We start from the raw sequence: 47,141 nt of genomic DNA on the forward strand, positions 1-47,141 counted from the left end.
TAGTGGTGCAACCACCTTCCTTCTCTGTGGAGGTTTTAGGCCAACCCCAACGGTATGTAGCCATACGAGATAAAGATGATAGTTTGGTCACGACCATTGAAATCCTTTCTCCTGCCAATAAAACGGGGGACGGCTACGAAGACTTCCGCCGCAAGCAAGAGCAGCTTGCCGAGAAAGGAATCCACTTGGTCGAGATCGATTTGCTGACAAAGGGCAAACGCCGCTGGCGGGACGAGCGGGTCGACCAAGCCGATTATGTGATGACTTTGCAGCGCGTCGGTAGCAGCATTGCCAACGTCTGGGCAGCCACTTTGGGGGAAGCCCTGCCTGCCATTCCTATCCCCCTGATTGCTCCGGATGCGGATGTGCCGCTGCCGTTGGAGCATATCTTGCAGGAGTATCTGGAGAAGAGTGGGCTTGGGGAGCGATTAAAGTAATGTACCTTAAAAAAAACGATCATGCCTTTATCCGCTAGGCTTCTTCTGGTTTTTTTATTGGGGCTTCAAAATGGTTTGGCACAGTTGCCCTATCCTCAAGACCGGCTTATTATCCAATGGCAGAATACACGTGATTTTAACGTTCAGCAATGCCTGGAAAGACAGGCGTTTGGGCATAGCCAAGTTGATGCGCTCACCCAACGCTGGGGCCCGTTACAGATTCAGCGTACGGGCAACCCTCATCATCAACGTACCTACTGTCTGGTTTTTTCTAATCCCATTCCAGTGCAATCAGTAATAACCGCTTTTGAACAGACCGGGCTTTTTGAGTTCGTGGAGCCTGATTTTATCGGTTATGGATGTGGCGCGAAGTCCTCGCTGGATTCTATACCCGATGACCCCTTTTTTCACCTACAATATCAATGCTTGAATACGGGGACCAACTTTGACACTCTACCCATGAAAGCTGATGCCGATATGGATATGGAATTGGCCTGGGAGTTGGAAACGGGTTCCGACGAGGTTGTGATTGCCCTGTTAGACAGCGGTGTAAAGCTTGACCATCCCGATCTGCACAACCGATTGTGGAGCAATCCCCGAGACACGCTTGACGGTATCGACAATGACAACAACGGATACATTGATGACTATCAGGGGTGGAATTTCATCAGTCAAAACAACAACCCTAACGACAGAAATGGCCATGGCACCCAGATGATGAGCCTAATGGCTGCCGAAGCGAATAATCAGAAGGGATTGGCAGGGATCGACTGGCATTGCCGGGTGATGAACTGCCAGGTGTTGAACCGGAATAATTCTGGTATGCACAGCTGGTGGGCGGAAGGACTTTACTACGCTACTGATATGGGGGCAGACATCATCAGCCTATCCTTGGGTGGAGGCAACACTTCTCAACTGCTGGAAGAAGCCATTCAGTATGCGAGCGAGCGTGGAGTTGTCATCCTCGCTGCTATGGGTAACTTCGATACCGATCTACCATTTTACCCTGCCGCCTATCCAGAGACCATCGCCGTGGGCGCGACTAATGCCTCAGATCAAAGGGCAGCCCCTTTTTTCCAAGGCGGACTGACTGGTAGTAACTACAATACTTACATTGACGTGGTTGCCCCAGGAGATTACCTCTACGCCCTCTCCCATGAGCAAGATACTTTTACTTATTTGCTTGATGCCGGCACTTCCCAGGCATGCGCCATGGTTTCCGGTGTATGTGGCCTGCTGCTTGCGCAAGACACAAGCCGTTCCCAAGCAGATATTCGGGAGATACTGCATACTACGGCGGAGGATCAGGTTGGCGATCCCGCAGAGGATACCGCCGGCTTTGATATATATTATGGATATGGCAGGGTAAATGCCCACCAAGCCCTGCTTTATTCCTCCATCGACCCAGTTGACTCTTCCCATACAGACGACTTGCCACTGCTCTTATTTCCCAACCCTGCCCGTGACTATCTTTATATTCAGGGAGCCACGCCTGAAGGCACTGTAGAGGTGTATAATGTATTGGGACAAAACACCCTGAGCCTACATCCGGGAACTATGGGAGAGGTGGATGTCAGCGCTCTTCCAAACGGTTGGTACTTAGTGCGGTATTCACCTGCAGAAGGAAGCTCACGGGAAGCGCCTTTTATCAAGCATTGAGGTCGGTATCTATTCGGCTATCTACCTTTCACCTACTAAATTGGAGAAGAGTGGGCTGGAGGAACACAGCCCAACATCATCTGCTAATGGCAATCAAGCGAAACCGAATACTTTACCTTTTCTTTATTATCTGTACGATCGGTCTTGGGCTCGCATCAAGGGCTCGTTTTATCCCGGAGCTAATCTATCCCTACTTAGGGGATGTATTTTATGCCTTAATGATCTTCTGGATCATTGGCTTTCTATTTCCCAAAATGAGTTCGAAGAGAGTCACGTTGATCAGTATTCTCACTTGTTTTTTGATCGAATTCAGCCAGCTGTATCATGCGGAATGGATGAATGAAATCAGAAGTACCAGGCTTGGAGGGTTGATTCTGGGCTTTGGATTTCTTTGGAGGGATTTGGTTAGTTACACTGTAGGAGGGATGATCGGTTATGGTTTAGAGTATATCCTGGAAAAGTGCTCCAAAAGTAGAAAACACTAGAAGCACAGCCATTTGTATTTTGTTGTTCTTGGTTTTCATGTTGCTTTACTTCGGAACTCGTAATGTTTCACAAGCTCTGCGATTGTTAGTTTTTCCGGTTGTTTTTAAAGGACTTATCCGGATAGTCCGGAACAGGCGGGACTGCTCCTGGACCCTCGGCGATCTTCTCTCGCAACAGCTTGATAGCTGCGTCCAGCTGCGCATCTTTCCCATTAAAAGTTTCATGCGGCAGATTATCCAGTTCAATATCTGGTTCAAACCCACGCCCCTCTACCAGCCACTCCCCTTCCGGGCCGTAAACCCCGTGCATAGGTGCAGTCATCACCCCCTTGTCGGTCAATTTATTTTTCTCATTCAGCCAGACCTGGCCACCCCAGGTTCGCTTACCGATAATCGTCCCTAACCCAAGTTGCTTGATGCCGATTAGGAAAGATTCGCCACTGGAACCCGTTCTTTCATTGGCTAAAACCACGATGTGCCCGCTGAAAGATTGATCCATCCTACAGTAGGGCTCGCCGGTTCTATCCTTTAAATACATGAAGGGCTGCCGTAGCAATTTTTCTAAAATTATCGCATCGGTATAGCCCCCAGCGTTGAAGCGTGCATCAATGATCAAGCCCTTTTTATGAATGACGGGGAAAAACTCGCGATAGAAATGCCCAATATCCCAATTCCCCATTGCATTCATGTGCAGATAGCCAATTTGGTCATTGCTTTCTTTTTCCACCTTTAGCCGATTGTGGTATTCCCAGTCCATTGTCCTCAGCCAGTAAGAGCCTCCTCGCGGCTTAACAACGACCTCTTTGCTTGTATTTCCCCTTTTGATGGTTAATCTAAGCTGCTTTCCGGCCTGATTGCGGAGCAATGCCCCTAAATCTATGGCTGATAGAGCATCTCTGCCGTTTACTTTGGTAATGATGTCCCCTTCCTGTATATCAAGATAGGGGTCTTTCAATGGGGATCGCCAATCGCCAAAGTCAGCATAATCCGGGTCTCCTTGATAGATGTAGTCGATTCGGTATCCCCCATTGGCCTCATCCCGGCTTGTGTTTGCCCCCAAACTTGCCACGCCAATGTATTGGTCATCGCTGGGTATATCCCCACCACCTGCATTTGCGTGTAGCACCGACAACTCTCCAACCAAGCGTGCTAATACCTGGTTTAATTCATTTCTGGTGGCCACGCGGTCGACCAATGGCAAATACTTTTCATACATCGCCTCCCAATCCACGCCGTGCATATTCTTGTCGTAGAAGTAATCCCGCTCCATGCGCCAGGCGTCTTTGTACAGTTGTTTCCAGTCTTCCCTCGGGTTGATTGAAAATTTGCATCCGCTAAAATCAATCTTGCCCGCATTTAAGTTTACGCTCCCTGTACCTGCATCGACCAGGTGGTATGAATCCCCTTTTTCAATGAGCATTTTCTCGCCATTCTGCGTCAATTCGAAGCTAGTAATGCCCGAAGCCATATCTGTGAGTTTGGCATCTTCATTTGTGATCTTAACTGCTTTTAGATGTGAGTTGGAGCCTGAGCCGGTTTCCTCTACCAGCAAATAAATGGCCTTATCATTGACTTCCAGATCATTATAGTTTCCTTCAGGGATGGGCACTTTGATATTTCTGGATTTAATCCCCTCCTTATCGATGGCAACGATCAAGGTGTCAGTAGTAGCCTCATCTTCTTTACCTTTACCCATGAGCTCGTCTTTTTCCCGGAAAGGCGACCGGTAGCTCTGTTTCAAAGGAACGTGATAAGCACTTTCGCTTTTGTCCCAATACACGCCACCCAGTCTTGCATCCCGGGGAGACCCCATCAAGTTTTGGAAGCCCCGGTCAGAAAGGAAATAGATGAATTTCCCGTCCGGGCTCCACTCCACGCTGTGGTTATTCGACCGGTCGGTGGTCAGGTCGAAAAGAGAACCATCATTCACGTTATACACCTTGATTTGGTACATCCGATTGGAAGCCCGTTGCACAAATGCCAGCCATTGATTATCCGGTGACCATGAAAAATCCCGAATGCCTTGTTGATTGGTGGATATTAACTTGCTGGCTCCGGTATTTATATTGAGCACGTACATATTGTTTTCAACATCGTCATAGGCTATCCATTTGCCATCCGAAGAAGGCACCCCTTGGTACCTAAGCCGTTGCCCATCCGTGGTAATGGGGCTTGCTTCACCTGAGCCATCTGCGGGCAACTGTACAAATTCGAACTCCCCGCTCTGATCCGACAAGGTGATGAGGTGCTCCCCATCATGCGAAAAAACGGCATCACGGTTCCGGATGACCGTATCGTCCTGTCCGGCAAAGCTAAGCGTCCGCCCGCCCGCCACAGGAACAACGAATACCCGGCCTCTTGCGGTGACTACCACTTGGTCGCCCGCTGGATTTGGGTGTACTGAGGTGATATACTTCGAGGGGTTTTCTACCCATGTTTCCTGCAGATGCTCCAAATCGGAGACTAACCGAATATCAATCTTATTGTAATCGCCGGAAGCAATATCCAATAGCAAAAGGTCAGCGGCGTGCTGGTAGACGATTTTGCCATTATCCAGATTGGCAGAGCGCACATCAAATTCAGTATGCCTGGTGTGTTGTTTCAAGCCTTGGCCTTCCGCATCCATCGACCAGATGTTCTGTATGCCATCCCGGTCGGTGATGAAGTAAAGCCTGCCTTCGTGCCACATCGGGTTGAAACTTTCCCCCAAGTGGCCTGTCGTCAGCTTAACCGCCTCGTTTTGTCCGTCATACTTCCAGATTTGACGGGCGGTGCCCCCCTGGTATCGCTTGATATTCTCATTAAAGTCGGGCATTTGGACGAAGAACCATACCCCATCTTCATTTTGAATGCCATGATAAGCAGAAGACAATGGCACTATGGACCGCTGTTTTGTTTCCAAATCAAGTGTTAGCAGCTGTGAGGTGGGCAGCTTGCTAAATTCACCTGCGCTGTAAATTACTTTTCCATCGGGTGTCCAGCCTACTGCCTTTGAACCTTCAGAATAGGTCCGGCGGGTGGGTAATCCCCCATCCAATGGCATGGTGTAGACCTCTGCAGGCCCTTCGTAGGTAGCGGAATAAGCCATGGTTTTGCCATCAGGAGCGATAATAGGGTTCTGCTCTTCCTCTGCGTGGGTGGTCAGCCGCTGTGCCAGCCCTCCCTCAATGGGGACTTTCCAAATATCCCCTTCTGCGACAAAGACGATGGTATTGTCGTGAAGGTCGGGGTACTGGTAGTACCCTTCAAACCCTTGGGCTGGCAATTGTGCTAAGCTGATGAGCAGGCTCAGTACGGAGGGAAGGATTATGGCTATCATACTGGCGTACTTCCTGTTGCCAGCTCTTTTTTCAATCCACAACTTCTGCATCTTCCAGGATATAATTTAAGTAATCAAAATCATCACGATTCAGCCGAAGCCGTCCCCGGAAAACCGTTGTCTCATCCATATCGAAATGGCGCTTTTCTCCTTCTTTAAGCAGTACGTCCATCACCGTCTCTGGCCCGGCGCCTCCGCAAAAGAAGCATTGCTTATAAGGGTTGGCCGACAGGATGGTGAAGGGGGCGTCAGGATCACCCATCGGGATGACGTAACCTTTGATCTGCACCGGCTGCCCTTCTAATGCCTGCACCGTTTTACTAAAATTTGGCACCGGTACCTCTGCTTCCAGTTCGCCACTGAACTCCCATTCAAAAGTGACCTGAGCCAGCGTTTTCCAGCTCAAGAGCAGGTAGCCGTTTTCCCATTCGTAGGCTGTGCTGTCTTTCGGGGTTTTGGCAGTAGCTTTTGGTACCTCTTCTCCTTCCGGCACCGGCCAGGCATCTAAACTACGGCTATGGCCTGCCTCCTCCGGTTCGGGCCGGGAACAGGCAAAAAGCCCCAACAAAAGCAGCAACAAAAACTGGTTATCAAGCTTTTTAAGACTCATCTGCTGCATTTTCCACCCGGCAAAGACGGCACTGCCGGTGGTTGTACCAATGCAGCCCAATCAGGGCAAAAGCACCTACGTACATGAAGGCATGGCTCAGGATATGCAGGTGCAGGGTTTCTGAAAGGATCACTGCTGCAATAACCGACCAGGCAGTCCACATCCCCCACTTTACCCACTTAGCAACCACCTGCTTTGAGGTGTAGCGTATGGCTACGAAGGCCAACAACAAAAACGCCCAGTCTAAAACAGCCCAATACCAAGGCAATGCTGACTCACCGACCGCGTGCTGCCCGAAGTGAGCGGAGGCCTGAGCGGCAAAAAGCAATGGCGTTACCGCGCAATGTACTGCGCATAAGCTGCTTGCCCATACGCCAATAATATCTGCATTTATTTTTTGAAGCGATAACGCCATGACTAACCTCCGTTTTTAGTTTTTGAAAGCAATGACCAAAAATTCCGCTGCAGTCGTACCGGTATTGGACAAGCTATGCATGCAGGCTTCGTGCCAGTGGGCTTCGCCGGCTTCGAAGCTATTCCCGCCTGTGCCGTTTTTATCGGAAGCAAAGCTTATCGTATAGTCATTCAGGGAATAAATAACCCGGTTCGCTCCGGCATGCTCAGGAATCTCTGCCCCGGCTTCCAGCGTGACTTTGGTGACTTTGGTATGCTCATTCTCAAAGAGGATTTCCGCTTTATCCGGGCTGACCTCATTTACGTCCTTGCTGAGGGCTTTTTCTGCATCACAGTCGGGCAGTGCTTCATCGGTCCGCATAGCTACAAGAAACATGGCTTTATCCTGCCCAATATTTTTTGCAGCGTGGGTACCTGCATCGTGCCAGTGTACATCTCCGGCTGACCAAGCTTTCTCAGTGGGCTCGCCTTCCTCTTCCCGCCAGCTCATTTTGTAATCGGTCAGCGAGTAAACGACCCTTGGTCCGCCTTCGTGCAAAGGCTGATCAGCACCCGGGGAAAGCGTCATTTTCTTCACCCGGACGTAGGCGTTCTCAAAAACTGTAGTCGCCATCCGGCTCGGCAGCTCCGTATCTGCTTCCTGAGACAGCGAGTCTGTTACTGTTTGTTCCTGTTGATTATTCGTTCCTGAGGATTGGCAGCTCCAAAGAAAGACCAGGAAGGATGCCGCAATAAATAGTTTGACTTTCATGTCTGTTTAGTTTTGATGAATGACCGGAATATAAATGCAACAGGGTTGCAAATCAATGAGCTTTCTCATCTACCAGACCGGCCAGTTGTCTGCGAATGCTTTACCCCTTTCCCAGTCCTTCACCTCCTCATCGGTTAGCAGGCATGCCGAGAGCGCCGAGCGGATTTGTTGCTCCTCCATATCCTGCCCAATCAGCACCAGCTCCGTTTTGCGGTCGCCCCAGTCTGCATCCCAGCGGCTTTCAATGAACTCCTTATTTTCAACAAAAGCGGGGTGGTTGATCCGTTGGCGGTAGGGCATGCCCGACCACCAGACCCCAGCCTTTTCAGCGCGTAGTGAGCCCCCGGCCTGACTCCAGTTCATGGCATCATCCGGGCGGGAGGCGATCCAGAACAAGCCTTTGCTGCGGACGACCGTGCCGGGCCAGTCCCGGTTGAGGTATTGCCAGAAGCGCTCCGGGTGGAAGGGGCGGCGTGCCCGGAAGACAAAAGAGGAGATGCCGTATTCCTCGGTTTCGGGTGTGTGCTCCTCGTACAGTTCTTTGATCCAGCCGGCAGATTGGCTGGTACGCTCGTAATCAAAAAGCCTGGTATTCAGGATTTCAGATGGAGCGACCTGACTGTGCTCCGTACGGATAATTTTGGCATCCGCGTTGAACTTACGGATGAGCGCCTCAAGTTCCTGCGCCTGCTGCTCCGTCACCAAATCCGTTTTATTGAGCAGTATGACGTTAGCAGATTCAAGCTGGTCAACCAATAGATTGACAATCGTGCGCTGATCGGTGGGGTCGTCATTGAGCTCGCGGGAGAATATGGTATCTACGCTGCCAAAATCCCGGTGAAAGTTGAAAGCATCTACTACGGTAACCAGAGTATCCAGCTCACTAACTTCTGACAAATTGACCTTTAGCTCTTCACTATCGAAGAAGAAGGTCTGCGCAACGGGCAGCGGCTCAGAAATCCCTGTACTTTCAATCAGCAAATAATCAAAACGCCCTTCCTGTGCCAGTTGGGCGACCTCCTCAATCAGGTCTTCCCGCAGGGTGCAGCAGATGCAGCCGTTGCTCATTTCCACCAGCTTCTCCTCGGTGCGGGACAAGGTATTGCCCTCCTCCACCAGGCGGGCATCCACGTTCACTTCGCTCATGTCGTTGACGATCACCGCGACTTTTAGCCCTTCTTTATTGTGAAGGACGTGATTGAGCAGGGTCGTTTTGCCTGCCCCCAGAAAGCCGCTGAGAACCGTAACTGGTAATTTTTGCATGATTTGTTTTTTTTAAGAAAAGTTAAATGCCCCTCCGGTGTCAATACGCAACAGTAAGCGGGCCTGTCCGGATTGCTGCACCGCCGGGCTGCGGTGGAGAGCTGCTCCGTATTGGCTGTGCTCATGCAGTGCCCCTTTGATCAGCAAAACCTCACCAGTATCCGCCTGCAACACTCCATCGGGGTCTTTGACCATTTCTTCATTCGTACCCTTGGCTACTTTATGATGGTCAATCGCATCGGGCCGCACCCACAGCGTTCCCGGGCCGTGGTAGGTGCAAAGCAACCGCAGCGTATTGATATCAGTGTGAAAGCGGCGGCACATGTCCTTCTGTACTTTTCCGAAGAAGAGCCGCAAGGGCTGGTGCTCCATCAAGGCTGCAAACCACTTCGCCTGACTCAGCACTTCTGCTTTGAGTAAAGGGTGGATACCGACCTGCTCAAGTTGTGTTGGCAATTCTTCCACCGGCCCGGAAAACCGAAAGCATTCCCAACTGCTATTTAGCAAGTCAAGTGACGCTTCCCTCAGGGAGTCCGGCAGTACTCGGCGCCAGACGCCTGTCTGGTATTCTGGTTGATGGATAGACTGCAGTCCGGAGCGGTCTTCGCTTTGCAGGCAGCCTGTAACGGACACGGTTTCATTGAGCATGGGCAATAGATTTGATTTATGCAACGTTGTTGCAAAAGTAGAAATCAATTCCCATATTTGCAACGATGTTGCATAAAAGAAGAGAAGAATGCGAACCCTTTGCTGTTTTACACTACTGACCTGCCTAGCTGTCTCGCTAGCCTCAGCCCAAGAAAACATTGACTGGAAGCTGCTGTCAAAGGTGAAGTTCAAGACCGACTACATCGAGGATTTGGGGGCTTACTACATGAAGCCCAAATTCAGCAAAGAGGTGGAGGAATACGAAGGGAAGGAGGTGGTACTTTCGGGCTATTTTATTCCTTTCAATGAGCAAAAGATGTTTTTCATATTGTCCCGTTATCCATTATCTTCCTGCTACTTTTGCGGGTCAGCCGGGCCGGAGTCGGTGGTGGAGCTGCAGCTTAAACCTGAAGCGGTGCGGCGATTCCGCATGGATGAGCAACTTACATTTAAAGGTATACTGGCACTAAACGTCCACGACTTGGACCATTGCAACTACATTTTGAAAAACGCAGAACCTTACACGCCATGAGAACAGCATTTCTATATCTACTGCTCCTAAGCCTAACCGCTTGCGCATCTGGCGAAGCCACTGACCCTAAGCTCGAAGAAGCCGCCGCCCTGCATGACAAAGCCCTGCAAGCGGAGGAAGCCCTACGCCCGCTGCTCGACAGCCTGGAGCAACGCCACAACCAAATCAGTATTCAGGGCCGGGCGCTGACGGAAGCAGAACGGTCGTTTGTCCAATCCGTAAGCGCACTGCAACAGCGTTTTGAACGGTGGAAGGAGGAGCGGATCGAGGTTCCGGGCCACGAGCACACCCACGATCATGATCACGATCACGGACATGGACACACCCACGGCAAAAAAATGCCGGAAGCGACGCCGGAGCACATGCTGAACATTCAGCGGGAGAGTTTGGACAGCATTCTGGTGCTGAAGGGGGAGGCAGAGGTCTTGGTGAAAGAGAACCTGTAAAAAGGTGGGGTTCCACTCGGGAGTATTCGAAAATGTATGTCTCACCCGGAAGCGCAAAGGTCGCAGAGGTTGACCGCCAGTTGATTGGCATAACGAGCGTTTCCGCAGACACCGCTAAATGTATACTCTCTTCCACTCAGTATCGAATAACATAGTAAACTGATGCCACGGAGTGCTCCATAGCATAAAGTACCTAACTATAAACATAGCTTTATTGCAATATTGCAATATTATTAGAAAAAAGTGCCGAGTCTTCTTATCAGTATCAACTGCTAAATCGGAACTACAGCAAAAATCAGCCTGCCACCGCAGGCAGAAAGTGGCAGGCATTAATTCAACAGAAGCCTTTTACCCCCCAGCCTTCACCACCCGCTGCACGCCCAGCGGCACGCCGCTCTGCGCATCGCTCATCCGCAGCAGGTAGATGCCGGGCGGCAGGTGTCCCAGTTGCAGCGCACCGTTCTGGGCCTCGTAGCGCCCGTACGGACGGCCGTCCATGCCAAATACCTCCACGCGCATGGGCCGGCCTGGCGGGTTGGGCAGGCGCAGCTCATCGGTGAAGGGGTTGGGATGGAAGGTGGGGGGCGTTTGGACCTGCCCCAGGCTGGTAGTGGAGCTGATAATGCCCCCTGGAGCGACTTTATAAAGCCTTAGCTCTACATCTTCATCAGATGATGATGCCCTGACCATACAAACAAGTAGCAACTGCCCGTCCTCGGTAGGGTATATCTCAATAGGGACGTGCCCGGGCAGAATATAGCCCTGCCGCCAGAGCAGTTCCTCCTCGCTGCTGTAGCGGAAGAGGTAGAGAGTGGTGTCGGTGCTGCCTTGCCAGTCTCGGGCTATATAGGAAAAGCTGCCGTCGTCGTGGAAAGCAAATGGGCTTTTGCAGCCTGGCCGAACACCGCACTGCGGCAGCTCAAACCGTGGGGTTACCTGCTCAAAGGTGGTTGCATCCCGGATGTCGATCATGACCGAGCGGTTGTCCGGGCAGTTTAGGTCAGGCACGGTGACTTGGGTAGTGTAAGTCGTGAACAACTTTCCGTCGTGAAAATCCCCCATTGAGCCTGTGAAAAGGCCTCCTGAAACATAAATGTCGAATGCATAGGCTGCTATAGCCTGCCCGGAGAAGTCAAATTGCCCAACCTCCACGCCAGGAAGCGCACCGCTGCCGGGGGGAGGTGGTGGGCCTTCTACCGCGCCAAAGACAAAAAAATGCTGTCCTGTGAACGCACAGGAAAGGAAAACATACTGTACATCGTCTTCATTTAATTGAATAGTCTCGCTGTTCCCGCTGCCATCCAAGTTTAGCTTTTCAAGTCGAGCACGTGGTTTGATAGCGACGATCTCCAAATCATTATCATAAGTAACCGCCCAATAATCCAAAATTGAGAACAATGTATCTTCAATGATCCAGTTTCCCTGCGGGAAATAAGATAGGCTGTAAGGCAGATGCCCATTGGTCAACTTGGTAGACCATAGAGTATTATCCATGTCCGGAAAGATATCGAAGGTATGAAAGTCGACCAGCTGCAAATTCCCGTCGTATTCCGCAGCAAACCGGCGCTGCGATGAGGTAATCTCATTGAGGTTTTCGTTCCCTTCGGTAAGCAGCTCAAAGCTCAAATACCGATGCCCTGTAACCATAAATCCACCATTTTCTATAGGGACAATATCATAAACGGAATAAGCAAAATCATCGTCCGGCAAGGAGACGGAATCTACGGCTTCCCCTTCTGCATTAAGCTTAAAAAAGGTCTGGTCAAAACGTTCTTCTGCCTCAATATACGATGTGGAACGGTAAAAAATATAGCCACCTTCGATCGGGGTGGAATGAAAGTAGCTGCTTGATTCCAGTCCATTGAGGTTTGAAAACGGTACCAAAGGCTCCTGCGCCCAGCCAGCTGTGGCAAATGTGAGGGCCGCAATAAATAGAGAAAATGGTCTGAAAAAAGCCATAAGCGTATGGTTTGAGCCCCGGCCGGAGGGTTCCTGCCGGGGCTGGTTACAGTTTTTTGAAAAAGTACCGCCTGCCTGATCACCAATCGATTCTCCAAGCAAGCTCAGGGTTTTCTACCCCCCAGCCTTCACCACCCGCTGCACGCCCAGCGGCGCGCCGCTCTGCGCATCGCTCATCCGCAACAGGTAGATGCCGGCCGGCAGATGGCCCAGCTGCAGCGCCCCGTTTTGGGCTTCGTAGCGCCCGTGCGGCCGGCCGTCCATGCCGAGTACCTCCACGCGCATGGGACGGCCTGGCGGGGCAGGCAGGCGGAGCTCGTCGGTGAAGGGGTTGGGATGGAAGGTGGGGGGCGTTTGGACCTGCCCCAGGTTGGTGGCGGAGTTAATAATGCCTCCTGGGGCGACGTTGTAAAGCCTCAGCTGTACCTCTTCCGCCCCGGGAGATTCTCCGACCAGGCAGATAAGTAGCAGCTTTCCATCTTCGGTAGGGTAGATTTCAATAGGCGTATGGCCGGGCAGAATATAGCCCTGCCGCCAAAGCAGTTCCTGCTCGCTGCTGTAGCGGAAAAGGTAGAGAGTGGTGTCGGTACCACTTTGCCGGTCTATGCCTACATAGGAAAAGCTGCCGTCCTCAAAAATAGCGAAAGGTCGCTTGCATCCAGGATTGACCGGGCTTGGTAACTTGAAGCGAGGCGTAGTGGGCGCGAAGGTGTCAGCCTCGCGGATATCTATTACAGCTGTCTCTCCCTCGAAGCCTGGCACGGGGACTTCTTCGCTCACAATATAAGAAGTATAAAGCTTCCCATCGTGAAATTTGCCGACAGAGCCAAGCCCGAAAGCGGAGCCCGCATTATCGTAGGTAAATAAAGCCTCTGCTTCCCCGCCCGTCAGCGTGAAACGGCCAATCTGCTGGCCGTTCAGTACTCCGCCGCCGGGCAGGGTAGAGGCGCCCACACTGCCAAATACGTAAATATGCTTGTCGGTAATCTCCGAAGAACGGAAAGTACCAACGTTTAGCAACGGCAACCCTGATCCATAGTCTGTACCATCCAGCCCCATCTTTTCGACTTGATAAAACCTTGACAAGTTTACTAAGTCTATATTTTCGTCATAAGTGGCTAGCCAATAATTCCCTGCCATGTACATTGTATCACCAATCAACTTGGCAGTACCAGGATAGTATACTGCAACATCAGAGGAGCCGCTGATATACAACTGGGACCAGAGTGTGTTTCCTATTGAAGGAAAAGGATCAAAAGTATTTAAGCTAGTTAGGTTCAAGCTTGCGTCATACTCTGCGATAAACCGGCGCTGTGATGAGGTGATTTCATTAAGGTTTTCGTTCCCTTCAGTAAGCAGCTCAAAGCTGAGCGTCCGGATACCTACTACCGAAAAGCCTCCATGACCCATCGGAAGCAACGCGCTAATTGAATAAGTGAAGCTGTCTCTGGGCAAAGACACAGAGTCTAGGAGCTCCCCGGTAGGAGATACGTGGTAAAAAGTGCCGCTCAGTGCTTCATCCTCACTAAAAAATATAGGGCGGTAAAAAACATAGCCGCTATTTATCGGAATAGAATGAAAATAGAGACGCCCCTGGGAGCCATCAATTTCAGAAAATGGCACTAAGGGCTCTTGCGCTTGGCCAGACATAGCAAATGCCAAAGCTGCACTAATTAGAAAAAGTGGTCTGAAAAAAGCCATAAGTGTATGGTTTGGGCCCCGGCGGGAGAAGCTCCTGCCGGGGTAGAGTTGGTTCAATAAATTAAAACTCCTCGAGTTCGAAGTCCGGAAGTATAATACTCATTGCAAAAGCATAAAAATGATACGTAGGATGCTCTTGTACCTTTATGATGCCAGGCCCCGCTGGGGGATCTGGCTGCTCTGTGCCACCCCAGTCGTTTCGCACATTAGTTGCAATAAGTGTCAACGGCAAAGTGCTACTACTTTCCTGATTGACCCTAGGGATGTAACGCTCTCCCACAAACCTATTTGATTCAACGTAGTTGGCAAACTTAGTCAAGGAGAAACAGTGCTCATCTGGCTCAGGCCCTCCAAATTCCGCATCAGCGTGTATTTTGTACTGGCCTTTGAGCGGGTAGTCAGTAGGCGTGTTGCCCAAATCCGTACTGTTCTCGAAATCTGCCGGATTGAAAAAAGTGCTTACTGTAAACAAAGGCGGCCCAGCTCCGGCTAAGGGGAAATTTATTCCTAGAAAATTAGTTTGCACAAATTCGATCGGCCCCATGATGATGGTATTCGGCTTTTCCAGCGGGTTGCAGCAGTTGATTGGCGAAGGCGGTAGGTTTTGCAGGAAAAAGCCGAGCTGTGAATTGACAGCTTTGCCAATTTCTTCCTCAGCAGAGGGTGGGCAGGTAACTGTTTGGTCAAAGCCTGCATTACCTCTGGCCCACCGTAGCTCGGGGTGTGTTGGCATTGTTAGCTGGCTAATTTCCGTACTACCAATCTGCCCGGCAATGTATAGGAAAGAGCCCGAGGAGTCACTTACGGCTGCAAAGTCCAGAAACCGGAAATTTTTGTCCGTGCCGCTTACTGCATTGAAATGAGTAGTCAAAAGCTGTTTAACATCATTGAATACTTTAGCAGCTTGGGTGCCATTCCAAGTTGCCGGAAGAGCGGATAGAACAACTGAATCCCGGAAGAAATGGTACTCAGCAAAAGCCTTTGCCGGCCGGCTGAGATAAAAATTAGCAGTCATTTCCATCATCTCAATGGCATCTTGTGCATCAACCTGCTCCGTAAGACGGCTACCTGAACGCCAATCATCAAGGCTGTTCTTGAAGTCCATAATACTGTCAATCAAACTAACTACAACTGTTGTGTCGAGACCTGCATAATAGCTATCGCGAAATTCTAGCTGTACGGAGGGTTCAGTAGTTTCATTGAGTAACGACTCCTTCTCGCAACTCCAAAGCAGCGGCACTGCAAGCCAAAGGATTAAAAACCGGCTAAGCATAACCGCTGACAGGCTCCCCCCCCCCCAATTTTTGGAGTAAAAAACTGATAAATGCTTCATTTTAAAAAAATATTAATGGGTTTAAGAATACAAAATAGAGCGCAGGCATCCCTTAACCGCTACTCACAGATGTAATATTACCCGCCGTACAGCAGCTGAACAGCATACGAGCGCAAGCCAAAGATTGTGTTTATCGAAATCAGGGCTAAGCGCGCACCTAATCGCAATTTTAATTAATATCAAAATATGAAAAAACATTTTATCCGGCAATGGCTTTCCGCTTTTATGCCAAATGCAAGACAAAACAGCATTGTGCGGGGGCACAATGAGTTTGAGCGCGTAGTTGGCCAGGCCCTGCTGGAGCTTTTAACCGACAGCCCCCCCTACCACTTCGCCCGCCACCCCATTGTCAAGCCCATAGCTTCCGGGCGGAAAAGACTGCCCTGCACCAACCCTTCCTGCCGACTCAATGAACGGCGGTAGCCGCCCCGAACAAACAACCGCCCAAATCGCGCAGGTGGCAAAAGCACTTGCCCCTCCAGGCGTACTGCCCATCCGGTTTGGTATCGGGTACTGGCGTTTACCACAGTATACCCCTCGGTCAAATAACCGCCCAAACGCCAGGAAGACAAATTGAGGTCCACCCCGGCTTTACCTTCCAGTTGCCAGCCGGCTGCTGACCAGGTCCTGCCGAGTAGTATTGGCACCGACCAGGAGCGGAAAGTGCTATGTTGTTGAATATTTACCCTGCGGATGCCGGGTATAGAATCAGTGGTGGAAATAAATTCTTCTCCGGTGATGGTATTCCGAAAAATGGTATCTACGGTATTGGGTTGGTATAGCTGAACTGTTGAAGCCTCTTGCAACCGCTCGCGTTGCACCAGCTCTTCCATTTCGATGCCGGCCCAAAGGGTATAGGGTTGTTGCGGAAACGCGTACCCTATCCGGAGGCTTGGGGTAAGCCCGGTCATCGGATCAATGTTGGTAGTAGGCAACTTCGCACTGTAAATATCCGGGTTCAGATTGAAGGCAAACCCCATTCCGGCTTCCACAATCCAGGGGCGGCGAACAGCCTGCATTTCCGGCACTTCCGGATAGGGGGTAGTTGAATCGAGGCTGACCACCGCTTCCGGGGCCAACGCTTCGATTTGATTTAGCAGGTCTAACCCTACCTTTTTATTCAGTGTCTCACCAGCTGACGCTGCCTGACTATCTTTTAATTCATTTAAGGGATTTACTCGTGTTGAAGCGGTCTGTGACTTAGATGATACTGAGGCATTAATCACCGTTGAATTGGGCGAAGGAACAGGTATCTTTGTGCCGCCTTTCGCTTTTGGATCATCCGCTGGAGGGACAATGCCCTTCGTACCTTTAGCCACCCGTATTTCCTCCGGCATTTCTGTTATGGATTCCGCTACAGCTGAATTCTCACCTACTAAATGACCGGGCACCGGGAAATACCCCAATTCGGCCCTCCCACCGAAGAGGCTGAAGTAACCGATAGCCGCCATCACCGATATACCAACCGGCAGCCACCACCAGAATAGCAGTCGCCGCCGCTTTTTCTGCTCCAGACCTGCCCTGATGTTTGGCCCCATTTGTTCCCAGCTCAGGTTGGCAGGGATATCTGTTGCTTTGTGCTGGCCCAGCTTATCGTTGAGCCCGCCTCGTTGATCAAATGTTTCCATAATGACCCTTTATTTTTTGTGCTTCCAACGCTTCTCTCAATAGTTTTTTGGCGCGTGATAATTGCGACCGTGACCCTACCGGGCTAATGTCCAGCATCTTACCAATCTCCTCGTGGCTGTACCCGTCCACCACATAAAGGTTGAACACCGTACGGGCGCCTGCCGGCAATTGGGCAATCAGTTCAAGCAGATACTCCGCATCAAAGTGCGATAAATCGATAGTCGTTGTTCGGGAAGATTGTTCCGAAAGCATGAGCTCCTCCGCCCGCAGCCGCTGTTGTTTGCGTTGAAAAGCTATAGTTTTATGAATCGCTAATCCTCGAATCCAATGGTGTAAATCCCCTTTATTGGGGTCAAATCGTTCCAGCCCCTGGAATACCGCAATAAAGATATCCTGAACTAGGTCACTTTGTTCAGCCTGCTCTACACCAAACCGACGTACAATTGTAAGTACGTAGGGCAAATAGTGCTCATAAAGCTGCTGCTGCGCCCGGGCGTTGCCTTTTAGGCATTTTTTGATGAGGGTAGCGGTATTCATGGGCGCTCCTTATTCGCAGTCCTCGTAAGGCATGCTGAAAGCAGCTGTGTACTCACCAACGTAGACAAAACCGCTGCAAGGCAAATCATTACCTAAAGGGCCGTCTATTCTGAAAAAGTCGCCGGTAAACGTCCCACTGATTTCGGTTTCAGTAATTTCTGTAATCGTTAATTCTGCTGTTTGGTACTCACAACCACTACCAGGAGATATTAGGCCTAATAATACCATAGGCTGCCCATCGACTTCTGTAGTAATACCCACCGTAGTGACGTATTCCTCACCCTCGAATACGTAAAAATCTAAGACAAAGAAATTGGAACCATTATAACTTGTACTATATGCACTTCCGCCCTCGCATATGATAGTACCAGAGGTTAATGCATAGGAAGTAAAGTTATTTGCCCCAATAAACCGCTTTGCGGAGCCTTCAGACACAAAGATGTCCTCTTCCTGCGCTTTCAGGGCGAAGCCTTGTTGGTACTCCACCTCGGCGGGCGTGATCTCTTCGGGGATTTCAGTGATTTCATTGAAATTTTCCCGCTCGCAGTTGGTCAGCGATAAAAATGCGACTAAGCAAAAACAGATTGTAATTCGTTGCATGATCATTGTTTTTGCTTATCTATTGTGGATGGCTACCCTAAACGTTGCAGCGATTTTCATTTTTTCTCATTTTTTTTTAAAAAAAGAGGAGGGACACCGTCTTTACTACCCTAACGACACTCTTCGGCGGCGGTAATTATCGAAGAGCATAATGGAAAGCATCTCCTTATTGTTGCAGTTGGGCAAGTTCTCAGACTACTTCCCGAAAAAAAGAGCCAAGAGCTATGCACTTTCAATACTTTATTGCAATATTGCAATATTAATAAAACTAGAAATTATGGGCTTAACCAAAACCGAGGGTTATACACAGGCTCAAATCGAGCTGGCCACCGTTGCCAAAGTGCTGGGCCACCCGGCACGCATCGCTATCGTGCAGCATTTGCTGGAGATCAACGCCTGTATCGGCAATGACCTGATGGATGTACTGCCCCTCTCCCAGCCTACTATCTCCCGCCACCTGGCAGAACTGAAAAAAGTTGACATTATTCAGGGCACCATTGAAGGCTCAAGCATGCACTACTGCATCAATGCCCACCGCTGGCTCGAAATCCGTCAGATGCTGGGCGGGCTGCTCGGTATGGAGCCGGGGGAGCAATGCTGTTGAAACAAGTACCAGTTTTGCCAGGATGATTAAAATGACCCTGAAAATTAATATAGCAATATTGCAATAAAGTTATCTTTGAATCATAAATTCCTTTATTCCTATGACAGTTTCTGAATTTAAAACCCATCTTCAATCCGTAGACCAACTGATTTTCCAACAGCCCAACGGGCAAGTCGTACCGCTGCATTTTCACATCACAGAGATGGGGCTGACCACCAAGCACTTTGTTGACTGCGGTGGCACTACCCGCACGGAGGCGCACGCCAGCCTGCAAATTTGGGTGGCCGAGGACTACGACCATCGGTTAAGCCCGGACAAGCTGATCGGCATTATCGATATGGCCACTCCTCTGCTTCAGGAGCAAAATCCGGAATTAGAGATTGAGTATCAAACGGATACCATAGGACGGTATGCGCTGGACTTCAAACAGGGAAAATTTGTGCTGATGCCAAAGCAGACCGACTGCTTGGCTAAGGAAACGTGCATGCCCGAAATAGCTTCGCTGCCTTTGTTCGCTGCCAACAATTGTGCACCGGGCAGTGGCTGCTGCTAAAATTCAAAATTGAAGACGACCATGGGTTTATTACCAAAACTGAAGGCTTACGCCGAATCGCTATTGCAGGAAGCTCAACAGATACCGGACGAACGGAAAGCACTGCTACAACAACTTGCGGATTATCTGGTCCAGTCAAAAAGTACGCCGGTGAAACTAAATTTCATTTGCACCCATAATTCCCGCCGCAGTCATATCGCTCAGGTTTGGGCGGCAGCGGGGGCAGTGTACTTCGGTACCCCGGGCGTGGAGACTTACTCTGGCGGCACAGAGGCTACGGCTTTCAACCCACGGACGGTGGCGGCACTGCAACGGGCGGGCTTCCAAATCCACAACCCGGGCGGGGAGAATCCGCATTATCAGGTTGCTTTCGCGGAAACGCAGGCCCCACTGATCTGCTACTCCAAGACTTTTGATGCGCCGGTCAATCCTCAATCCGGGTTTGCAGCCATCATGACCTGTTCGGATGCCGACCAGAACTGTCCTTTTATCCCGGGAGCAGCTTTCCGCCTGCCGCTAACCTACCATGACCCTAAGGCTGCCGATGGCACACCGGAGGAAACGGCCCGATACGACGAGCGCGTCCGGCAAATTGGGCGGGAAATCCTGCACACTATGCAATTGGCAGCTCAAAAAATGAAATCCGCATGACTTCAAAAAGCATCACCAAGCCCCGCAAAAGCCTTTCCTTCCTTGACCGCTACCTGACGCTTTGGATTTTTCTGGCCATGGCGGTGGGCGTCGGGCTGGGCTATTTCCTGCCCGGCACGGCCGATTTTGTGAATACCTTCTCCCGCGGTAGCACCAATATTCCAATCGCCATCGGCCTTATTTTGATGATGTACCCGCCCCTGGCAAAGGTCAACTACCGCATGCTGCCGCAGGTCTTCCGCAATGTAAAAATTCTGGGCTTGTCGCTTTTCCTCAACTGGATCGTGGGGCCCATGCTCATGTTCGTACTGGCTATTGCCTTTCTACGCGACTACCCGGAGTATATGACCGGGCTCATCCTCATCGGGCTGGCGCGATGCATTGCGATGGTGATTGTGTGGAACGACCTGGCGGAGGGCAGCCGGGAGTACGGGGCCGGGCTCGTGGCGCTGAACAGCATTTTCCAGGTCTTTTTCTACAGCTTTTACGCCTGGCTGTTCATTACGGTATTGCCTCCGGTATTGGGCTTCGAAGGAGCGATTGTGAATATCTCTATCGCTACGGTGGCGGAAAGCGTAGCCATCTACCTGGGCATCCCCTTCCTGGCGGGGCTGCTGAGCCGCGTGCTGCTGGTACGAGCCAAAGGGGAAGAATGGTACCAAAATAAGTTTGTGCCCGTGATTTCCCCCATAACCCTCATCGCCCTGCTCTTTACTATCGTAGTCATGTTTAGCCTCAAGGGCGAACTGATCGTGGAAATACCGATGGACGTAGTACGCATTGCAATTCCACTGCTGATTTACTTCGCCCTGATTTTCCTGATCAGCTTTTTTGTGGGGAAGTGGCTGGGCGCAGACTACCCCCGCAACGCTGCGGTCGCCTTTACTGCAGCCGGAAACAACTTCGAGCTGGCGATTGCCGTAGCGATCGCGGTCTTCGGGCTGAATTCCGGGCAGGCCTTCACCGGGGTGATCGGGCCACTGGTGGAAGTGCCGGCTTTGATTGGATTGGTGAATGTGGCGTTTTGGCTGCGGCGGCGGTATTACACTACCTGAGTGCGCCGGGCATCAAAACTTTTGAAAAGAAGCAAGCGCCGTCATTAAACCAAATCCCACTTCGTACACTTAATTGCGTGAGTACCAACCTAATCCTCACCCGAAAAACCCAACTGCCATGCATTTCCCCTTATTGCAAGACCTGCTCATCTTCATGGGCTTCTCGGCAATTGTTGTTTATGCACTGCAGCGTATCCGGCTGCCCTCTATCCTGGGCTTTTTGGTGACCGGTATCCTAATAGGGCCGCATGGGCTGGGGCTCGTTAGTGAATCTGAGCAGATCGAACTCATTTCGGAGATTGGGGTAATCCTACTGCTCTTTGTCATTGGCATGGAATTGTCCATCAAGCATTTGGTATCCATTAAAAATACCGTTTTTATTGGAGGTTCCTTACAGGTTGGGCTCACGGTACTGGTAGCAGGCTCCGGGTACTACTTTTTAGGCAATAGCTGGGAAGAATCGCTTTTTGTTGGATTCCTGTTCTCGCTTTCCAGTACTGCTATTGTTCTAAAAGTACTGCAGGACCGCAACGAAATGTCGGCTCCACAGGGTCGGAATGCCCTCGCTATCCTCATCTTCCAAGATATCATCGTGGTGCCAATGATGCTGTTCACTCCAATTATTGCCGGTCAGGGGGGCGATGTCACAGGAAGTATACTGATGCTTCTGCTCAAGACTGCAGTGGTCATCCTGATTACGATTTTGAGCGCCCGCTACCTGGTCCCCCGGCTGATGCACGGTATTGCGAAAACGGACAGTCAGGAGCTATTCCTGATTACCACGATCACCATCTGTTTTGCGGTGGCTTTCCTGACCGCTGAAGCAGGACTCTCGCTGGCACTGGGTGCATTCCTGGCGGGGCTGGTCATTTCAGAATCTGAATACAGCCATCAGGCTACGAGCGTCATCCTGCCTTTCCGGGAGCTGTTTACGAGTTTCTTTTTCATCTCCGTGGGCATGTTGCTCGATCTGCAATTCTTCTGGGCCAATATCGGCATCGTAATGCTGATTGTAGTTGCTGTATTTTTCATCAAGTCTATCATCGCTGCTTTGGCAGTTGCAGTGCTGAAGTACCCTCCGCGCACCTTTCTGCTGACCGGCCTTGCGCTATTCCAGGTCGGTGAATTTGCCTTTATCCTTTCAAAAGTGGGCATTCAATATGACTTGCTGGACCCCGAAACCAATCAGTACTTCCTGGCCGTCTCCATCGTCTCTATGCTACTGACGCCATTCGTCATCATTTTCTCCGAGCGCATCGCCTTTGGCGTGATGAAGTTCCGCCCGATAGAGGCATGGGACAGAAAGATGGTGGCTTCAAAGGAGCAGGATCATTCCGTAGCCACAGACCAACTCCACAACCACCTGGTCATCATCGGCTACGGCATAAATGGAAGCAACCTGGCGAGGGCAGCCGAATTCAGCAATATTCCCTACGTAGCCGTGGAAATGAATGCCGAAACGGTCAAAACAGAACAGAAAAAAGGCGTACCCATACTCTATGGAGATGCCCGGCAGGACCATATCATGGAGGCTGTTAATATCCGTAAAGCCAGAGTCGTCGTTATCGCGATTTCGGACCCCGAGGGAACAAAAGTAGTCGTCCAAAATATCCGGATGGTCAGCCAGTCCGTCCACCTTATCGTCAGGACACGCTTCGTCAAGGAAATCCCCGAGCTCATCGCCTTGGGCGCAGATGATGTTATACCCGAAGAATTTGAAACTTCAATCGAAATCTTCTCCCGTACGCTTCATTACTTCCTCATCCCGGAGGACGATATCGGGCACTTTGCCGAGATTACCCGCTCGAATAACTACGGCCTTTTCCAGAATAAGAAAAGTATCCCCCGGACCTTCCGCCCCGGCAAATACCCGGAATTTGATATTACCTGCCTGAAAGTACGGACGGACAACCGGCGGATCGTAGGTAAAACGTTAAGTGAACTTGACGTAAGGAACCAATATGGTATTAACATCCTTGGGCTATCCCGAAAAGACGCGCTCATTACCAATAGCGGGCCGGATGAAATCCTGTTGCAACGGGACATCCTGTATGTAACTGGTAAACAGGAGAGTATTGATCAGTTTAGAAAGGTGATCGAGTAAAAGATTGATACATTCAGTGTTTTTCCGCTTCAGTCCTTGCAAAAGTCTATCGTTTATCGTAGTTTTACGATGGAATAAACACAGAAGTAATGAAAGTACTTGCAGAGCAGCCCATTTCTGAAAATGCAAACCAGGAACTCGCCCGGTTTGCCAAGGCCTTGGGGCACCCTACCCGGCTGCAAATCCTGCAACTGCTGGATTCTCAGGCGTGCTGCTTTACCGGTGACCTGGTTGAAGTTATTCCCGCGGCACAGTCTACCATTTCCCAGCATCTGCGGGAGCTTAAAAATGCAGGACTGATACAGGGCGAGATCAATCCGCCACGCGTGAAGTACTGTATCAATCAGGAAAACTGGCGTAAAGCCAAGTTGCTTTTCACGGCTTTCTTTGAAGAATAGCCACTTTTTTTATCATTAATCATCGTTAATCGACGATAAACTATAAATAAAAAGACATGAAAACCATCAAAATTTTGGGAACCGGCTGCCCTAAGTGCAAACAGACCGAAGCGGCCGTCCGCAAAGCCGTAGCCGACCTCGGCATTACTGCTGATATTCAAAAAGTAGAAGACATTCAAGACATCATGCTGTACAATGTGCTGAGCACTCCGGCGGTAGTCATCGATGAGGTCGTCCAAATCAAAGGGCATGTACCCAAGGCTGCTGAATTAGAAGCACTTTTAAAGGCCTAATCTATGTTCACCTGGATAGAATGGCTGGCGGATCAGCTGATTTTTGGCCTGCTGGGGCTTGCACCGGATACTCATCTGGGAGAAGCCCTGCATTTTTTCGTGTACGACACCGTCAAAATTCTGCTGCTGCTATTCCTCATCACCTTCATCATGGGCATTGTGAATGCCTACTTTCCGGTAGAGCGGCTACGTAGCTTTCTGCAGCGCAACCGCCTGTTCGGACTAGAGTACCTGTTAGCCTCCATTTTTGGAGCGGTGACACCGTTTTGCTCCTGTTCGTCCGTCCCTCTGTTCATCGGATTCGTACGGGGTGGCATACCGATTGGCGTTACTTTCGCTTTTCTTATCACCTCTCCCCTGGTCAATGAAGTTGCCCTGGCGTTATTCCTGGGTATGTTTGGGCTGAAGACCACGCTGATTTACGCGGGCTCCGGCATCTTGCTGGGTGCGGTCGGCGGATGGGTACTCGGAAGGCTGGGCGTAGAACGCTACCTCAGTGACTGGGTGCAAAAAATGGCAGAGCAGCCGGTGATGACGGGGGATTTCGAAGAAGACGGGCAGACTTTCCGGCACCGACTGCCTGGCATCACACAGGAAGCCCTGAGCATCGTACGCGGAGTCCTCCTTTACGTTATTATCGGTATTGGCATCGGTGCAGCTATGCATGGTTATGTCCCGGAAGGCTTCTTTGAACAATACCTGGGCGGAGGGCAATGGTGGACGGTACCATTGGCTGTCATTCTTGCTGTGCCTATGTACGCAAATGCGGCCGGTATTGTACCCGTTATTCAGGTCTTTGTGGCCAAAGGTATCCCCCTGGGCACTGCCATCGCCTTCATGATGGGCACTATCGGGCTTTCACTGCCTGAGGCCACCCTGCTCAAAAAAGTGATGACCATGAAACTGATCCTGATCTTTTTCGGGGTGGTGACCACCTTTATCATCTTATCCGGACTCTTATTCAATCTGATTCTATAAACAAACAAAAGTTAAATCCGACATGAAGTACTTATCTAATCTATTCGCCATTACACTACTTTTTGGTTTCTCAGCCTGCAACAGCAACGCACAGACCAATTCCGAGGCCAATACCCAAAAGGCCGCCGTTGTGGAAGTCATCGACTTTCATAACACCCACCGTTGCATGACCTGTCAAACCATCGAAGACAAAACCAAAGCGGCTTTACAGGAAAAATTCCCCGAAGCTATAGCGGAAGGTAAGCTGGTCTTCAAAACCGTAAATGTTGACCTGGAAGAAAACTATGACATCGCTGCCGACTTTGAAGCGGCTGGCACTGCCTTATTTGTCCACACCCGGAAAAACGCAACAAGCCAAAAAACGGACCTGACCAATTTCGCTTTCATGAATGCCACAAGTGACAATGGCAAATTTGAGGCGGGGCTAATCGAAGAGGTAGAAAAAGCACTGCAACAACTGTAAACAAACTCAAATCCCCAATTTATGGAATGGCTCAATGAGCTGGCACAGCATAGCGAGGCGCCCTTTTGGGCAGCCTTCGCGCTGGGGCTACTGACCGCAGTAAGCCCTTGTCCGTTAGCTACCAACATCACGGCTACGGCTTATATCTCCAAAAACTTAGAAAGTAAACGAGCCGTACTCTGGAGCGGTGTGTTATATACCCTGGGGCGTGGCATCAGCTATACGGCTATCGGCCTGGCGTTGTTTTGGGGCGCAAGCAAGTTTCACCTGGCCCGCTTCTTTCAGTCCAACGGAGAACTGTACCTTGCGCCTATCCTGATTATTGTCGGCTTGGTCATGCTTGGGGTTATCAAACTGGACTTCCTTGGCAAAACCAATTTTACCGAGCGGTTCACCGAGCGGTTCAAAGACAAGGGCGCGCTTGGCGCATTGGTGCTCGGTATTCTGTTTGCGCTGGCATTCTGCCCCTATAGTGGGGCGCTATACTTTGGCATGCTTATACCTATGAGCATTAGTCAGGCTTCCGGGCTTTATCTGCCTGTTGTGTTTGCAATTGGCACCGGGCTGCCGGTCCTGCTATTTGCCTACCTGCTGGCCTACAGTGCTTCGGCTATTGGCAAAACATTCAATATCATACGGAAGGTAGAGCTTGGCATGCGCTATGTGGCGGGCGTGGTTTTCGTTGGGATAGGGGTTTATTATCTAGCTATTTTTACAAATCTAGTTTAATATATGCGTTGGTTTCTCGTATTCTTTTTTGCAACTGTAATCAGCTTTTCGGCACAGGCTCAGCAGGTCTTTACCGCTGGGGCCGCCCGTAATGTGATGATGGGTACCGATCTTTCGCCCCATGTTCGACTCGATACACTTTTAGAGCATCCCCACCTTTTCGCACTGGGCCCGGTAGAAGACCTGCAGGGCGAAATCACCGTATTCGACGGGCAAGCGTTTACCGCATCTGCTACTACTGGCATCATAACTCAGGTCAGGCCCGGTATACGGGCGCCATTCCTGGTGTACGCCTACGTCCCACGTTGGGCTGCCTACGAGATGGACCACCACATTGACGGGCCAAAAGCGCTGGAAACGCTGATCGACAGTCTGGGGCAAGCCCATGGTTATGGGCCAGAGGAAGCGTTCCCCTTCCGCTTATCCGGTCAATGGGACCAGGTGGACTATCATATTATCATGCGGGACAAGACAGAAAAGCAACACAGCCATGCTGCTCATGACCGTGCCAAACGACGCTTTACTTTGGAGCAGGCAGCGGGCGATATTGTAGGATTCTTCTCCCGTAATCATCAAGGTGTATTCACCCACAAAGGCCAATTTATCCATCCGCACTTCCTGGCTGCCGACCGCAGTACCACCGGACACCTCGATGGGTTACAGCACCATGGCCGCTACACTGTGTACCTGCCGGCCACAGGTAACCGGGCACCGCTAAGCGTGCTCGATACAGACTTTTCCAAAGGAAAATTGCAACACCATCAATTGGTAACCCTCGAAGATCTCACCCGTTTCCACGGGCACCGCTGCGATGGGCTGGCAGTTGGTTTCGTCGGTTTAAAAACGGTACTCTATGAACTCTTCCCCGATTCCGTCATTGACCGCACCAGCCTGCGGGCAGTCAGTAAGCCGGCGCCCTGCCTTGTGGATGCTGCCACGTATATGACTGGTGCACGCTATCCCTTCAATACCTTCTATACCACCCGGGACATACCTTACCTGTTTATCGTTCAACGTACAGACAATGGCCAAACGCTGGGCATTCAGCTGAAACCTGGCGTGAAGCCCGCAGAAATCATCCGTCTGTCGGCGCTCGCCGAGCAGCGGAAGTTATCAGATGGTGATTTATTAGCGCTTAAACGACTGGAAGATAGGTTTACAGACTTTATCCTGCGTACGCCCCCGGAGCAACTGTTCGAAATCACTCCACTGCCAGAATTCGATTGGCAACCGGTACTGCGCAATGATTTTATCAAAACAGATGTGCTGAATAAATAAAGTCGAAGAAGAGATGAGGTTCTGACCAAAGGGGGGACTTGACATTAAACCTACACCCCCACCCCCTGATACACCTCCCCCAGCTTCAGCTCCAAATCCAGTGTAATGAAGGAAAAGGTATTGTCAAGGCCAGCCACAGGCTCCCGAATGATCCACTCGCCCGCATCGTTCCGGTAGAAACCCTCTATCTGGCATTGGTCCTGTGCGACCAATATATACTCCCGCAGGCTATTGATAGCCCGGTAAGCTTCGAATTTAGGACCGCGGTCACGGGCTGCCGTGGAGTCGGAAAGCACTTCGATTAACAGGAGGGGATTGAGCAGGGTGTCGGGGGCATTTTCCAAATAATGCTCCTCTCCTTCCGTGAGCACGAGATCCGGGTAATAATATTTATCATCTATACCAGATTTTACGCGTAGTTCGGATGGATACAATTCATACCTGTCTAAAGGTCCGAGATAATTCCAAAGAATGGTCGTTAAATTCCTGACTAATCGATTATGCTCTTTACTACTTCCGCCCATAGCAATCAGTTTTCCATTTTCGTATTCATGGCGTTCTTCCTGTTCTGCTTCCCACTCCAGGTAGGCGGATGGGGATAGTACGGTGGTTGCCTCTGCCATTGGTTATTTTTTTTCTTGAAGATTAAAGTACGGTTTTCCCGGGAAAGAGGCAAGGCGGGTGTAGCCTGCCAATCTTGCCAAAAAAACCTACACACCCAACACAGCCGAAACCTCTACCGCTTTCATAAAATCTGTAGCTATTTCATCACCCGGCAGGAAGATATGGATATCGGTATAACCCTTTGGGCCAGGGCTGCGGTAACGCTCTATCTGCATATCCTGCAGGTTGACGATCCAAACCTCTGGAATGCCATGGCTGGCGTAAAGGGGCAGCTTGATATCCCGGTCTTTTTCGAGGCTGCTGTCAGCAACTTCGATGAGCAAATGAATATCTTCAGCAACAGGATGTGCATTAACATAAAAGTCCGACCGATAACTCAACAAGCTTAAATCTGGTTCCGGCTCAGAATAATCATCGAGCTGTATAGGATCTTGCACACCAAGGATGATAGATGAGGGCAGCAGCTGGCTAAAAAGCCTAATCAAACGTTTCACTGTCCCCGCATGATTACTTTTTATCGGGCTCATATCCACAATTTTGCCATAGAGCAGTTCGACACGCTGCTCCCCGAAAACGCCGGCCTCCCCCATACGATGGTAGGCTTCTGCGGAGAAGCGGTGGGTATCGGTTATTTCTGTGGTCCGGGAAGTCATAGTCTTATCTTTGTTGCAAAATACAGAAATAAGGACATTTATGCAACGGCAATCACTCAGGCTACAGCTTCATTACTCTAAGAAACACTCAGGAAGGGTAAAATAAACTTTGAATAGCCTCTGGCGGAGACAAACAGCTCTTATCAAGCTATCTGAGACGCCCCATAGCAGGAAGGGCGTTTCTAATGGCTAATGCCCGCCTTAGTAGTACTTGAAGAGCAGACAGAAAAGTATTACCCAATCAAATAGCAAAACCCGGATATCAGCCGTGCCAATATCCGGGTCCTTGCAATTTAAGCTTTCAATACTTACGGTAACAAAACGGTGTCTATAACATGTATCACGCCGTTTGACTGATTGACATCATAAGTTATGACATTAGCAACATTGCCTTGTTCATCTTTGACGACCACATTCATCGGACCGTTCATCATAGCGGTTAGGGTGGCGCCATTCACAGTGGTCAGGGTAGCACTGCCATTCCCCTTTTTGATGGCTCCCATAATAGTCTTGGCGTCGTATTTTCCGGCAACGACGTGGTAGGTCAATACGGCTGTCAACTTGTCTTTGTTTTCAGGCTTTAGCAACGTCTCCACCGTCCCTGAGGGCAGATTCTCAAACGCATCATTGACCGGAGCAAAAACCGTGAATGGCCCATCTGATTTTAGCGTTTTCACCAGCTCGGCAGCCTTTACAGCAGCGACCAGCGTTGTGTGGTCTTCCGAGTTCACCGCATTATCTACAATGTCCTTAGTGGCAAACATCGCTTCTCCGCCTACCATAACTGTACTTTCCTGAGCGCTCAGGGTAATGGCAAAGACCAGACCCAGCACTGTTAGTGCAAAATTCTTCATAATGATTATTGATTATTTTGATTTGATGGATATACGCGGCCATAAGGGGTCGCGGATTTTCAGGCCCCCTATTTTTTTTTAAAAAAAATTAATTTTGCCGCTCCTCAGGAAAAAAATCTGGCATGGAAAAAATCGCTCTACCCCTGTGGGAAGCGACCTCCTCAGTCCCTTGTTGTATACTTAGAAAATAGTAAAGGTGTTACCTAACGGATATTGCAACCCCACTGACCAATGCCGTAGAACCTTTACAACGCCCGTAAATTATCAATCATCTGACGGGCATTCTTCGCATTGCGGTAGCCCTTCATTACAGCTTGCCGCAATAGCGCATCCGCTTCATCGAAGAACCCCAGGGAAGCTTTGGCTATCGCCATATTAGCGTAAGCGATGGCCTGCCCGGGATCGAGCGCTATAGCCTTTTCGAGATAGTGAACGGCTTGCTCAAACTGCATGGTATGGGTCAGGTGGAGCGCCCCAAGGCTGGTGTAGGTTTCTGCATAGCCCGGGTCCAGGCTAATGGCTTTCTCGTAGCAGGAAGCAGCTTTATCATACTGCCCGGTCAGCCGGTAGCAGATGCCCAGGTTGGTCCAGTAAGACGCCGTATCCGGCCGGATTTCCAGCGCCTGCTGATGCGCATCGATGGCTTCCTGATAGTAGCCGAGCTGATTATAAGTATTGCCGAGTACAGCATAGGCTTGCGCCAAATCTCCTTTTTGAATACCCGGGTGGGCTATCGCCTGCTGAAGCGTGGCAATTGCCTGCTGGTATTCTCCATCCTGATGCTGTTGACTGCCTTTTCCGAGCAGCCGCTCCGGCCCATCCGGAGACTGAGTGGGTTCCGGTACCGGGGCATCCGCTGCTTTCCTGAGCTGAGTGACGGTTTGGATGAGAATCTGCCGTAGCTGGTTCTTCTCGATCCCATAGCGCTCTGCTGTGATGATGCCCAGTTTCCACTCCCGCTCCACGGCATTCAGGCGGGCGGCATACTGCAGCAGCTCTTCTTCGGTCACCTGCCCCCTGAGTTCCGGCAGGTGGGCCCTAAGCCGGTCCATCACTTCTTTTAGCTGATCATTGAGCAGCATGTTTTTTAGTTCGTCCGGCAGGTTTTGTTGGCTCATGGTATAATAGTGATCTTTGATACTGCAGCAATTTAGGCATAAATGAGCAATTGCCGGCCCGCACTGATCAAAGGCGGCTCCTACCCCGGGGTTAGTGATACAACTCACTGACTATCGTAGCAAAATTCGGCAATTTGCACCTATACAACAGTGGCACTGCCCTGCCGCTGAAGCTAATTTTTATCACACGAAAAAACTAAAACAACATGACCAATACCTTGAGCCGCATCGGACTTGACCAAGAACAATCACAGGTACTTTCCAATAAACTCAACACCCTGCTGGCCAACTACCAGCTCTTCTACATGAACGCCCGGGGGTTTCACTGGAACATCAAAGGCAATAAGTTCTTCGAGCTCCACCTGAAATTTGAAGAGCTGTACAACGACTCCCTAATCAAAATCGATGAGATTGCTGAGCGCATCGTTACCCTGGGATTCACCCCTTTGCATACCTATGAAGACTACACCCAAATTTCGGCTATCCGTCAGGCAAAAAATATCTCAGACGGCGTGGAAGCCGTAAAAGAGATCCTCAAAGGCTACGAAGTCCTCCTGCCACTGGAGCGGGAGCTGCTGGATCTGGCCGGTGATTCCGGAGATGAAGGCACCAATGCCCTTATGAGCGACTACATCCGCGAGCAGGAAAAACTGGTTTGGATGTATTCGGCTTATCTGGGATAACAGGACCGACAGGCTTTGACGTCGATGGCACCGTAATCTTCCTGTTGGAGGTTACGGTGCCGTCATTTTGGGGGCCTTTATTTACCCTGTAAAGCGATACCTGCAACTCACCTTTTCGGATTACCTTAGCAGCATCTGACCGGTGTCAGCCTTTGTTTACTGCCCCGGTAAAGAACAAAACCCTATGAAAAAACAGCAAATCGGGCTCCTGCTAGGCCCCTTACTTTTTGTCGCCACCCTGATTTTTGCCCATCCGGAAGGGTTGAGCCGCGAAGCCAATGCGGTCCTTGCCTCTACCCTATGGATTGCCACCTGGTGGATACTGGAGGTGATCCCTATTGCCGCTACCGCTCTGCTGCCCATCGTACTTTTTCCACTCACCGGCGCACTGGACCTAAAAGCCACTACCGCTTCTTTTGGCCATCGGTACATCTTCCTGTACGCCGGCGGGTTTATCCTGGCGATTGCTATCGAGCGGTGGAACCTGCACCGGCGCATAGCCCTTCATATTATCCGCTATATCGGCACGAATGTCAGAAGTATTATCCTGGGCTTTATGGTTGCTACTGCTTTCCTATCCATGTGGATTTCCAATACCGCTACAGCCGTCATGATGCTGCCCATCGGGCTCGCTGTTGTCACACAACTTAAAGATAACCCCAACACCCGGGCGGATGAAAACCGAATCTTTGGCAAGATACTTATGCTGGCCATTGCCTACAGCGCTTCCATTGGAGGCGTAGCCACCCTGATTGGCACACCGCCCAACCTGGTCCTGGCAGGGATTGTACAGGAGATTTATGGCATAGAGATCACCTTTTCCCAATGGATACTCATCGGTCTGCCTATTTCCATCATCATGCTCGTCATCTGTTGGTACTACCTTACCCATTTTGCCGCCTCCTTTGAACAAAAGTCTTTCCCGGGCGGCAAACAGGAAATACAACGACAGATGAATCAGCTCGGCCCTGTCTCGTATGAAGAAAAACTGGTCCTGGGGGTTTTCGTGCTTACTGCAGTAGCCTGGATTACCCGCTCTTTCCTTCTGAATCAATTTTTACCTGCTCTGGACGATACGATAATTGCGATCATGGCGGCTACCACCCTCTTTATTTTACCGGCAGGCAAGGCTCACAAGCGCCCCTTGGTGGAATGGGAGGAAGCCGTCAGGCTGCCCTGGGGCGTGTTGCTGCTATTCGGCGGAGGGCTTGCTCTGGCGGAAGGGTTCAAAACCACAGGGCTCGCAGGATGGATCGGGGGGCAATTGTCTTTGCTTGAAGGGCTACCGCTTTTTCTACTGCTGCTTATCCTGGTGGCTGCAGTCAACTTCCTGACCGAAATCACCTCCAACCTGGCCACCACTGCCATGCTCCTTCCCATACTGGCTCCTCTGGCCATGGCCATCGGCGTGCACCCCTACGTACTGATGGTGGGCGCGACCCTGGCGGCTTCCTGCGCGTTTATGCTGCCGGTTGCTACTCCGCCCAATGCGATCGTTTTTGGCTCGGGATACCTCAAAATACCAGATATGGTCAAAACAGGCGTATGGCTGAATTTAATCTCTATCCTTCTGCTCAGCCTGATGGTTTACCTGCTTTTGCCCTACGCGTGGGGCTTCGATCCGTTTGTATTTCCAGACGAGCTCAAATAATTGCTCCCAAAGGTTTTTTGAAACCAAACTTCATAACGAATCCTGGTAATGCTTTGCCCAATGACAAATCAGCTAACCCCGCCCCAATACACCCTGCCCGTTATCATCTTCGCCCAGTTCACCGGCACTTCTCTTTGGTTTGCCGGCAATGCAGTCCTCCCGGATCTGCAGATGGCATACGGGCTGCCCGGGGGCGCGCTCGGCGGGCTGACCTCTGCGGTGCAACTTGGCTTTATTATTGGCACCCTGCTCTATGCTATTTTTATGCTGGCCGACCGGTTTTCTCCTTCACTGGTTTTTTTGTTTTCTGCTCTACTCGGCGCTTTATTCAACCTGGGCGTTGGGACAGTAGGCACAGATTATTCCAGCATCCTGCTGCTGCGCTTTCTAACCGGGCTGTTCCTCGCGGGCATCTATCCGGTAGGCATGAAAATAGCCGCCGACTGGTATGCTGCCGACCTGGGCAAAGCATTGGGATATCTGGTTGGCGCGTTGGTGTTGGGTACCGCTTTTCCGCATTTGCTGCGCTTTACCGCTGCGGAAGTCCCCTGGCAGCGCGTCATGCAGGGCACTTCTTTCCTGGCAGTTATGGGTGGGCTGTTAATTTGGTGGCTGATCCCTGACGGTCCCTACGGGCGATCCGGCACCGCCTTCAAGCCGGCTGCCATCGTTGCCATCTTTCGCATCCCGGATTTCCGGGCAGCAGCCCTGGGCTACTTCGGGCACATGTGGGAACTGTATGCCTTTTGGGCATTTGTCCCCGTTATCTTGCTAGCCAGGTTTCCGGAACTTTCTCCTGCCTCAACGGCTCTTTTTGCCTTCGGGGTCATTGGTGCGGGTACACTTGGCTGTATTTTAGGTGGGTATTGGTCATTGCGCACCGGCAGCGCTAAGGTAGCTTACGCCATGCTGCTGATCTCCGGGCTTCTCTGCCTGGCCTCTCCCCTGATCTTCCAGCTACCGGGATGGGCTTTCACAGCACTGCTTTTCCTTTGGGGCTTTGTGGTGGTAGGCGATTCCCCACAGTTCTCAACGCTTGTAGCCCAAAACGCACCGCCCGAATCCAGGGGTTCCGCCCTGACTATTGTCAACAGCATTGGCTTTGCGATTACCATCTTCAGTATTCAGGGCTTAACGTACCTGAGCCAGGACTGGGGCATATCGAACAGCCTTTGGATACTTTTCTTCGGCCCGGCACTGGGCCTTACAGCTACCCGAAGATTATTCCGTTCGGCTTAGACCCATTCCGATGGGGAAGCTATTGCCTGACCTAAATCCCTCATACTCTGAACAAAGTACCAGATCCCGCCAACCAATGGTGGCAAGGCTAAAACGAACCAAAGGTAACCTACCCAATTTGTGGGCTCATAGTTGAATGCACCTGCTGTCTGGGCACCGGCAAAGAGCACCAAACAATACGCTGTAGCCGCCAAAAAGTAATTAAGGTGCAGCCGGCTTTGCAAAAGAATGGCTTTGAGCAGGCTGCTTCCCAGTTGCCAGCAACCTAAAAAGAAGGCCGCAACAAAAGTGAAGGGGAAGAATACAGAAGACCCAAGAAGCAAGCTCTGGACGACGTTATCAATGGTGAACAATACCTTTTTCATGTTTGGTGGTTTTGATTACACCAAAGATACAGGCTTTATTCATAATTTTCAATACTTTTTGAAAGTTATGAATAAAAACAATCTCCCTTTACGCTCCCGATTACCGGCTGCCGCTTAGACGCCGAATAAGTCAGGCTGTCAAAAATGCCTCCAGTAAGCTAAGTGGGACTGCCAGCCACAGTAAATCAAAAGGCAGCAGACCCAGATGGCCGGTGACTACCCCATAGTGCCCTGCGATTTTCATATTCTGTTTTTAATATGCCCAACGGTTTGCACATGCGCAGCCCAGCCTTCATAAACGTCTTCTCAACGCTTTAACCTGGCGTAATTTAGGACTTTTCAACCGAAGAATCAACGTCGTGGCCGTGTTGACTTATTCGCATTGTTATTGCCGGTTTTCTTTTTTCATATATTAAGGATATTCGGTGTAAAAGATTGATTGGAAAGGGAAATAATAGGATAGTAATAAAAAAGATCACCTAGAACATATTAATATTCTAAGTGATCTTTGTATTCAAAATTGCTTATTTATTTGATTACAATAAATGATTTAGTCATCAGATGCTGTCCATTTGATAAAATTAACTGGTATGTTCCATCAAGTAGATTTTGGGTGTTTAAGTCCCAATTATCAGTATCATTATGTTTGGTGATGGTATAATCTTGAATTGTTTGTCCAAATGTATTCACTATACGCAGTGAGATATTTCCTCTCCAATCATTATCTAGTTTGATCTGACCCGTCGTACTGACTGGATTAGGAAATATTGTTACTGCCGTTGGTGGCACGATGATGTCCTCTTTCGTACTAGTAAGCATAAGGCAAGAAGTGAGATTGGCATCAAAAGCACTTTCCGTGGCTCCTATGTCAATACAGCTGCCTTGGACTCTGGCACTCCCCTTAACATCGAGGTCAGCTACATCATCAGGCAATATACCTCGATCGACTGCTGGACTGGTCTCTGATAAGTCGGTAGTGCCTACTACGAATAGTGGGTCAGCATCTTGCTGATCTTGTGCTACCGCCCATGCACTAGCTGCACTGTCACTAAATAGGTTACCTCCTAGAGAAGTCAAAGTCGCACTAGCACTTGCAGCTAGTACACTTGTAAAGTCAGGGGTATAGAGGATGTTGTTTTGCAAAGTTATAGCAGCCTGATCTGCAGCGATGATGGCAGGTGATGATCCAGTAACAGTACAGTTGGTCAAGGTCACAGGCACTGCTTGAGCGACTACGACTGCTGAGGCATTATTGGGTCCGCTATGACCTGCGAATAGGCAATTGTCGATAGATACGTCTAGTCCTGGTACGAAACCAGCTACAGATGCCATACCTATACCGAGTGCCTGAGGGCTATCATTATTACTAAAGGTGGTCTGGCTGATGCGTATAGTACTATTGCTTGTTGTAGCTTTAAAAAATAGCAAGCCTCCAGCGTTGCTTTCAGCACTATTGCCTGAGATCTCACAATTGCGAACCTCAAGTTGATTGTCACCCGCCTGATCTCTTAATGATAGACCACCTCCTGATCCTGAGACTGTATTATTCATTATTGTACAATCTGTAATTATTGAAGTGCCACCACTTGCAAAATTTCCATACACAACATCTAATCCTGCTCCAGTTGATATACCACTTTCAGCCGTATTACCAATAAAGGTACAACCGTTGATCTGATAGTTATTATTTTGCACACTAGATTGGCAAGTCAATCCACCTCCGCTTCCGGCTGTGCTAGTATTACCATTAAAAATGCAATTTTCAACTGTTGCAGATTGATTTGCAGTAAGTAGTGTTATGACAGCACCACCACCTTGGGTTGAACTATTGCCTGAGAAAGCACAGTTGGACAAAATTGGATTAAGCCCATTAGATAGAGACATTCCTCCTCCAACACCTATTATAGCAGTGTTATTGGTAAAGAAAGAGTTCTTGAAATTTATATGAGCTTCAACAGATGTAAATCCGCCACCTGTGTCTCCTGCAATATTTTCTGAAAATTGGCAACTATCTATTTCGACACCGTTTCCAGGGACGAATGCAACAAACAAACCGCCACCATTCATACCTGCTTCATTTCGCTGAAAGCGACAGCCAACTACCTTTCCTCCAGCTGCATCAGCAGTACGGTAATAAGCTCCGCCACCGTGATCTTGGGCAAAGTTGTCTTTCAAAATACAGTTACTAAGTTGCAGCGGCCCGAAAGTAAATAAACCAGCACCTCTAATGTCCGTTAATATACTTGGATCACCGTCTGCATGACCTCCAGAGACCGTAAATCCATCTAGTACACAGGCTGCACTAATCGTATTATTACCATAGACAACATTTTCTACATTGTCAGATCTATTAATCGAAAAATTATTGCTCACATCATCTCCGTTGATATCACCTGAAAGTATAGTCTCATACAAAGAAGGATTTCGCTGTGACCTATTCGTCTCTGTACCATTAAATCCACCGTACAATTGGACGTCTTGCCAGAGTAGAAACATTCTCTTGGTTGGGTCGGGTGATACTGCTGGCACTTCGGGTGTATAGGTGCCTTCTGCTACCCAGATCTCTTCGTTGGGCTCAGCATTGTCTAGGGCTGTACTTAGGCTTGTGTAGGCATTGGCCCACGAAGTACCGTTATTTGCTCCAGTGGCGTCTGCATCTACATAGGTGTACGGTGAAGCAACTTGGAGGCCATTTCTCGGGTATTGAACTTCCTCAATCGTCTGCCAATCGTCTGACATAACTAGAAGCATCAATGGGTTTTCGATGTTTTCGGCATAAAAATAATACGAGTTTTGTATCCCTTGAGCACCTTGAGTGAGGCCTAGACCACTAAGCAATGCAGCAGGAGCAGGAGCACCTCCCAGAAATATGCTATCTATAAAAGTAGTACCATGCTTTATCACCAAAACATCATAAGGAATGCTTGGGCCAGCTAAGGTAGGTACTGTAACTTTACCCCAGCCAGCAGCTTCATATTGATGCTCAAGGTATGACACTGCTCTGCCAGGCACATTATCTAGTCCAAAAGCTGCGATAGATACATTAAGGTCAAACACAATCTCAGTATTTGTAGTCCAAGTGTCACCATAGTTTGTTGGGAAGGGTAGTTCATAATTAGGCACAGGGAATACAGTTGCATTACCAGAAAATACCAATTGATCGTCAGGGTTGCCACTCAGAGGGCCTAAGCTTAGGGATTGCTCAAGCTTATAAGTGCCCACCTCGGCTATGCCATCTGATGTCTTTCTAGTATGATACTCACTAAATAAATCTAATGGACCAAATACTGAGCGGCTTATAAAGTATCTAGTAGCATCTGCGAATTCTGGTCTAACGGCTGAAAAATACTCGTCAGTGTACATAAACTCAGGGGCGATCGAGCCAAAATCGTATTGAATGTTTTCTCCCTCCAATTCAAAATTGATTACTGGAGTATAACTGAGTAGTCTCTCATCATTTAGATTGGGGCTATGCGGAGTATTGCTTTCGGTTAAAGTTATCTGTCCCTGCAAGGGCATAAAAATGCAAATGAAAAGAAGGATAAACAATGTAATTTTTGTAGCCATGATAATTGCTTAAAAAGGTTAATTAATGAGAGCAAAGTAAGTCTCATTAGCCTCTATGACGTTATCAAAAAAATCACATCTAATATAAAATTTGATGCATCAATTTATTATATTATTGATTATCAACACTTTACGAATAAGCCTACTTTTCTCGCTTCTGCAGGGAAGAAGCTTTTTTTATGTAAAAGTAATTTGATATCTATCCTAGTGTCATCCCTTCTGAAAGGAACCCGGGGTCTTGCCAAATTGATCCTTGAAGCATTTGACAAAATAGGCTACACTGCTAAAGCCGACCAAGTAGGTCACCTCTGATACATTCTTATCCTCTTGCTCTAATAGCACAAGGGCTTTCTGCAAACGGATATATCGGATGTAATTGTTGGTGGTCATATCCGTTATTGACTTCATCTTTCTATTCAATTGTGATCGACTGAGTCCGATTTCTTCGGCGAGTATGTCTATACTGAAAATAGGATTTGCCATGTGTTTATTGATTATATCTCCGATTTGCTCTATGAATTGATTTTCGACCGGATTGCCCTCCAATGGTGTAATTTTGACCAAAGGAGACTGCAGCAGTTTGTTTCGCAGATTGACCCTTAACTGTATCAGTGCTTTGACTCTTATATTTAATTCTTTGGCGTGGAATGGCTTCAGCAGGTACTCGTCCGCACCGAGTTCTAGTCCTGTCATCTTATCTTCATCATTAACCTTTGCGGTCAGCAAGATCACTGGTATGTGACTTGTATTGACATCCGATTTTATTTTTTTGCAAAATTCAAAACCATTCATCACCGGCATCATTACATCGCTGATCACGAGTTCGGGCATGTAGGCTTTTGCCATTTCGAAGCCAATTTTACCATTTTCTGCCTGTAGGATGTGGAATCGGTCATCCAGTGTGCTTTTGATATAATCTCGTACATCATTGTTGTCCTCCACAAGTAGGATAGTGGGTTTACTGTAGCTTGGATCTTTGACCTTAGCTAGTGCAGTAGCATCTGTGGTAGCTAGTCCCGACAGCAGCTCCATATCGACTCTGGAGCTTATGCGGGAGTCAGCAGCCTTATGTATGTCAGCTTGCTCTAAGTGGGCATTGCCTCGTTTTAGTCTTAATGTGAAAGTAGTGCCTTCGCCTACTTGGCTCGTAACGGTAATATTGCCGTGATGCATGTCGATTAGCTCTTTGGCAAGGCTAAGGCCGATACCACTACCCTCTATGGCATTTTCTGTCGAATTCTCTACTCTGAAAAATCGCTCAAAAACATAAGGTAGATTCTCTGGACTAATCCCAATTCCTGAGTCAATGATATCTACCTTGACTTCATCAGCTTCTTCAGTAATCATAAGCGATACGGTGCCGCCTTTCGTGCTGAATTTGTATGCATTGGAAAGCAGGTTGAAAAATATGATTTCCATTTTCTCGATATCAACCCACATCTGCAGGCGATCTACGCTGCTTTCAAATCTCATCTGTAGGCCATTGGTATCTGCTAGCGATTCAAAAGACATAAAGATCCCTTTGGCAAAAGAGATGAATTCAGTCTCTTCGACGTCCAAGGAGACATGCTTATTTTCAATTTTGGATAAGTCTAAGAGCTGATTTACCATGTTGAGCAATCGATTAGATTGGTGTAGGGCTCCTTGCATGAGCTTGATGTCTCCTATATCATTAACCTTGTCGATGAGCTGCTCTAGAGGGCCCATAATCAACGTAAGTGGGGTACGAAACTCATGGGATATATTGGTAAAGAACCTCGTTCGCATTTCGGAGTTTTCTTGTAGCACCCGATTGCGATCCTCTAATATCTCTACACTATTTTTCTTTTCTAAGATTACGTTCTCTTGTGCCTTGAGTAGCTTAGACCTTATGTAGAGTAGTGACCCCAGGAGTAAAGTGATCAGCAAGGCAGCAAAACCAATGATATTTCGACTTCTGGTTTTCTGAATTACGGCTTCCTTCAGCAGAGCTACTTTCTTAACTTCTTCACTATGAAGATTGGCTTCCATTACGGCAAAGTTGTCGACAAACATCTGGTTCTCGATACTGTCTCGGGTAGCATAATATTCATTGGCAACGGCCCTGTACTTATCGGCTTGTGCCGTATTGTTATAAATGTCGATAAGAAAAGCCCTTGCACTTTGTACGGTCTCTAGGTCGGAGGTTTGCTCGCCTAAGTCCATGATATCCATTGCTAGCTCTTCGGCCTTCTTCAGATCACCTTGAGCTATATAGAGGGTTGTTAAGCCCTTAAGTAGATAAAATTGCTCGAAGGATGGAAGATCCTTATTTTCATTGTAGATCGGCAACAATAGGTCGATGCCTTCCTGGATTTTACTTTCTCGCAATAGCTTTTTACTTTGCATAACCGTGAATACCAAGATGAACCGCTCATCATCAATCTCTTGGGCTATTTCCATTCCAATATTGGCATATTCGTCAAATGCCTCGTCAGGTGCATTGTGTTCGGCAAGGTTCATGAGGCTATACAACTGGCCTCTCTTATCACCGATTTCTCTTTTTATGGCAAGGGCCTTCTGATAGTATTCTGTAGCTTTTTTGTCATGTCTAATGTTGAAATAAAGGGCTCCTATATTATTGGAGATGACGGCTTCTGCATTCCTCTGACCTTGCTCGACTGCTTGCTGCAATGCCAATTCGTAAAGCGCTATACTTTTGGCTACTTGACCTAGTTGGTTGTAGATCCGTCCTTGATTGTTATAAAGTATAAATTTGTCTTTCTCTTCGCAGTATTGGAGGGCTTTATTACTAATCGTCAGGGCTTGGTTGAGGTCTCCTACTCTTTCATGATAAGAAGCCATATTGGTGTAAATACGAAAAATAAACGGCCGCTCTCCTAGACTCAATGCGATGGGCAGTGCCTCTTCGAGGGCAATCCGCAGTGAGTCATACGCTCCTAGCAGTCGATTTCCTTCACCGATTGCCATGAGACTTTCTACCACATGGGAAGAATCCTTAAGTGCTCTAGAAATCGTAAGTGCCTCTTTAGCAGCGTCTAGTCCTTTCTCTATCTCGTTGGGGTAGTAGTGCTCTTGAAGGGAGAGTAAGGTGGCGATTCTGTCCTTTCCTTCTTGCTTTTGCAGGGCGTGCTGAAGGCTGTCTATAACAGGATCGGAAGTGACATCTTGTGCTATGCTTTGCAACGATAAAAAAGAAAATAGCACGATAAACAGTATAAATCTGTGAGTAGCGGTAATTACCTTAAAGTATTTGCAATTGTTCATTTGTATCCTTATAGAACAATAAAGATACTATTGATCTCAAAATTTCTATATAATTGGTAATTCTATTATTCGGCTCTTCGCCATATTTAGTGGATTTTCAAATCAAGGCCTCCGAGTTTGAAGTAGATCATTAGGATAAAATTGAATGGGTTTCGATAGCCTCTGGCAATTCTCTTTATTTCCTGAATCTTTAGGTTCACCCCTTCAGCGAAAGCATTATTTGCCAATCTTTTGAAGTAGGTCTTAATACCGTACCAATGGTCATGGAGCATATTGACAAACTCCTGGATGGGCTTGATCCCGCTGCCCCAAGCCATCTTTATCCACTCATTGAGCGGCTTGAGGCGCTTTGAAAACTGAGCCGCATCGAAAACTTCCCGGAATAGCTCTTTGAGGCGGTAGGCCTGGCCCAGATTAGGGAATGCTTGTTTTAACAAGTCCAGGCGTTGTTGCTGCTTTTGAGATAACTTGCTGGCATTGCGCAGCCATAAATACCGGCTGTGCTTGAGCGCCTCCTTAAACTGCTTTTGTTCTGCTCTTCGAATAGTATCAATAGCTTCATTAAGCTTTTTGACTAAATGAAAGCGGTCAAAAACCATCTCGGCTTGTGGAAGAAGGTAGGACTCACAGACCGCGATATAGGAGCGTGACATATCTAGAGTCACTGACCGTACTGTAGCCCTGTCTGCGCCACGGGCTTCCATATCGATAAGTGCTTCGCCTACAGCTTTTTGGTCTTTGCCCAGAGATACGCCTACTACCTTTTTAGCTTGCCGGTCACATAGGATGGTCAGGTAGTTGTGCCCTTTCTTTCGTGAGGTCTCGTCGACAGATAGGTCCTTGACCGCTCTTAGCTCCTGAGTAGCCAAAGCATTGCTGACATGGCGGCCCACTATACGGCTAGCTATACGAGAATCAAAGCTGTAGTGGCGGCCTACTGCAGAGGCGCTCATGCCTTTATCCATGAGCTTTAGAACGTCAAGCTCAAATAAAAGGGTAAAGGAGCTGCCCGGCTCAGCCCAGGGGACCGCTACCAGGCGTACCTCTCCTGACTCCGTCTTCACCCGCGGCACACGTGCGTGCAGATAGCAGTCATGCTGGAAAAAACGCAGATGCCGCCAACTCCGTAATTGATGATCGTGCACAGGGCACATCTCGCCCTCGTGCATATTCCGGAGTCATTGACCCCCTAATTCCGGTCTCATTGACCCCCTGTTGATAACTGAGCACATTTGCTCTGGCGGGGGATGTTGGTAAGTCGTTTACGAAGATAGGTTATTTGTTGATTTTCTCATGCTTTCCCCCCGAAGTTCTATGCGGTGTGCCCTATGCACGAGCCGGTCAAGGATAGCGTCAGCGATCGTGGGCTCGTCAAAGTACTCATGCCACTTAGCGACAGGGAGCTGTGAGCAGATCAGTGTAGCGCCGTTTTGGTAGCGGTCCTCGAGGATTTGCAGCAGCAGCAGCTTTACTTTGTGGGAGATGGGCTGCAAGCCAAAGTCGTCGAGGATAATGAGCCTGGCTTTCTGGAGCCGGTTGAGCCATTTGACCGTCGAGCCGTCAGCTTGTGCCAGTGCGATCTCTTCGCACAGGCGGTTCATGTTGAAGTACAGGGTGCGCAAGCCCAGGGCGCAGGCATGGTGCCCCAGGGCGCAAGCCAGGAAAGACTTCCCGCAGCCGGTCGGCCCGGTGATCAAGAGGTTCTCGCCGCGCTCTATCCAGGCCCTGTCGCTAAGCCTGGCCAGTTCTGTGCGGGAGAGGTTGCGGTGCTCAGAGCATAGAATGTCCTGGATGTTAGCCTGGTAGCGCAGCTTGCTCAGGCGGGCGTACATTTTCATGCGTTTGGCCTGGCGGTGCTACTGTTCGGCATCGGCCAGGCGGGCGATGAGCTCGTCGCCCTGGAGCTGTTCATTGAGGGGGAGCTCCAGGATAGCCTGGTAAGCATCTGCCATGCCGGCAAGCTTAAGCTCCCGCATCAGTGTCAAAGAAGCATTGGTCATGATTATTGATTTTGGTGAAGTAAATGTTATTGATAAGCCTGCGGCCCGCGGATATTGCTGTGCTCGGGGGGCGAGAAGGCACCCAGCTGCTGCGGTTGCTGGTCAAGCTTGCGCTCGAGGATGTTCTTAAGCATGCCGTAGGATGCTTTGCCAGCGCCCTGGCAGCGCACGGCAGCCCTCTCCAGCCTCAACGGGGTGTACTTTTTGCCCAGGGCCAGGATGCCCCGGCAGGAGTTGTAGCTCTGGCTCTGTTGGGCACGCGAGAGGAGCACCTGCCCCATTGCCCATTCTGTAGCCGGGCCTATCTTTTGGGCTTGCTCTGCAAAGTAGGCGGCGTCATAGCCCTGGGCTTTGCGCCACTCCTGGTGGCTGCGGGGCATGTGGGCTTCCTGGGTCTGGTAGAGGTACGTGCCATGCGGCGGCAGCCGCTGGTGCGAAGCGACGCGCTTTTGGCCCACAAAGACCTCCACCGCCCTTGATGTGTAGGTGGCATAGGCTTGCTTGCCTACGTACTGGAAGGGCACAGAGTAGAAGTTTTTCTCTTCGCCCAGGAAGATGTGGTAATTGCGCTGGACTTTTGCAGAGGTGCTTTTCTTAGCTTCGAAGCGGTGGCTGGGCAAAGCGGACAACAGCTGCTGCTCTTCTGCCTCAAAGCAGGACAGCCGGGAGCCCGGGCGCTTCTGGAAGGGGAGCAGGTTGTGCGCTTCCACAGCTGGGGCTATGGCGTGGTTCAGCTCGCTAAGGCTATGGAAGGTTTTATTGCGCAGCGGCGCATAGACGCGCTTGTAGACGGTGCTGACCATATTCTCTACGCTGGCTTTGTCTTTTGGCTTGCCAGGGCGGGCGGCCTCGAGCCCGCAGCCGTAATGGGCTGCAAGCTGCACGCAGAGCTCATTGAAATCAGGCTCGTAGCGCCCAGGGCGGGTTACAAAAGCCTTGAGGTTGTCCGAGAGGATGACTTGCGGCACGCCGCCAAAAAAAAGCAGGGCTTCTGTGATGCCGTGGGCCAAGTCCAGTACTTTCTGAGAGTGCAGCGCGATGGCAAAGGTATACTGGCTATAGGGCAGCACCGCTACCAGGGCCTGGCAATCGTGCACCTGCCCGTCCTCACGGCTTACCCACTGCATGGTCTTGCCTGCAAAGTCCAGGTATACCGAATGGCCTGGCTTGTGCGACAGGGCCATGGACAAGCCCTTGCCCTGCAAATGGCGCCCCAGGCGCTCGCAGAACTGACTGTAGCCATAGCCCCCGGGTTGCGCCTCGTGCAGCTCCCCCTCTTCAACGGCAAGGGCTTGGGCTACAGTGCCATAGGCAGCCTGCGCGCGTTGCACGTAGGTTTTGACGGTATTTTTGGATACCTGCAGGCGCTTAGCTGTGCGCTTGTAAAAACCACAGGCTTGGTAAGCCTCTAAAATCTGGCGTATCTCGTCCATTCGTTTGGTTTTGCTCTTCATCCAGCCGTTTTTATGGCTAGATTAAGGATTAAAACCAACATCGCCCAGGCATTGCAAAAGGGGGTCAGTGGCTCCGGAATGTTATTAACATCACGGGGGTCAATGACTCCGGAACGTTATTAACATTTAGGGGGTCAATGACTCCGGAACAGGGGGGGCAGACTAAATCGGAATGGGGGGTCAAAGGGACCGGAATACGCACCGAATAAGTCAGGCTGTCAAAAATGCCTCCAGTAAGCTAAGTGGGACTGCCAGCCACAGTAAATCAAAAGGCAGCACACCCAGATGGCCGGTGACTACCCCATAGTGCCCGATTCCACCGCTCAGCTCCAGTTTCGTACAACACCAGAGCGTAAAGTCTTGGCTTGCAGCCGACTTTCGCTCTTAATTATTGTAAACCGTATTATTTTATTTCAACTCCTTCTATTTCTTTCAGCCATTCAGTGCCAAGCATAGAAGGGGTCAAACAACCTTTTTTACCTTTATATTCCGAAATCAATTCAATCACCTTCTCAATGCAGTTCACTGTAAAAAGATAAGCTTCTGGACCTTTTATTTCAACACTTGCCGTTTCGTTATTGTCGTTTTTGGCAATTGCCTTTATATAAGTTTTACCTTTTTTCAGCTGACTGTCAGAAGGCCCTTCGGGGAAAAATTTAATCAACCTATTAAGCAGTAAGTTTCTCAACCATTTTAGCTTACCTTTCATCATGCTTACCACAAAACCTGGGAATTCAGAATAAGTTTCTATGTTAGAAACAGATGTTGAAAGGCGAGCTGTATATAAGTCAGCACGCCATGGGTTATAAACGGCCTTAAACTGTTTTGCATAAACGGTAACATCCATCTCACTTTGAGCTGGTTGTGCCATTTTGTATTCACCATCAATTAGAATATGCCCTGCTTTTTGGATATCTTTCAAAACGGTTTTTAGTGTCCCTCGGGAAGCACCTCCAATTGTTGCGTAAGCGATGGTGAGCTGATTAGGATTTTGGAGTTTACTACACGCGATTTTAGCGGCAATATCAGTAGGTACCACACCGAAACCTGCTGCGGGAATTATAAAAATGCCTGATTCCCGCGCTTCAGTATCATATTTAAAGGCATTTTCCATTTCAGCAAATTCGCCAGCAATATCCAAGTAGTGTGTTTTTGAACTTATACAGCCCTGAATTAAACCATCTTGGGTAGCTGAAAATGGCCCTGCCAAGTTCACAAGAAAATCGACATCTTGTAAGTGTTTAGCCGAATCTTCGGTGCTGAAGATACGCGTAGCACAGTTTAATTCTTGCCCCGTTTGCTCAACCTTTGTGCTCCTTGCTGCAAGAATTGGCGTCCAGCCTTTAGCAATTAAATATTTGGCAAATAGTTTTCCGGTGTAGCCATTGGCTCCATAAATTAAAATTTGCTTATTTCTCATTTTCAATTCTTTCTTTTAGCGCTAAGTTATGAGCAACAAAAGCCCGCTCCATTTTTTGGATAAGGTTCTTTGAAATAAAAACGGAAAGCACCCCTGTAAAATACTCCCCATGTTCCAAGATGGTGAGGTTTTCATTTTGCTCTTTTAAACGGTAGTAGTGCTCGCCCGCTAAAAGAAAGCTGGCCACTTGCTTTCCTTTCCAAACTATCTCTTTATTTTCTTTGAAAGAAAGCAGTGTTGCTGCAAATGTATTTTCTAAAGGAACAATGGTTGTTTTGATTGTCTCTCCTTCTGATATCTTACCTGTGATGTGAGAAACCAGAGGATTCCAATCAATATATCTTTCAAAGTCGATTAGAGTTTTCCATACCCTTTCCTTTGGAGCAATAATTTCTACTTTGGTGTGATACTCTTTCATGTTTTCATTGTTTACAACATGAGCGCCAACGCAGCTGGCCCACTTCTCTAAGCTACCAAAATTTCAACAGAAATCAAGAACTCAAAGCTCGTAATCAACTTCGATAGAAATCAGGGCAGGTTAACGGTTACGCATTGTTGCACAAAACCTAAAGGTAACTAAAGCGGGCACCTAAGCAGCCGGTTCGTTACCTTTAGAGCATGTTTGGAGCGGTTTCGCCATGAAAATCCAGGATTTATGGTTCTGGCAAAGTCACTAAATTTGAGTTTAGCGGGCTACATGAAAATTTAGAGCTTGTTGGGACTTTTGTCTTCTAGTCGAAAACTAACAATTTTTTGGTTAGACGAGGCACGAAAACCGGAGTTTAGCCTTAGCTAAATGAGGATTTTCGGGACGAAGTGTAAGCAAAAAAGTGTAGTT

The 47,141-nt window shown here is 49.2% G+C and carries 43 protein-coding genes and 1 pseudogene; 19 read left to right on the forward strand and 25 right to left on the reverse strand.

The genetic code is table 11. The annotated features are described in order from the left end of the window. The 3 genes from RIC19_RS08520 to RIC19_RS08530 form a co-directional block, all read left to right on the forward strand. Window positions 1-437 (forward strand): DUF4058 family protein (locus tag RIC19_RS08520; RefSeq protein ID WP_350177881.1); only part of this gene is annotated, 437 nt, incomplete at its 5' end. A gap of 21 nt (window positions 438-458) precedes the next feature. After that, a complete protein-coding gene (locus RIC19_RS08525) occupies window positions 459-2,096 on the forward strand; it encodes a S8 family serine peptidase (RefSeq protein WP_350177882.1) in 1,638 nt (545 codons plus the stop codon). An 86-nt stretch (window positions 2,097-2,182) separates the two neighbouring features. Continuing rightward, window positions 2,183-2,581 carry a ribosomal maturation YjgA family protein gene (locus tag RIC19_RS08530; RefSeq protein ID WP_350177883.1) on the forward strand — a complete coding sequence of 133 codons (399 nt, stop codon included), beginning with the start codon at window positions 2,183-2,185 and terminating at the stop codon, window positions 2,579-2,581. Window positions 2,582-2,666: 85 nt separating this feature from the next. Here RIC19_RS08530 and RIC19_RS08535 read toward each other — a convergent pair whose 3' ends face one another. The 6 genes from RIC19_RS08535 to RIC19_RS08560 form a co-directional block, all read right to left on the reverse strand. Then, window positions 2,667-5,900: a S41 family peptidase gene (locus RIC19_RS08535; RefSeq protein WP_350177884.1), complete on the reverse strand. Its 3,234-nt coding sequence runs from the start codon at window positions 5,898-5,900 to the stop codon at window positions 2,667-2,669. Between the two features lie 31 nt (window positions 5,901-5,931). Continuing rightward, window positions 5,932-6,510, reverse strand: a complete 579-nt coding sequence (locus RIC19_RS08540; protein ID WP_350177885.1) for a DUF3299 domain-containing protein — start codon at window positions 6,508-6,510, stop codon at window positions 5,932-5,934. Then, entirely contained in the window at window positions 6,500-6,925 is a 426-nt protein-coding gene (locus RIC19_RS08545; RefSeq protein WP_350177886.1) for a MerC domain-containing protein, read from the reverse strand. Before RIC19_RS08545 ends, RIC19_RS08540 begins: the two co-directional genes overlap by 11 nt. A gap of 15 nt (window positions 6,926-6,940) precedes the next feature. Then, window positions 6,941-7,675, reverse strand: coding sequence for a hypothetical protein (locus RIC19_RS08550; protein WP_350177887.1), 735 nt, complete (start codon window positions 7,673-7,675; stop codon window positions 6,941-6,943). A gap of 69 nt (window positions 7,676-7,744) precedes the next feature. Next, window positions 7,745-8,938, reverse strand: a complete 1,194-nt coding sequence (locus tag RIC19_RS08555; RefSeq protein WP_350177888.1) for a GTP-binding protein — start codon at window positions 8,936-8,938, stop codon at window positions 7,745-7,747. Window positions 8,939-8,950: 12 nt separating this feature from the next. Next, the gene (locus RIC19_RS08560) at window positions 8,951-9,586 is read right to left on the reverse strand and encodes a DUF1826 domain-containing protein (protein WP_350177889.1); all 636 of its coding nucleotides are present in this window, start codon (window positions 9,584-9,586) and stop codon (window positions 8,951-8,953) included. Between the two features lie 181 nt (window positions 9,587-9,767). On the opposite strand from RIC19_RS08560, the gene RIC19_RS08565 reads away from it, so the two are divergent. Next, window positions 9,768-10,118 (forward strand): DUF3299 domain-containing protein, encoded by a 351-nt coding sequence (locus RIC19_RS08565; RefSeq protein ID WP_350177890.1) that lies wholly within the window; start codon window positions 9,768-9,770, stop codon window positions 10,116-10,118. After that, window positions 10,115-10,564, forward strand: coding sequence for a hypothetical protein (locus tag RIC19_RS08570; RefSeq protein ID WP_350177891.1), 450 nt, complete (start codon window positions 10,115-10,117; stop codon window positions 10,562-10,564). The genes RIC19_RS08565 and RIC19_RS08570 overlap by 4 nt, the downstream gene beginning before the upstream one ends. Before the next feature lie 348 nt (window positions 10,565-10,912). Here the strand turns inward: RIC19_RS08570 and RIC19_RS08575 are convergent, their stop codons facing one another. The 6 genes from RIC19_RS08575 to RIC19_RS08600 form a co-directional block, all read right to left on the reverse strand. After that, on the reverse strand, window positions 10,913-12,523 hold the full coding sequence (locus RIC19_RS08575; RefSeq protein WP_350177892.1) for a T9SS type A sorting domain-containing protein: 1,611 nt from the start codon (window positions 12,521-12,523) through the stop codon (window positions 10,913-10,915). Window positions 12,524-12,637: 114 nt separating this feature from the next. Next, window positions 12,638-13,609: a hypothetical protein gene (locus RIC19_RS08580; protein WP_350177893.1), complete on the reverse strand. Its 972-nt coding sequence runs from the start codon at window positions 13,607-13,609 to the stop codon at window positions 12,638-12,640. A 676-nt stretch (window positions 13,610-14,285) separates the two neighbouring features. Next, the gene (locus RIC19_RS08585) at window positions 14,286-15,344 is read right to left on the reverse strand and encodes a hypothetical protein (RefSeq protein ID WP_350177894.1); all 1,059 of its coding nucleotides are present in this window, start codon (window positions 15,342-15,344) and stop codon (window positions 14,286-14,288) included. A 536-nt stretch (window positions 15,345-15,880) separates the two neighbouring features. Beyond that, a complete protein-coding gene (locus tag RIC19_RS08590; protein ID WP_350177895.1) occupies window positions 15,881-17,185 on the reverse strand; it encodes a hypothetical protein in 1,305 nt (434 codons plus the stop codon). Then, a complete protein-coding gene (locus tag RIC19_RS08595) occupies window positions 17,172-17,723 on the reverse strand; it encodes an RNA polymerase sigma factor (protein ID WP_350177896.1) in 552 nt (183 codons plus the stop codon). The genes RIC19_RS08590 and RIC19_RS08595 overlap by 14 nt, the downstream gene beginning before the upstream one ends. A gap of 9 nt (window positions 17,724-17,732) precedes the next feature. Beyond that, a complete protein-coding gene (locus RIC19_RS08600; protein ID WP_350177897.1) occupies window positions 17,733-18,323 on the reverse strand; it encodes a hypothetical protein in 591 nt (196 codons plus the stop codon). A gap of 277 nt (window positions 18,324-18,600) precedes the next feature. Here RIC19_RS08600 and RIC19_RS08605 point away from each other — a divergent pair, with 277 nt between their 5' ends. From RIC19_RS08605 to RIC19_RS08655, 11 genes are all read left to right on the forward strand, one after another. Then, on the forward strand, window positions 18,601-18,927 hold the full coding sequence (locus RIC19_RS08605; protein WP_350177898.1) for an ArsR/SmtB family transcription factor: 327 nt from the start codon (window positions 18,601-18,603) through the stop codon (window positions 18,925-18,927). A gap of 100 nt (window positions 18,928-19,027) precedes the next feature. Beyond that, window positions 19,028-19,480 carry a DUF6428 family protein gene (locus tag RIC19_RS08610; protein WP_350177899.1) on the forward strand — a complete coding sequence of 151 codons (453 nt, stop codon included), beginning with the start codon at window positions 19,028-19,030 and terminating at the stop codon, window positions 19,478-19,480. A gap of 21 nt (window positions 19,481-19,501) precedes the next feature. Further along, complete coding sequence (locus tag RIC19_RS08615; protein ID WP_350177900.1) at window positions 19,502-20,131, forward strand: low molecular weight phosphatase family protein; 630 nt, start codon at window positions 19,502-19,504, stop codon at window positions 20,129-20,131. Next, the gene (arsB, locus tag RIC19_RS08620; RefSeq protein ID WP_350177901.1) at window positions 20,128-21,186 is read left to right on the forward strand and encodes an ACR3 family arsenite efflux transporter; all 1,059 of its coding nucleotides are present in this window, start codon (window positions 20,128-20,130) and stop codon (window positions 21,184-21,186) included. Before RIC19_RS08615 ends, arsB begins: the two co-directional genes overlap by 4 nt. Before the next feature lie 118 nt (window positions 21,187-21,304). Next, entirely contained in the window at window positions 21,305-23,290 is a 1,986-nt protein-coding gene (locus RIC19_RS08625; RefSeq protein ID WP_350177902.1) for a monovalent cation:proton antiporter family protein, read from the forward strand. Window positions 23,291-23,379: 89 nt separating this feature from the next. After that, window positions 23,380-23,688, forward strand: a complete 309-nt coding sequence (locus tag RIC19_RS08630; RefSeq protein WP_350177903.1) for an ArsR/SmtB family transcription factor — start codon at window positions 23,380-23,382, stop codon at window positions 23,686-23,688. A gap of 56 nt (window positions 23,689-23,744) precedes the next feature. Next, window positions 23,745-23,981: a thioredoxin family protein gene (locus RIC19_RS08635; RefSeq protein WP_350177904.1), complete on the forward strand. Its 237-nt coding sequence runs from the start codon at window positions 23,745-23,747 to the stop codon at window positions 23,979-23,981. 3 nt (window positions 23,982-23,984) lie between these two features. Further along, on the forward strand, window positions 23,985-24,959 hold the full coding sequence (locus RIC19_RS08640; protein ID WP_350177905.1) for a permease: 975 nt from the start codon (window positions 23,985-23,987) through the stop codon (window positions 24,957-24,959). A 22-nt stretch (window positions 24,960-24,981) separates the two neighbouring features. Beyond that, window positions 24,982-25,422 (forward strand): nitrophenyl compound nitroreductase subunit ArsF family protein, encoded by a 441-nt coding sequence (locus tag RIC19_RS08645; RefSeq protein ID WP_350177906.1) that lies wholly within the window; start codon window positions 24,982-24,984, stop codon window positions 25,420-25,422. A gap of 21 nt (window positions 25,423-25,443) precedes the next feature. Continuing rightward, window positions 25,444-26,151 (forward strand): aromatic aminobenezylarsenical efflux permease ArsG family transporter, encoded by a 708-nt coding sequence (locus tag RIC19_RS08650; RefSeq protein WP_350177907.1) that lies wholly within the window; start codon window positions 25,444-25,446, stop codon window positions 26,149-26,151. Between the two features lie 3 nt (window positions 26,152-26,154). Further along, complete coding sequence (locus RIC19_RS08655; RefSeq protein WP_350177908.1) at window positions 26,155-27,429, forward strand: acetolactate decarboxylase; 1,275 nt, start codon at window positions 26,155-26,157, stop codon at window positions 27,427-27,429. Between the two features lie 50 nt (window positions 27,430-27,479). Here the strand turns inward: RIC19_RS08655 and RIC19_RS08660 are convergent, their stop codons facing one another. The 4 genes from RIC19_RS08660 to RIC19_RS08675 form a co-directional block, all read right to left on the reverse strand. Further along, complete coding sequence (locus tag RIC19_RS08660; RefSeq protein WP_350177909.1) at window positions 27,480-28,052, reverse strand: Uma2 family endonuclease; 573 nt, start codon at window positions 28,050-28,052, stop codon at window positions 27,480-27,482. 87 nt (window positions 28,053-28,139) lie between these two features. Beyond that, the gene (locus RIC19_RS08665; RefSeq protein WP_350177910.1) at window positions 28,140-28,706 is read right to left on the reverse strand and encodes a Uma2 family endonuclease; all 567 of its coding nucleotides are present in this window, start codon (window positions 28,704-28,706) and stop codon (window positions 28,140-28,142) included. 308 nt (window positions 28,707-29,014) lie between these two features. Further along, window positions 29,015-29,560, reverse strand: coding sequence for a fasciclin domain-containing protein (locus RIC19_RS08670; protein WP_350177911.1), 546 nt, complete (start codon window positions 29,558-29,560; stop codon window positions 29,015-29,017). Between the two features lie 245 nt (window positions 29,561-29,805). Further along, window positions 29,806-30,678 carry a tetratricopeptide repeat protein gene (locus RIC19_RS08675; protein WP_350177912.1) on the reverse strand — a complete coding sequence of 291 codons (873 nt, stop codon included), beginning with the start codon at window positions 30,676-30,678 and terminating at the stop codon, window positions 29,806-29,808. A gap of 206 nt (window positions 30,679-30,884) precedes the next feature. Between RIC19_RS08675 and RIC19_RS08680 the strand changes: the two genes are divergently transcribed. The 3 genes from RIC19_RS08680 to RIC19_RS08690 all read left to right on the forward strand — a co-directional run bounded on the left by RIC19_RS08680 (window position 30,885) and on the right by RIC19_RS08690 (window position 34,251). Then, a complete protein-coding gene (locus RIC19_RS08680; RefSeq protein WP_350177913.1) occupies window positions 30,885-31,361 on the forward strand; it encodes a Dps family protein in 477 nt (158 codons plus the stop codon). A gap of 184 nt (window positions 31,362-31,545) precedes the next feature. Next, window positions 31,546-33,012, forward strand: a complete 1,467-nt coding sequence (locus tag RIC19_RS08685; protein WP_350177914.1) for an SLC13 family permease — start codon at window positions 31,546-31,548, stop codon at window positions 33,010-33,012. 60 nt (window positions 33,013-33,072) lie between these two features. Beyond that, entirely contained in the window at window positions 33,073-34,251 is a 1,179-nt protein-coding gene (locus RIC19_RS08690; protein ID WP_350177915.1) for an MFS transporter, read from the forward strand. On the opposite strand, the gene RIC19_RS08695 is transcribed toward RIC19_RS08690, so the two are convergent. From RIC19_RS08695 to RIC19_RS08735, 9 genes and pseudogenes are all read right to left on the reverse strand, one after another. After that, the gene (locus tag RIC19_RS08695) at window positions 34,248-34,616 is read right to left on the reverse strand and encodes a hypothetical protein (protein ID WP_350177916.1); all 369 of its coding nucleotides are present in this window, start codon (window positions 34,614-34,616) and stop codon (window positions 34,248-34,250) included. The two genes, RIC19_RS08690 and RIC19_RS08695, sit on opposite strands and share 4 nt — an antisense overlap. Window positions 34,617-35,144: 528 nt before the next feature. After that, the gene (locus RIC19_RS08700) at window positions 35,145-38,183 is read right to left on the reverse strand and encodes a T9SS type A sorting domain-containing protein (RefSeq protein WP_350177917.1); all 3,039 of its coding nucleotides are present in this window, start codon (window positions 38,181-38,183) and stop codon (window positions 35,145-35,147) included. Between the two features lie 210 nt (window positions 38,184-38,393). After that, on the reverse strand, window positions 38,394-41,429 hold the full coding sequence (locus RIC19_RS08705) for an ATP-binding protein (protein ID WP_350177918.1): 3,036 nt from the start codon (window positions 41,427-41,429) through the stop codon (window positions 38,394-38,396). 86 nt (window positions 41,430-41,515) lie between these two features. Beyond that, a complete protein-coding gene (locus RIC19_RS08710) occupies window positions 41,516-42,598 on the reverse strand; it encodes an ISL3 family transposase (protein WP_350177919.1) in 1,083 nt (360 codons plus the stop codon). A gap of 93 nt (window positions 42,599-42,691) precedes the next feature. Continuing rightward, window positions 42,692-43,273: pseudogene (gene istB, locus RIC19_RS08715) on the reverse strand (IS21-like element helper ATPase IstB); the annotation flags it as partial. Window positions 43,274-43,285: 12 nt separating this feature from the next. Further along, a complete protein-coding gene (locus RIC19_RS08720) occupies window positions 43,286-43,429 on the reverse strand; it encodes a hypothetical protein (protein WP_350177920.1) in 144 nt (47 codons plus the stop codon). Between the two features lie 26 nt (window positions 43,430-43,455). Then, window positions 43,456-44,862 carry an IS21 family transposase gene (istA, locus tag RIC19_RS08725; protein ID WP_350177921.1) on the reverse strand — a complete coding sequence of 469 codons (1,407 nt, stop codon included), beginning with the start codon at window positions 44,860-44,862 and terminating at the stop codon, window positions 43,456-43,458. 424 nt (window positions 44,863-45,286) lie between these two features. Continuing rightward, window positions 45,287-46,303, reverse strand: coding sequence for a saccharopine dehydrogenase family protein (locus tag RIC19_RS08730; RefSeq protein WP_350177922.1), 1,017 nt, complete (start codon window positions 46,301-46,303; stop codon window positions 45,287-45,289). Further along, window positions 46,293-46,721, reverse strand: a complete 429-nt coding sequence (locus tag RIC19_RS08735; protein ID WP_350177923.1) for an SRPBCC family protein — start codon at window positions 46,719-46,721, stop codon at window positions 46,293-46,295. The genes RIC19_RS08730 and RIC19_RS08735 overlap by 11 nt, the downstream gene beginning before the upstream one ends. Between the last annotated feature and the right edge of the window lie 420 nt (window positions 46,722-47,141).

Origin of the sequence: Phaeodactylibacter sp., from assembly GCF_040219495.1 — a bacterium.
Taxonomy (GTDB): domain Bacteria; phylum Bacteroidota; class Bacteroidia; order Chitinophagales; family Saprospiraceae; genus Phaeodactylibacter.

Coding starts and splice junctions, on each gene's coding strand:
- RIC19_RS08665 (WP_350177910.1), bottom strand. CDS start 28,706: ATGACTTCCCGGACCACAGAAATAACCGATACCCACCGCTTCTCCGCA.
- RIC19_RS08705 (WP_350177918.1), bottom strand. CDS start 41,429: ATGAACAATTGCAAATACTTTAAGGTAATTACCGCTACTCACAGATTT.
- RIC19_RS08555 (WP_350177888.1), bottom strand. CDS start 8,938: ATGCAAAAATTACCAGTTACGGTTCTCAGCGGCTTTCTGGGGGCAGGC.
- RIC19_RS08690 (WP_350177915.1), top strand. CDS start 33,073: ATGACAAATCAGCTAACCCCGCCCCAATACACCCTGCCCGTTATCATC.
- RIC19_RS08635 (WP_350177904.1), top strand. CDS start 23,745: ATGAAAACCATCAAAATTTTGGGAACCGGCTGCCCTAAGTGCAAACAG.
- RIC19_RS08660 (WP_350177909.1), bottom strand. CDS start 28,052: ATGGCAGAGGCAACCACCGTACTATCCCCATCCGCCTACCTGGAGTGG.
- RIC19_RS08655 (WP_350177908.1), top strand. CDS start 26,155: ATGCGTTGGTTTCTCGTATTCTTTTTTGCAACTGTAATCAGCTTTTCG.
- RIC19_RS08710 (WP_350177919.1), bottom strand. CDS start 42,598: ATGCACGAGGGCGAGATGTGCCCTGTGCACGATCATCAATTACGGAGT.
- RIC19_RS08610 (WP_350177899.1), top strand. CDS start 19,028: ATGACAGTTTCTGAATTTAAAACCCATCTTCAATCCGTAGACCAACTG.
- RIC19_RS08735 (WP_350177923.1), bottom strand. CDS start 46,721: ATGAAAGAGTATCACACCAAAGTAGAAATTATTGCTCCAAAGGAAAGG.
- RIC19_RS08530 (WP_350177883.1), top strand. CDS start 2,183: ATGGCAATCAAGCGAAACCGAATACTTTACCTTTTCTTTATTATCTGT.
- RIC19_RS08545 (WP_350177886.1), bottom strand. CDS start 6,925: ATGGCGTTATCGCTTCAAAAAATAAATGCAGATATTATTGGCGTATGG.
- RIC19_RS08680 (WP_350177913.1), top strand. CDS start 30,885: ATGACCAATACCTTGAGCCGCATCGGACTTGACCAAGAACAATCACAG.
- RIC19_RS08540 (WP_350177885.1), bottom strand. CDS start 6,510: ATGAGTCTTAAAAAGCTTGATAACCAGTTTTTGTTGCTGCTTTTGTTG.
- RIC19_RS08605 (WP_350177898.1), top strand. CDS start 18,601: ATGGGCTTAACCAAAACCGAGGGTTATACACAGGCTCAAATCGAGCTG.
- RIC19_RS08595 (WP_350177896.1), bottom strand. CDS start 17,723: ATGAATACCGCTACCCTCATCAAAAAATGCCTAAAAGGCAACGCCCGG.
- RIC19_RS08695 (WP_350177916.1), bottom strand. CDS start 34,616: ATGAAAAAGGTATTGTTCACCATTGATAACGTCGTCCAGAGCTTGCTT.
- RIC19_RS08685 (WP_350177914.1), top strand. CDS start 31,546: ATGAAAAAACAGCAAATCGGGCTCCTGCTAGGCCCCTTACTTTTTGTC.
- RIC19_RS08630 (WP_350177903.1), top strand. CDS start 23,380: ATGAAAGTACTTGCAGAGCAGCCCATTTCTGAAAATGCAAACCAGGAA.
- RIC19_RS08570 (WP_350177891.1), top strand. CDS start 10,115: ATGAGAACAGCATTTCTATATCTACTGCTCCTAAGCCTAACCGCTTGC.
- RIC19_RS08615 (WP_350177900.1), top strand. CDS start 19,502: ATGGGTTTATTACCAAAACTGAAGGCTTACGCCGAATCGCTATTGCAG.
- RIC19_RS08535 (WP_350177884.1), bottom strand. CDS start 5,900: ATGATAGCCATAATCCTTCCCTCCGTACTGAGCCTGCTCATCAGCTTA.
- RIC19_RS08625 (WP_350177902.1), top strand. CDS start 21,305: ATGCATTTCCCCTTATTGCAAGACCTGCTCATCTTCATGGGCTTCTCG.
- RIC19_RS08525 (WP_350177882.1), top strand. CDS start 459: ATGCCTTTATCCGCTAGGCTTCTTCTGGTTTTTTTATTGGGGCTTCAA.
- RIC19_RS08600 (WP_350177897.1), bottom strand. CDS start 18,323: ATGCAACGAATTACAATCTGTTTTTGCTTAGTCGCATTTTTATCGCTG.
- RIC19_RS08590 (WP_350177895.1), bottom strand. CDS start 17,185: ATGGAAACATTTGATCAACGAGGCGGGCTCAACGATAAGCTGGGCCAG.
- RIC19_RS08575 (WP_350177892.1), bottom strand. CDS start 12,523: ATGGCTTTTTTCAGACCATTTTCTCTATTTATTGCGGCCCTCACATTT.
- RIC19_RS08650 (WP_350177907.1), top strand. CDS start 25,444: ATGGAATGGCTCAATGAGCTGGCACAGCATAGCGAGGCGCCCTTTTGG.
- RIC19_RS08550 (WP_350177887.1), bottom strand. CDS start 7,675: ATGAAAGTCAAACTATTTATTGCGGCATCCTTCCTGGTCTTTCTTTGG.
- RIC19_RS08700 (WP_350177917.1), bottom strand. CDS start 38,183: ATGGCTACAAAAATTACATTGTTTATCCTTCTTTTCATTTGCATTTTT.
- RIC19_RS08730 (WP_350177922.1), bottom strand. CDS start 46,303: ATGAGAAATAAGCAAATTTTAATTTATGGAGCCAATGGCTACACCGGA.
- RIC19_RS08670 (WP_350177911.1), bottom strand. CDS start 29,560: ATGAAGAATTTTGCACTAACAGTGCTGGGTCTGGTCTTTGCCATTACC.
- RIC19_RS08640 (WP_350177905.1), top strand. CDS start 23,985: ATGTTCACCTGGATAGAATGGCTGGCGGATCAGCTGATTTTTGGCCTG.
- RIC19_RS08720 (WP_350177920.1), bottom strand. CDS start 43,429: ATGACCAATGCTTCTTTGACACTGATGCGGGAGCTTAAGCTTGCCGGC.
- arsB (WP_350177901.1), top strand. CDS start 20,128: ATGACTTCAAAAAGCATCACCAAGCCCCGCAAAAGCCTTTCCTTCCTT.
- istA (WP_350177921.1), bottom strand. CDS start 44,862: ATGGACGAGATACGCCAGATTTTAGAGGCTTACCAAGCCTGTGGTTTT.
- RIC19_RS08675 (WP_350177912.1), bottom strand. CDS start 30,678: ATGAGCCAACAAAACCTGCCGGACGAACTAAAAAACATGCTGCTCAAT.
- RIC19_RS08560 (WP_350177889.1), bottom strand. CDS start 9,586: ATGCTCAATGAAACCGTGTCCGTTACAGGCTGCCTGCAAAGCGAAGAC.
- RIC19_RS08645 (WP_350177906.1), top strand. CDS start 24,982: ATGAAGTACTTATCTAATCTATTCGCCATTACACTACTTTTTGGTTTC.